The sequence below is a fragment of the Psychroserpens sp. genome (assembly GCF_036960315.1).
Classification (GTDB): Bacteria; Bacteroidota; Bacteroidia; order Flavobacteriales; family Flavobacteriaceae; genus Psychroserpens.
The window spans coordinates 173,014-229,083 of the sequence record NZ_JBALVR010000007.1; the positions used below are offsets into that span (position 1 = coordinate 173,014).

Consider the following 56,070-nt stretch of genomic DNA (forward strand, 5'->3'; position numbering starts at 1 on the left):
TTCGAGGGCTAATATCAAATCCAGTTACAGTAGCTCCTTTAGAAATTAATATTTCCGCATACTTTCCTGGTCCGCAAGCAGCATCAAGAACAGACTTGTCTTTTACTTCACCCATTAATTTAAGTGTATTCGGACGGTCATAATAAGCGTTATGAGGTTTGTAGTCAATTTTAGCATTGTATTCATCAGCTAAATTTTCATATGCTTTTATAATTTTCTCTTTGATCATAATTCACTAGTGTTTTCTGAAGCTTCTGTTGTTTTTTAAATGACCACCAACGTTATTACCCACTGGCTTTTTTCGTTTACTAAATTATAAAATTATATTAAACAAGTAACCCGAAATAATTATGCAGAGTGTTACAACACCAAAAAAGATAGCAATCAGTTTTAAGGTCATTACTTTCTTTAATAGCATTGCTTCTGGTAACGACAAGCCAACAACTCCCATCATAAAGGCGATTGCAGTACCTAAGGGAATACCTTTTGCAACCAATACCTGAACTACAGGAAGTATTCCTGATGCGTTAGAGTACATTGGAATCGCCAAAATGGTCGCAATTGGCACAGCAAATAGGTTGTCTTTATCCATGTATTTTTCAAAAAAATCTTCCGGAATATAGCCATGCATCAATCCACCAATGGCAATTCCAACCAATACATAAGGAATAATTCCTTTGAGGATTGTAAGCACTTCATGCCAAATTATGGGCAACCTTTGTTTTAGGGTTTGCTTTTCGGCAATAAAGGCATCTTGCTCTTTTTGTGCAGTTACCAAAACTTCTTTTGCCCAAGGTGTTAAATAAGATTCCAATTTTAATTTTTGAAGGATTGCACCAGAAACAGTACCTAACAAAATACCACTAACTATATAAATAATGGTTGTTTTAATACCGAACAAACCAACAAAAAGGCCGATTGCAACTTCATTGACTAAAGGTGAAGTAATCAAAAATGAAAAGGTTACACCCAATGGGATCCCACCTCTCACAAATCCGATAAACAAAGGGACTGATGAACAAGAACAAAAGGGTGTTACCACACCAAAAAGACTAGCCATCAGGTATTCTAATCCGTATAATTTATGTCTTGATAAATAATTTTTAACCTTGTCTATGGGAAAGTAGCTATTGACGATTCCCATAAAAAATATAACGATAAAAAGAAGTATTAAAATCTTTGTGGTGTCATAGATAAAGAAATTTAAGGCTTCTGCTAAGTGTTGCCCTTTGTTTAAATTCAAGACATCATAGACAAACCAATCTGCAATATTTTGTACCCAGTTAAACATTGTCAATATTGCTAATAGTGCCAGAAATGGTACAGGACAGTTTTAGGGTATTGTAGATGGTGCCAAACTTTTCAATATTCTTTTTCAGTAAGGCAATATTCAGTTTTTTATCATTGCTGTAAATTGTCAAATTGTAAATGATGCGATCCATCCTTGGTGGATTTTCAAGACGCGTGGCATTGACTTCAAGAAAGGCTTTTGTGTAGGTGAATTTCATCATAACTGAAAAACGTTCAACATTCTTCAGCATACAGGCAGCAAAAGAACTCAAGAATAGTTCGGCAGGATTTGGCAAGGTTTCAGTAGTCTTTGAAGTCGTCCCAAAATCTATATTTGATTGCTTTATATGAACAACGGCATCCTGATTTGAATTAGATGAAGCCTTGATATGATAATTCATAATATATGATGTAATTAGTTTAAAAGTGCTAATACTTCATCTTTGGAAGGCACTCTACCTTTTATTGTAATTACATTATCTATTACCAATGCTGGTGTTGACATTACGTTGAACTTCATAATCTCCATTATATCCTCAACTTTTTCAATTGTCGCATCAATGTTGTTTTCAGAAACTACATCTTGAACAATATTAGTCATTGTTTTACATTTTGGACATCCTGTTCCAAGTATTTTAATTATAGTCATATTATTCATAATTCTTATAACAAATATAAGATTGTGAATTATGTATAAATATGACTTTGGTCACACTTGTATAAATTTATGTCCTTGTGTTGGTTTTGAATTATTTTCTCAACTTGTGGCTAACGTGTTCGTCTATGGCGCGTTGTTGTCTGCAGTTTTATTCCTGATAAGCTCCAGAAGAATAAGTAAGTTCATAACTGTGAGTGTAAATTTCAAATACAATTCCGAAAGGGTCTTGAACATAAACCATTTTATAAGGTTTCTCATTCGGATAATATTCTCTTATAGGCATTCGTTGTTTTCCTCCATATTCAACTATTTTTTTAGTCAAATTTTCAATATCTGGATCTTGAACGCAAAAATGAAATAATCCAGTATTAAACGGATTGAACTCTTGTGCTTCTTTAACTCCGTGAGGGAATGAAAATAATTCGATCCCAATTCCATCAGAGGTTGACAAATGAGCAATTTCGAATTCTTCCCAATCTTCACCAAAAACATCGATACACATTTGTCCAATTGCTGTATCACTTTCCTTCTTGACTTTTGAAGGTGGCATAATTACATACCATCCCATTACATCTCGGTAAAAATCCACAGCTTTATTAATGTCAGGAACTGTAATTCCTATATGTGAAAATGATCTTGGGTATTTGGCTTTATTCATAATGTTAGTTCTAAATTGTATACAGCGTGTTTGTGTATGGTTAGTTGGAACTAAGTTAGTAAAAGAAAATGACCCTGAGGAATCTCGATGCTCGGGATTTCAAGTGCACACAGACCAAGGAATTGGTATAAAGGCTGTTGGCTATAGTTTTTTTTAAATAAATCCTAATTGTTGCATTACAGTTATTCTGTCGAAAACTTGAGTGTGGCCATTAATCAAATTGTCTTTGAAATGATAAATAGTCATTCCTTTTGTGTTAATGACTTTTTTAGTTGGTAGATATTCTCCGATCATTCCAAGATTTGTTCCTGTTAGAATCCAAGTTACTGCAACGTGATTATCATCTGGTATTGCAGATGTAATTTCAAAATTTATATCTGGAAATGAATTGAATGAAAATTTCAATCGCTCTTTAAATTCGGCATGAGTTAGGGTTTTTCCTTCCCAAGGATCAGTAGTGTCAAGGTGAATTGTATATTCTTTATGAACATATTGTTCAACTTTTTCAAAACTCTGTTTATTCCAAATTTCGTCCATAAATTCCCGTAGAAATGTTTCTTTGTTCATTTGCTGTTTTTAGGTTTCCGCTTACACTTTGATGCGAAAGTAATATTTGTTTTTTACTTTATCATTCTTAACAGGTGAATAGGTGTTCCTTACTTTGCCATTAACAAAAATTTCTTCAAAATATGCTTTTGCTCCTGTAGCAATATTCATATCTTCTACATTCTGAATATGAAAATGTAAATGTGGTTCTGAAGTATTACCCGAATTCCCACACAAACCTAGTAAATCTCCTTGTTGTACTTTTTGTCCTTGTTTCACTTTTATAGAATGTTGTTTAAAATGTGCAAAGAATAAGAACTCGTTGTTACTCGTTTTTATGATTACAGTATTACCAGGTACATAATTTGGGTTCAAGACTCCTGGTTTGTTGTCTTTAATTCCGTCTACAACCAATACCACTTCTCCATTTGCTGGCGCTAATAATTCTTTACCAAAAGCATAATAATCTTCATTGTTTGTTCCGTCGTTTTTATGACTTTTACCAGCGGCATCAGTAATTATTAAATCAAATGCATTTTTTTGAGATTTATAAGCAACATGGTAGTTTTGCTCTTTGGTATCTCCACCCCAAAAAACGGTCCATTCTTCATTAAAGGGTAATATAAGTTTTGAGCTATTTCTTTTAAGTTCAGGTAATTTTTCTGTTACATACGGTTTTACCATCAATCCATTAATCTTAGAATTTGCGTCTACAGAGACAAACAGTGCCACTATAGCACGTTCAAATGTTGTTTTGTATAATGCTACATTTGTCTGCGGATATTTTATAAATGTTCTTTTTTTGATAGTGCCAGCTTGTGTATTTAAAGTGTTTAAAAAATCAAGTGTTTTATCATGTGGCATAAAGGCTTTCATCTCTTTAGAGAACATAGTAAAAATACCTTCATAATCATTGCTGTTGTATTTTTTTTGAAATTCGTTAGCAACGGTCTTTGAAATAATAGTTTCTTGTTGAGCTACCGCAGTATTTGCAAGTAGAATTGTTAGTATAAATAATATATATATTCTCATTGTTATTTGATTAATTTGAGTTGTTCAGTTGTTGCTGAATAAGCTCGATGTTTTTTAAAATTGGTTGCACTTCTTTTCTAGCGGCTATTTTGTTGACCCATATTACAAGGAGGTAAATGAATCCTAAGCCAATTATCGTACCTACTTTAGCGTTAACTGTTAGTGGTAGTAGGTTTTCTGCTATTTGGTTAGTCCAATTATAATCAGTAGGATTTCCCAAGCCGATAATAAATATAAAGTTTGTAATAAACGAAGGACCAACATACCAATAGCCTGCAGAGTTTAATAGTTTTAGTTGGTACTGTAATAGTTGTTTTTTATGAGTTAATTGCTCTTTAAGCGGTAATGATAGATTCTCAGATGAATTTTGCTTATTTGATTGTCTAAATTTGTATATCACGTAAGCAAACCACAGAATAGATAAGAAACACGAGAATTTTGTAATTGGAAACGGAATTTCATACGCAAAAAAGCTGAAAATTAGTATGCCAAATACAGATGCAGAAATCTCTCTTATATCTCTTTTTCTTATCTTCCTTTGAACGTTTGTCATCTTTGTGTCAAACTCCATTACCAATCGATCAGTCTCAATGCTTATCTGAGCTGTTTTCGAAGAATTATTCCAGATATTTTTAAGTTCTTGTTCTAGCATACTAATTGATTTTTGGTGCAATACATTCAAATAATTTCTTTCGTATTCTCTTCATTTTTACGGCAACATGGTTTTCTGATAGTCCTGTAATTTCTGCAATCTCTTTGTATGAGATTTCATCTAAATACAATACAACAATGGAAGTGTCACTTTCATTTAAAGTGGCAATGCATTCTTTTAAATATTTAAATTTCTCTTCTTCAAAAGGATCGATAGTTTCTGTTGCTTGCCTAAAGTGAATGGCATCAAACCTTGTTGTTTTCTGGTTGTTTTTGTCTAGTTTCATTTTAGAACGTAAGCACACATTAAGTGCAATTCTATACACCCAAGTATCTATAGAAGACTTTCCTTTAAAATTTGGTAGTGATTTCCATATCTGAAAAACTACTTCCTGAAAAAGGTCTTCTGGTTCTATTGGAGTAGCAGCATAAATTCTACAAATTCTGTAAATTTTATGTTTGTTCTCTTTTAGTAGTTGCTCAAAAGTTTCTTGTGAATTACTCATGTATTTAAAGATATCAAAAAAAGGTGTTGTTAGCTTAGTCTTTTTTTGATGCTGTCTTATTCAATTTGTTTTTTACTGAATTGTATCTTAAAAACTCAATAAAAAATCCACTCAATAAAATATAGTTAATTTTCTCGTACGCGTCACCTAGTATTAAGTACGAAACAATCATTACAGTTGCCCAAACAAGGCTGTTGATGATTATTGTATTGCTTAAAAACTGTTTTGTTTTTTTAGTATATTCCATATTCTTTAAATTTAATGTACACCTGTTTTAATGTGTCTCTATTCTTTTAGTTACAGGCTTTTTAAAAATATGACAGAATAAAGAATGTTTTTATTTAGAAGTGTGAATTTAATTTACTGCCAACTGGTTATATCAGGATAATATAAGGTTTTATCATTTAATTATTCTGGATGACCCAAGTGTCTGATGTTATTCTAATTTGTTGATTTGAAGGTTTCTTTAGTTTCAAAACCCTATAGCCGAATCATCACCGCGATGATCGGCACCACCTTCTAAAGTGCCATCATCTAAGATGAGAATGGCATCCACCTTTGCTGTTATTGGAGGCGCTTCTTTATTAATATAATAGCCTTTTGCAGTGAGTTGTTTTAATAAATCGTCTGAAAAGTAATCTACTTCCATACGAATCTGGTCTGGTAACCATTGGTGGTGAAAACGTGGTGCATCAACCGCTTCTTGCATGGTCATTCCAAATTCATGTACGTTTAAAATCGTTTGAAATACAGACGTTATAATTGTTGAACCTCCCGGTGTTCCAACAACCATATAAAGTTTGCCGTCTTTTTCTACAATGGTAGGTGTCATAGCACTTAGCATGCGCTTTTGTGGTCCAATGGCATTGGCTTTTCCGCCTATGAGTCCGTAAACATTTGGGACTCCAGGTTTACTGCTGAAATCGTCCATTTCGTTATTCAAGAAAAACCCTAAATCGTCAGTATAGAGTTTAGATCCAAAAGCGCCGTTGAGTGTTGTAGTGACAGAGACTGCATTTCCAAATTGGTCAACGATAGAGTAGTGCGTGGTTTCTTCATGTTCTTGGTATGGAATGGTTTCAGATATTTCCATGGTATAATTAGGAAGTGTTCCGTAGGAAATGGCATCAGATGGTGTTGCTTTTTCAAATGAAAAGTGCTGCATGCGGTTATTAAGATAATTATCATCCAGTAAATCATCGATTGGGATATTTACAAAATCAGGATCACCCAAATAATAGCTACGATCTGCATAGGCTTGTTTTTCAGCTTCAACCATCACTTGAATGGCTTCTAAGGAGTTGGGACCATACTGACTCACATCATAAGGTTCAACCATTTTCATAATCTGCGCTAAACACAATCCGCCAGAAGAAGGTGGCGACATAGAGATGATACTCAAATTATCATATTCAAAACGAACAGGTTCCCGCCATTGGGCTTCGTATTGTACCAAATCTTCCGCAGTTATAATGCCACCATGTTGGTTCAGGAATTCTACCAATTGTGTTGCCGTTTGTCCTGTATAGAATTCATCGCGACCGTTTTTCGAAATACGTTTTAGTGTTTTGGCAAGCGCAATATTTTTAAAGTTTGAATGAGCAGCTACCTCTTTATTTATGAGTATTTGTTTGCCATTAACTACAGTGAAAATGCTATCATATTTTATGAAACGTTTATGCTGTTTCTCGGTAACTGTAAATCCGTTTTCAGCAAGTTCAATAACAGGCTTAAGTAGTGTTTCAATAGGTAAACTCCCAAACTTTTCGTGTGCTGCAAAAATACCTGCAACAGTTCCCGGAACACCAACAGCATAAGCGCCAACGGTACTTTTGTTTGGAATCACATTTCCGAGGGAATCCAAATACATATCTCTACTCGCAGCTAAAGGTGCTTTTTCGCGATAGTCCAATGCGCCAGTTTCTCCAGTATTTAGGCGATAGATCATAAATCCGCCACCTCCAAGGTTTCCAGCATAAGGGTAGGTGACGGCAAGTGCCATTTCGGTAGCAAACATCGCATCAAATGCATTACCGCCTTGTTCAAGAATAGCGCTTCCAATTTTTGATGCTTCTTCCCGAGCAGAAACTACCATAGCATTTTGAGTGATGAGGCCATGTTTTGAATTAGGCTCAGTCTTGCAGGATAAAATGCTTAAACCGATTATTAAAAATATAATTTTAACTTTCATTTGCTAGCTGTATTTCGATGTCTTGTAATGTGTTTTTAGCAAAAGCTCTAAGCTCTTCAAAAAAGGAAGTGAATTCGGTTTCAAATTCGGTGTAGAATTCTTTGAGTTCAATTGTAGCTGTATTCATACCCGATTTATTCTGGGTTCTCCGGTTCATGCCATCCAATACTAGTTGAATACCTTCAATTTTTGCATAGCTCAATAACCAATTGCCTGCAATCATATGTGGCATCATCTTTTGGATTCGAGTTGGAAGTATTTCAAAATGTTCTCCGAGTAAATCATAAAAGTTATCAATATAATCTGGAAGTAGAGTTTCAGAATATTGCTTCCAATTTTTGGCTAGAAAGTGATCGTATAAAATATCGACAATCACGCCACTATAATGGCCATAGTTCTTGTGTAAACGCTTAGTGCTCTGTCTTACGGTTGGGTGTGCATCTGTAAATGTGTCGATATGACGATGTAGTAGGATGCCTTTTTGAATTTCGATAGGAAATTTTTTATAACGTTTTCCTCGAATTCCGTCAGCAATAAAATTACCAATCGTTATTTGGTCGTCGTTGTTGGAGAGATAAATATGGGCTAGAAAATTCATAGGTGTAATTTACGAATTGTGAGTTAAGATTTGCAATTTTGAAATAGTATATTTGCTGAAAATATGAACAGCTTATGACACTTATAAAATCAATATCAGGAATACGAGGAACCATTGGAGGCAACGTTGGTGAAAACTTAACTCCTATCGATGCTGTGAAGTTCGCATCCGCTTATGGCACATGGATAAAGCAACAGCGTAACAAAGAAAACTATAGAGTTGTTGTTGGACGAGATGCTCGAATTTCGGGAGAAATGATTCAGAATTTAGTAATGAACACTTTAGTTGGTCTCGGAATTCATGTGATTGATTTGGGTCTTTCTACTACGCCTACGGTTGAAATTGCTGTACCTATGGAACATGCTGATGGCGGTATTATTCTAACGGCTAGCCATAATCCGAAACAATGGAATGCACTTAAATTGTTAGATGCGAAAGGTGAATTTTTAAATGGAGAAGAAGGGGCGAAAATCTTAAAAATTGCTGAAGGTCCAGACATGTCTTTTGCCGATGTTGATAGTTTGGGGGAAATTACAGTCAATGATGCTTACATTGATATGCATATTGATGAAGTCCTAGCTATGAATTTGGTGAATAAAGGGGCTATTGAAAAAGCCAATTTTAAAGTTGTTGTAGATGGTGTGAACTCTACAGGAGGTATTGCCATCCCTCAGTTATTAGAGCGTTTGGGTGTGCAACCTGTAAAATTATATTGTGAGCCTAATGGTCAGTTTCCACACAATCCAGAACCTTTAAAAGAGCATTTAACCGATTTATCAAAAGAAGTCGTTGCAGAAGGTGCAGATTTCGGAATCGTGGTTGATCCAGATGTAGATCGTTTGGCATTCATGGATGAAAAAGGTGAGATGTTTGGTGAAGAATATACCTTGGTTGCTTGTGCAGATTATGTATTAAGCAAGACACCTGGAAATACAGTGAGTAATATGAGTTCTACGCGAGCACTTCGGGATATTACTGAAAAGCATGGCGGCACTTATGAAGCGAGTGCAGTAGGAGAGGTAAATGTTGTTAATTTAATGAAGAAAAACAATGCCATTATTGGTGGGGAAGGAAATGGAGGAATTATATATCCAGAGTCTCACTATGGAAGGGATGCCCTAGTTGGTGTCGCTTTATTCTTGAGTTTATTAGCTGAAGGTAATATGACAGTTAGTGAGTTAAGAGCATCTTATCCTAGCTATTTTATGAGCAAAAAGAAAATTCAGTTAACACCTGAATTGGATGTTGACGGACTATTAAAAGCTATGGAAGAAAAGTATGCTCTTGAAAACCTGACTACAATTGATGGTGTTAAGATTGACTTTGCCAACTCATGGGTTCATTTAAGAAAAAGTAATACGGAGCCAATTATTAGAATTTATACGGAAGCGCCCAGCCAAAAAGAGGCAGACGATTTGGCAAACCGCATCATTTCAGAAATTAAGACAATCGCAAATATTTAGTATCTTTAACTCATAATCTTTTCCCTATGATTTCTAAGGAAGTTTCAATGGCTAAGCCTTCAGAACTTGAATTGTATTTCAATCAGTTTAGACAACATATTATCGGTATTGACCAAGAATTTGAATCCCCTTTCGGAAGGAAAAAAATAATCTATACCGATTGGACTGCTTCCGGACGATTATACAGACCTATCGAGGAAAAGTTATGCAATGAGTTTGGTCCGTTTGTAGCCAATACACATACCGAAACAACAGTTTCTGGTACTGCAATGACTAAAGCATATCACGAAGCAAAACATATTATTAAAAGCCATGTGAATTGCAATGGAGATGATGTGCTTATTGTCTCAGGAAATGGAATGACAGGTGTTGTGAATAAATTCCAAAGAATCTTAGGATTAAAAGTGCCAGAGAATCTCAGAAAATACACTTCTGTTCCTGACGAAATTCGTCCAGTGGTATTTGTAACACATATGGAGCACCATTCTAACCAGACGTCTTGGTTAGAGACTATTGCTAAGGTTGAAATAATTCCGCCAGGAGAGGATGGCTTATTCAGTTTAAAAAATCTAGAAGTGCTCCTTGAAAAATATAAGGATTGCACCATAAAAATAGCTTCAGTTGTTGGAGGCTCTAATGTAACAGGTTTACAGACGCCACATCATGATATTGCTGAATTAATGCATAGAAACGGAGGTGTTTGCTTTGTGGATTTTGCGTGTTCTGCACCTTATGTAGATATTGATATGCATCCTGAAAATGAACTTCAGGGTTTGGATGCCATTTTCTTTTCACCTCATAAGTTTTTAGGTGGACCAGGAACATCTGGTGTGTTGATTTTTAATAAGAAATTATATAAAAATATGATTCCTGATTGCCCAGGAGGTGGAACCGTAAGTTGGACCAATCCTTGGGGTGAACATAAATATATTGACAATATTGAAGACAGGGAAGATGGTGGAACTCCTGGGTTTTTGCAAACGATAAAAGCAGCTTTGTCTATTAAACTCAAAGAGCAAATGGGAGTTGATAATATTCTTAAGCGAGAGCATGAGTTAGTCTCTTATCTGTTTAAAGAATTATCTTCATTCGAAAATATTAAAATTCTTGCCGGACAGCATCAAGACCGCCTAGGTGTGATTTCATTTTATATAGAGGATTTACACTTTAATTTAGGCGTTAAATTATTAAACGATCGCTTTGGCATCCAGACCAGAGGCGGTTGTAGTTGTGCAGGTACTTATGGGCATTTTCTTTTACATGTAGACCAGAATATGAGCAACGAACTTACAAGTCAAATTTCTATAGGAGACTTAGTTCGTAAACCAGGTTGGATTCGTATGTCTATTCATCCAACGACAACAAATGAAGATATTGTTTTTGTTTGTGATAGCATTAAAGCGTTGGCAAAAAATCATCTTAAGTGGTCTAAAGACTATATCTATCAAGGTGAAACCAATGAATTTGTGCATGAATCTATGATATCTAAAACAGATTCTAATGATGATTTGATTGCGTCTTGGTTTAAACTTTAAACCTAATTTTAATGTTTTTTTAACAAAATTACTAGGTCAAACTGTTCATATTGTTTAAATCAAACAATACACAATGGCTTTAGGCTTACTTTTGCCTATACATTACCACAACAATTTATCTTTCTCCCTACTACACCGTTGTAATTGACGATTATATTATTATCTTAAAGCTCATAGAAACACTTGGCTTTGTTAAGGATATCATAAATTTTTCTTAACTTTTTTGAGAATGTATATTTATTGTATGGGCTTTTCTTGTTGAATTATTAAAATCATGTGATAAGTTTGGATTATAAACAATCAGCCATATGACAACAAAACTTTTATCATTACTATTTTTACTATTTACATCGTTGACATTTGCTCAAGATGTTACAGTAGAAGGTACAGTTGTAGATCAAACAACTGGACAGCCCATACCAGGCGTAAACGTTCTGGTAAAAGACACCGCAAAAGGAGCCTCTACAGATTTTGATGGTAACTTTTCAATTTCTAGTGTTCCAATAAATTCTACATTAGTATTCTCCTATATTGGATACAAAAATCTAGAGTATGTGGTAACCAATGACAACCCAATCAATATCTCATTGATTGAGGACGCCGAATCTCTCGATGAAGTTGTAGTTATAGGTTATGGAACCCAAAGAAAGAAAGAAACTACAGGAGCTGTATCTGTAGTAAGTTCAGAAACAATAGAGAACTTGAAACCAACAAGAGTTGAACAAGCTTTACAGGGTCAAGTTGCAGGGGTGAACATTTCATCTAATTCTGGTTCTCCTGGTGCATCATCTACAATTAGTATTAGAGGTGTTTCAACCAATGGAGATAGTAGGCCACTCATATTAGTTGACGGAAATGTCATTGAAGATTTAAGTACAATTAATCCAAGTGACATTGAAAGTATTAACGTTTTGAAAGATGCTACAGCGGGTATTTATGGTGTTCGAGCAGCTAATGGTGTAATTCTTATTACAACAAAAAGCGGAAGAAAGGAAATGCCATTAACAGTTGAATATAGTGCTTATGGTGGTTTTCAAGAAACTACTCGTAAGATTCCCGTACTAAATGGTACTGAATATGCGCTACTAGTTAACGAGGCTTTTGCAGCAGGAGGACAAGGCCCTCAATTTATAGATGTTGCCAGTATTGGTGTTGGAACAGATTGGCAAGATAAGATTTTTGAGACTGCTCCTATGTTTAATCACTCAATTACAATTAAGGGAGGTAAAGAAAAATCAACTTATGCTTTCGGTTCTTCATATTTATCTCAAGATGGTATTGTAGGAGGTAATAGATCTAATTTTAGTCGTTTTACAAAAAGAGGAAATTATACTTTAGACTTTCTTGATAATTTTAAATTTAATGTTGGGTTAATACATACACATACTAACAAAAGAAATTTAAGTGAATCTGCTCTGGGATCTATTCTATTTAATGCTTTAAATATGGATCCTACAAAAAGTGTTCGAGATAATACTGGAGCTTATACAATTGCAGAAGGCTTGGGTAATGAAGTCATTAACCCTTTAGCCCAATTGAATGGAACTTTCGATAGAACGAAAGTGAACAAATTAAGTGGTAATGCAGGTTTGTCATATAACTTTTTAGAACACTTTACAGTTCAGACCAACATACAGGCAAATTATGCTGAGGTAAAAGGAAAAGTGTTTAGACCAATAGCAAATTTTGGTAGTGGTAAAGTGTTTAATATTGATAGAAGTGAGGTCATTGAAACATTTAATATCTTTAGAGATTATACGTTTGACGCTTTATTTAAATACGAACGTGTCTTTAATGACACTCATGATGTAAAAGTTTTATTAGGTGCTTCTGTATTTCAAACTACTGGGATATTTACTGGTAATAGAGGTTTTGATATAGAGGGTAATAGAGTTGAAAACGCAAGTATTGAACTTGCACAAGATGTTGAAAGTATAAATCAGGAAATAGGATTTGATCCTAGATTTGATTCTAGATTATTATCTTATTTTTCTAGAGTACAATATAACTACAAGGGCAAGTATTTGCTTTCTGCCGTAATACGTCGAGATGGATCAACACGATTTGGACCTGATAACAGATTTGGGTATTTCCCATCTGGATCAGTAGGATGGATTATTTCAGATGAAGACTTTTTGAGCAACAATAATACTATTGATTTTCTGAAGATAAGGGCATCTTATGGAATACTTGGTAATGACAGAATTGCTGACTTTGGATTTGTTTCCTTATTAGATGGAGAAGGTACTTATGTTTTTGATGACAATATAATATCAGGAGCTGCACTAGGACCTGTTGCTAACCCAGAAATTCGTTGGGAAAAACAAAAAACCTTTGATATTGGAATTGATATAAAATTCTTGGATAACAAATTCGATATCACAGCAGATTATTTTAAAAAAACTACAGAAGATTTACTAGTAGTGCCTCAAGTTTCTGGTATTTTAGGTGTAGGAGCACCAGGAGCTGGACCACCAGTAGTTAATGGTGGAGAGGTGGAAAACAAAGGATTTGAATTTGCCATTGGTTATACAAATCAAATTACTGATGATTTGAAATTAAGTGTCAGATATAATGTTACTGCCATAGATAATGAAGTATTATCTGTAAATACAGAAGGAGGCTTTATTGCTGGAGGTTCTTTTGGTGTTGGTCAGGATCCACCTTCAAGGATGGAAGCAGGCTACCCAATAGGATATTTTAGAGGCTTTCAAACTGATGGAATTTACCAAACTCAAGCCGAAATCGATGCTGGAACACCAATAAATGGACAAGTACTTCCGGGAGATATTAGATTTGTAGATATTAATGATGATGGTATTATCGATGATGATGATAAGGTCTATCTTGGAGATCCTATACCAGATGCAACAATGGGACTTAATCTATCGATAGATTATAAAAACTTTGATTTTTCTACATATGCATTTGCTTCAATAGGTAATGAAATAGTAAGAAATTATGAGCGTAATCAACCATTAACTAATAGAAGTGTTACTTATTTAGACAGATGGACTGGGCCTGGAACAAGTAATTCAAATCCTAGAGTGACTACAGGTGCTACTTCTAACGGGTTGTTTTCAGATTACTTTGTTGAAGATGGATCGTTTGTACGCTTACAAAATGTGCAAATTGGTTTTACCTTTAATAAGCTTCTTGAAAATTCAAAACTAGATAAGCTACGTGTATATGTGTCTGCTAGTAATGTGTTTACTTTAACAAAATATAGAGGTTATGATCCAACAGCTTCTACAGGAGCACCGATTGGTGGAGGAATAGATCAAGGGTTTTATCCTAGCCCAAGAACATTTTTATTAGGAGTTAACTTAAAATTTTAATACACTATGAAACAGATAAAAATTAATAGCATAGTAATCTTGGCCTTAATAATGTTTTCTTCTTGTGGTGATGATTTTATAGACGTCGACCCTCAAGATCCAAGTTCAGATACATTTTTTAATAGTGAAGAAGATTATCAATCAGCATTAATATCAGCATACGATCCTTTGCACTCCACATACCTTAATGTGATGTTAGGAGAAATTGCATCAGATAATACACTCGCTGGAGGAGAAAGTGCAACAGATGTACCAGGAATTCAAGAAATTGATGATATGATTCATACATCCACAAATTCACAATTAAGAGATATTTGGGGATGGATGTACGGTGGTGTAAATAGAGCTAACTTTATTATGGAATTTCAAGATAATATAGAATTTTCTGGTAAAAATGCTGTACTCGCTCAAGCACGGTTTTTAAGGGCTTATTATTATTTTGAACTAGTAAAGTGGTTTGGAGATATACCATTTGTCGTTGATAGAAGATTTGTTTTAGGAGAAGAATTTACTTTGGACAGAACTCCTAAAGCAACAGTTTATGAGCAAATAGAAGATGATTTAATTTATGCCGCCGGTAATTTGACCTATTCAGCGTCTGAAGCTGGTCGAGTTACTAAAGGTGCTGCTCAAGCTTTGTTGGGTAAAGTATATTTATATCAGGATAAGTTTAGTGAGGCAGCTACAGTTCTAGAAGATGTTATCGCTAATGGACCTTATGATCTTTTAGAAGATTATTCTACAATGTTTGAGAATGATAATGAGAATAATATAGAGTCTGTCTTCGAAGTTCAATATTCTGATGGAGAAGGTGCTGGTTTTGAATGTTTACAATGTAGTGAAGGAAATGTAGCGGTTGGGTTTAATGGCATAAGAAATTATACGGGTCCTTTGTTTGATTCTGGTTTTAGCTTTAATGTTCCAACACAGGAAGTTGTAGATGCTTTTGAAGACGGTGATATGAGATTAGAAACAGCTATATTAGATATTGATGCTTGGGCTTCAGATACAGGAGCAACATTTGCAACTGGATTTGAGCATACAGGCTATTTTAATAGAAAGTATATTTCTCGTCAAGGCGATTTAAATACTGGAGATGCTAATTTAACGAATCCTAATAATTACAGAGCTATTCGTTTTGCTGATGTATTATTAATGGCTGCAGAAGCTCTTAATAGAGGTGGCCTAGGTGATATGCAAGCGCAAGTTTATTTAAATAGAGTTAGGGATAGAGCTAATTTACCTGATACTAATGTAACAGGAACAAATTTAACTAATGCTATTTATAAAGAACGTCGTGTAGAATTAGTTGGGGAAGGGCATCATTTCTTTGATTTGGTTAGAACCGGTAGAGCATCAGTGGAAATAGATGGGTTCCAGTCTGGGAAGCACGAATTATTTCCAATTCCTTTAATAGAAATACAGTTAGCTGGAAATAGATGGGATCAAAACCCTGGGTATTAAAAAAAAAAATTGATATTATGAAAACAATAAAATATGTATTTAGTTTTTTTATAGCCTTTAGTTTATTTACAGGCTGTGAAAATGATGATGACAATCTGGATTTTTTGAATGATGTAAATGCCCCAACTGAAGTTTCGGCAACCTTTAATATATTACAAGATAATTCTGGAAAGGTTTTAATTACACCAAATGCTGTAGGTGCTTCTATCTACAATATTACATTAGGTGATGGTACAGAGGAACCAGTTTTAGTTCCTCAAGGAGAAAGTGTAGAAAACATATATGTAGAAGGTACATATACTGTAACTATTGAGGCTGTAAGTATAAATGGGCTTAAAACAGAAATTACCCAACAACTAGTGGTGTCATTCCGTGCTCCTGAAAATTTGATTATAACTGCTGAGATAGATGGTTCTAATCCATTTCAAGTAAATGTTTCTGCCGTTGCAGATTATGCTGCGTCGTTTGAAGTGTTTTTTGATACTTCTAATACAGAAGAAGAAGCAACGCCTTTAAGTTTAGGTGAAGCGGTCAGTTTTGAATACCCAATCGTTGGAGATTATACAGTTAAAGTTGTGGCTCTAAGTGGAGGTGTTGAAATGACAGAAGCAACAGTTGTAGTTACGATAACTACACCAACCGTATTACCTATAGATTTTGAGATTTTCGATTCTACTGTGTTTTTCGGATTTGGTGGAGCGTCAGGAGATATTATTGACAACCCTGATATGAATGGAAACGAATCGGCTAAAGTGGCAAGAGTAGTTAAAGGAGCACCAGAGGTTTGGGCAGGTAATGTAATAGTAGGATCATCGCCAATAGACTTTAGTGTAAAGAAAGTTATTAAGCTTGATGTGTGGTCACCACGTCCTGGAGGGACTCTACTACTTAAATTAGAAAATCTTGATGATGCAAATATATTTATTGAAATAGAGGCGCCCTTAGTAGGAAATAGTGAATGGGAAGAAGTCGCAATAGATTTGACCGACATTCCAACTTTGGAAACTGAAACCTACCAAAAAATAGTGTGGTTCTTTGATTTTGGAACTGTAGGTGATGGAACTGCTGATTGGACATTCTATGTCGATAATATCAGACAAGATTTTGCAGGTGTTGTTGTTTCACAGCTTATTGAAGATTTTGAAGGGACACCACCACCAGCGTTTATTTCATTTGGAAATATAGCAGATACAGAGGTCGTTACTAACCCAGACATGTCTGGAATTAATACCAGTCCTAATGTAGCACAATTAACAAAAACGAACGGATCAGAAGTTTGGGCAGGTGCATTATTTGATACTGGTTCTCCAATAGATTTAGCTTCTTTTGGACAGATCAATGTTAAAACATGGTCTCCAATTGTAGGCGCTGTCGTTAAGCTGAAGTTAGAAAATGCAGATGCTAGTATTACTCATGAAATAGATCTTCCTACTACTGTAGCAAATGAATGGGAAAATCTATTATATGATTTTAATGATGCTCCAGCTGGGGATTATGTTAAAGTTGTAATATTCTTCGACTTTGGAAATCCTGGAGATGATTCAGTATATTATTACGATGATATCGAATTAGTAGGAACGCTACAAGATTTTTCATTCCAAGATTTTGAAGGAACACCACCAGCATTTATAGCATTTGGTAATATCGCAGACACACAAGTTGTGAGCAATCCAGATCCTAGCGGCTTAAATACAACAGCCAATGTGGCACAGTTCACAAAGACTTCTGGATCTGAAGTATGGGCAGGTACCCTTTTTGCAACTCCAGACCCACTTGATTTAACCTCATATAGTCAAATTAGCGTAAAGACATGGTCTCCTACTAGTGGAATTGTTGTTAAGTTAAAAATTGAAAACGCAGATGCTAGTATTACACATGAAGTTGATATTACTAATTCTGTAGCTAATGGATGGGAAGAACTCGTATATGATTTTTCTGGCGCTCCACCTGCGGATTATGTTACAGTAGTAATATTCTTTGATTTTGGAACTTCAGGGGATGATTCACTCTACTATTTTGACGAGTTTACACTTACTAATTAAAAAAAAAATGACAATGAAAAGTTTAAAAATTTTAATAAGCCTTTCCTTATTGGTTGTATTCTTTTATGGATGCCAAGATGAAGATCAGGAATTTGGTGAAATTATAGCTCCAACAAACGTACAAATAAGCGCAGAAATTATTGGACAAGATGTAGACAATCCATTTGGAGATGGCTCAGGCCTTGTGAATTTTATTGGAACATCAGATAATGCATTAACGTATAGATACAATTTTGGCGACGGATCAGATAATACTTCTGCGCCTTCAGGAGAAGCATCACATGTGTTTGCTCTAACTGGAATTAATACATATACAGTTACAATTCTGGCATCTGGTATAGGTGGTATAACGACGTCTGTGAGTTTGAATATAGATGTATTCAGTTCTTTTGAAGACGAAGAAGCTAAAATTTTATTAAGTGGTGGTGCTGGTTTTAGTAAAACGTGGTACTGGGCAGCAGACAAACCTCAAAATATAGGATTAGGACCAGACGAGGTAATGGATGATGGTTCACACACGTTTAATGCTTATTTCCAATCTTTAGCATGGCACCCAGATAAGTTATGTATGTATGACGCCGAAATGGTATTTACACAAGCAGCTGATGGTGCTCTCACCTATGAACAGACTGTTGGAGACGCTTATATACCTGGAACTTTTGCAGGGAATGTAGGTGTCGCAGGAGATACGTGTCACGGTAGTGATGTAGTGCCTTCTTTAGGAGGTATTAAAAATGCTCAGTTGGTACCATCGTCTTCTATTGCTACAATTGATGGTGGATATCGTGGAACAACTATCAGTTTTACAGATGGAGGATTTATGAGCTGGTATTGTGGTAGTAGTAATTTTGAAATTATTACAATTACAGAAGATAGATTGCATGTCAGGGTAACAGAACCAGGTTTCGCTTGGTATTGTGTTTTTCAAACAGACAACCCTAACGATTAAGTTATATAAATAGTTGTTTGAATTAGTTTCTAAAAAAGGCCGATAGCTTAAGTTATCGGTCTTTTTTTATATAATTTATGAGATACTATTCACTACAGAAAACATATTATATGTTCGTATTATAGATGCCTTAAAGTATCATAAGTAGTCTAGAGAACCACCATTAGGTTACGGTTTTATATAATCTTCTGGGCTTTTGTCTTTGTGTTTCCAACGTTTATGTGTCCATAAGTAATATTCTGGGGCTTCATGAATTTGGTTTTCGACAAGCTTTAAAAATTTATCTGTGATTTCATAATCTTTAAAATCATTTGGGTGGTCTGCTAACGTTTCAAATGTGGCTTCATAATAACCACGTTTGAGCCGTTTTACGCTAAAGAATACTACAGACATGTCTAAACGCTTTGCTAACATTTCAGCGCCAGTATGCACAGGGACCCTAATCTTCATAAACTCTGTCCAGTGAAAGGCTTTCCAAGGTTTTGGTGTTTGATCAGATATAAAGCCGTTAACCGTGGTTATGCCTTCTTTTTTTAATTTCGTAAGAAGAGGAACCGTTTCCTTAGTCGTAATTAAATGACTGTTGTATTTAGCTCGAATACGTTTTACTAGCCGATCAAAATATTTATTTTCGATACGCTTGTAAACTGCATTACCTCTTGACTTAACATAAGTTTGAAGTATAAAAATCCACTCCCAACTTCCGTAGTGCGCCAACATTAAAACCATACTTCTACCTTGGTTTTCTAAATCTTGGATAAGATCGACATTTGTGAATACATACCGTTCTTTCATTTCAGCTTCAGAAATAGATAGCGACTTGATTGCTTCAACCATCATATCACATAAATGATGATAGAATTTTTTGGTGATTTTATTGATTTCTTTGTCGTCTTTTTCTGGAAATACAAGTCTTAAATTATCTTTAACCGTTTTCTTTCGATAGCCAAACACCCGATAGATGAGTAGGTACATAAAATCTGAAAACGCATATAATAATCTAAACGGAAGTATAGAAATAAACCACAAAAAAGGATAAACTAAAATGTATATTATAAATTGCATGAATGTCTTAAATTTGCAAGTGCAAATATAATTATAATAAAAACGTTTCAGGTCTATGGGTAGTTTTAGTTTGTTTACCATTATCATCATTGCAGCTAATGCATTGATATCCTACAAAGGATTTAATGATTATAACTTTTTTGAGCGTTACAAGTTCAATATAGGTAGTATTAGAAGAGGTGAGCAGATAAGAGTATTTAGTTCTGGGTTTTTGCATGCAGATTCACAGCATTTATTATTCAATATGATAACGCTTTACTTTTTTGCAGATCGCGTTATCTATGAATTAGGCGAAATTAATTTCTTAATTGTATATATAGGTGGTTTGGTTATGGGAAGTCTATTGTCTTTTTATTTTCATAAAAACGAATATCAATATAGTGCAGTTGGAGCGAGTGGAGCAGTAATGGGTGTGATTTATTCTGCAATACTAATTGATCCTATGATGCAAATAAACTTCATTATTCCTGGTTTTGTTTTCGGAATAGGATACTTACTCTATTCTATCTATGGCATGAAAAAACGTGTTGGAAATATTGGTCATGATGCCCATTTTGGTGGTGCAGTTGGTGGCTATTTAATTACTTTGATTTTAAAACCTTCATTATTTGAAACCGAATTATTAATGGTTGGGTTATTAGGGATTCCAATTGTCGTTTTATTCATCTTGCATAAAATAGGAAAGGTCTAACGGTTTCTAATCACCATAAAAAAGCCTTCAATCGATAACGAATGAAGGCTTTAATATTTTATCATAAATTGTTAGTTTAGTAACTCAGCGATTTTAGCTTCTAAATCAGCACCTCTAAGATTTTTTGCAATTATGATTCCTTTTTCATCTAAAATAAACGTTGCAGGGATAGACCTTATATTATAGGCTTGAGCAATGGGATCATTAAAATACTTAAGGCTAGAAACGTGTTTCCAAGTTAATTGATCTTGTTCGATAGCTTTTAACCAAGCCGCTTTGGGGTCTGTTTGTCTCGAAGTTCCATCTAGAGAAACACCTATAATTTCTAATCCTTTATCATGGTATTTTTCATAGACTTTCACGACATTAGGATTTTCACGTCGACAAGGTGCACACCATGATGCCCAAAAATCGATAATTGTTACTTTTCCCATAGCATCTTTTAAAGCCAACTGTTTTCCGTCCGCAGTAGGAGCAGTGAAATCCGGAGCAGGTTTTCCGATTTCAGTAGTACTTAGTCGCTCTTTTGACTTTTTGATGCCTTCAAGTTTGATCTTTACTTTTGTAGCAAACTGTGTAGATTTCATACTAGCATCTAAACTATCATATAAGCTAGAGATATTATTGATGTTTGCATCTTTTTTATTAAGCATATTATCAATAATAACTAATGAGTACAGACTGTTTTTGTGTTCTTTAATAAATTTCTCTGGAAGCGTTATACTTTCTCTTCTAAGCTCAGTAGCCTCATAGGCTAATTTACTTTTTTCATCCTTGTCCTCTGTTGCACCAATCTTAGTGCTTAACTCACTAATTTTAGAGCCATGAATTTGTAGTTCAGTATTGTAAGCTACTAATTCGTCATTAGCCTTTGTGCCTTTAATCTTGGATTTTGCTATATCTGCCTGATCAATTTCAAGAGCAATCGCCTTGTTTTCTACAATAAGCGGAAGGTTGCCTTTTACACTATTAATACTTAAAAACCATAGTTTAGGCGTATCAACCTTACCTTCAAATGTGAATCGTTCATTCACCACAATAGCAGTATCTTTATTTACTTTTCTACCGCGTTCATCTGTAGTTTGTAGATAGGCTCTAATACCATTATAAACACCTGGAGCTTCTCCTGTAATCAAATAGGTGTCTCTTAAGACCTCATCTGAATTCCCCTCAGTTTTACACGCTTGAAGTAAAACACCTACTAATATAATTGTAATTATTCTGTTCATGATTTTAAAATTTTAATACTGCAAATATAACAAGTTAGACCAAAGAAAATCAAGCGCAATGCTTAATAAAAACTTAAAGAAATGGTATAAATGGTTTTATAAATACAAAATTGCAATACTTTTGTGAGAAATGACATCTAATGACGCATCAAGATACAATCGTTGCTCTAGCCACAGCATCTGGAAGTGGGGCTATTGCTATTATCCGACTTTCTGGTAGTGACGCTATTTCAATTGTTGATAATCAATTTAAATCTGTAGTAACGGGTAAATTATTAAAAAAACAATCCACACATACGATACATCTTGGACATGTTATTGAAGATCAACGCGTTTTTGACGAAGTTTTGGTATCTGTGTTTAAAAACCCAAATTCGTATACTGGTGAAGATGTGGTAGAAATTTCTTGTCATGGAAGTCTATATATTCAGCAAGAAATTATTCAATTATTTCTCCGGAAAGGTTGTCGAATGGCTACTGCTGGAGAGTTTACATTACGAGCATTTTTAAATGGAAAATTGGATTTATCTCAAGCCGAAGCGGTTGCCGATTTGATCGCTAGTGAAAATGAAGCGTCTCATCAAGTAGCTATGCAACAAATGCGTGGTGGTTTTTCTTCGGAAATTGCAAAACTTAGGGAAGAGCTTCTCAATTTTGCATCTTTAATTGAATTGGAGCTTGATTTTGCTGAAGAAGATGTCGAGTTTGCAGATCGCTCTCAATTTAAAGAATTAGTGAATCGAATCACCTTTGTGTTAAAGCGACTGATCGATTCTTTTGCCGTTGGAAATGTGATCAAAAATGGAATTCCAGTTGCTATTGTTGGAGAACCTAATGTTGGTAAATCAACATTGTTAAATGCTTTATTGAATGAAGATCGTGCTATTGTTTCTGAAATCCCTGGAACAACACGTGATACCATTGAAGACGAAATTTCGATTGGAGGAATAGGCTTTCGATTTATTGATACTGCAGGAATTAGAGAAACTGAAGACCTAGTTGAATCTATAGGGATTAAAAAGACATTTGAGAAAATAGACCAAGCGCAAGTTGTTGTTTATCTATTTGACAGTTCGAATACGATTTCAGATTTAAAAAACATTCAAATTGAAATCGAAAAAATTAAAAACAAATATCCACAAAAACCATTGCTAATTATTGCTAATAAGATTGATCAGTTGGATGATAGTGCGTTGGCAGAACTTCAGAATCGAATTGAAGGGATTCAATTGCTTTCAGCTAAAACAGGATTTGGTGTCGAGCAATTAACGAATTCTCTTCTCAATTTAATCAATACAGGAGCCTTGCGAAATAATGAAACGATTGTCACCAATTCGAGACACTATGATGCCTTATTGAAAGCTTTTGAAGAAATTCAGAAAGTAAAAAACGGATTAGAAACAGGGCTTTCAGGAGATCTATTAGCGATTGATATAAGACAAGCACTCTATCACTTTGGAGAAATTACTGGAGAAATCACGAATGATGATTTGTTAGGGAATATCTTCGCTAACTTCTGCATCGGAAAATAATGAGTATATCTTTTAAAATTTTGGTTGGCTTCTTTTTTGTTTCCCTGAGCTCATTTTCGCAAACAGTAGCTACTCATACTTACGCTGTAAAACAAAACGATTCTTTAAAACTTGATGTGTATACTCCAGGAAATATTCAACCAAACCAAAAGTTACCAGTTTTAATTTGGATGCATGGTGGTGGATTTTCAGGTGGACTTCGAGATGGTAAAGATGAAAAGCAACTTATGAAGTACATCACGACTAAAGGGTATATAGGCGTTTCTATTTCGTATAGGTTGTTGAGAAAAGGTGCCAAAACTGGTTTTGGTTGTAAGTGTTCAAAAGAGGAAAAGCTATTTACTTTTGCAATGGCAGCTCAGGATTTGCTGGATGCAACCATATTTATGATCACTCAAAGCGATTCCTTGCAAATTGACACTAAAAAAATAATAGCTGGAGGAAGTAGTGCAGGAGCAGAAGCTGTTTTGAGTGCAGTTTATATGAAAGACTATTTTATTGAAGATACTTCTGCGTATGATCAAATTCAATATGCTGGAATCATTTCCCTAGCTGGTGCTATGGTTGATGAAACACATATAACAACTGCTAATGCTATTCCTACAGTATTATTTCATGGCACAAAAGATAACTTAGTTCCTTATTCTAAAGCGCCACATCATTTTTGTAACAAAGAGGATACAGGATTTCTAATGCTCACTGGATCTGGTGTGATTTTTACACGTTTAGAAAAACTGAACACTTCTTGTTATTTGTTTAGAGTGGAAGGTGGAGAACATGAAGTAGCTTCAATACCATTTGCTGAAATGGATCATATTATGACATTTATAAACAATACAGTCATAGATTCTAAAGTAATTCAAACCAAGCGTTTAGAGTTTAAAAAGTAAACAAGATTGTTACTAGAGGCAGTGATTGCTTTGTTTTCTAGAATTTATATGCTACTTTGTAGAATGAAATTCTAATTACACCTATACAAAGTTTTACCTATACAAAGGTGACTTGCAAAAAAATATATGAAATTTAAAATATTTCCAATACTCATTTGTTTAGCATTTTGCTATTTCCCTCAAGCGCAAGAGTTGCCACCTGTTCAAATTTATTCTCCAGATCAATATAATGCCGATAACCAAAATTGGGCTGTTTCCCAGTGTAAGGATGATCACATCTTTATAGCAAACAACAAAGGGCTTTTAGAGTTTAATGGCGGAAATTGGAAACTTTATCCATCTCCAAAAGAAACGATTATGAGAACCGTTCATGTTGTTGACACTTTAGTCTATACAGGAAGTTATATGGAGTTTGGGTACTGGAAAAGAGATGCTTTTGGAATTTTAAATTATACGCCTTTATCTAAAGAACTTGATATCCCAATTGTTGATGACGAACAATTTTGGGACATTCTAAGCCTTGATGATTATGTGCTGTTTCAGTCTTTAGATAGAATTGTCATTTATAATGCCGAAGACTCTAGTTATAAAATTGTAAACTCTAATACATCACTGACTAAAATTTTTAAAGTTGAAGAAACTATTTATTTTCAGAGTATTGATGAAGGGATTTATAAAATTGAGAATGGTAAAGCTGAACTCGTTATTGTTGATGAGTTGGTAAAAGAAAATATAGTCGTAAATATGTTTGACCAAAATGGAGAACTTTTAGTCCAAACACAAAATAATGGCTTTTACTTATATTCTGATAATGTTTTAACAAAATGGGAAACTTCTTCTAATGATTTATTATCACAGGTCAGTGTTTATAATAGTATTCGTTTAGAAAATAAGGGTTTTGCTTTAGGCACTATTTCTAATGGAATTATTTATATAGAACCCAATGGCGATCTTAAATATCATATTAACCAATCTTCAGGATTGGGTAATAACACCATTTTATCTCTTTTTGAAGATAAAGACCACAATATTTGGTTAGGATTAGACAATGGAATCAATTGTATTAATATAGAGTCTCCATTCAGTATATACAACGATCAAAAAGGAACTATTGGAACAGTATACGGTTCTTTAATTTATAATAACAATCTTTATTTAGGCACAAATCAAGGCTTGTTTTATAAATCGCAAAATTCTAATGAAGATTTTAAATTTATAAAAGGCACTCAAGGTCAAGTATGGTCTTTAGTCGAATTGTATGACACGCTATTTTGTGCCCATACTTCTGGGACGTTTGTTATCAGTGGTGATGAGGCCAAATTAATAGACAACACTTTTGGTACATGGAAAATTAAGGCCATAGCTAATAATGAAAATTTACTGCTTCAAGGAAGTTATAACGGACTAAATATCTTGGCACGGGTGAATGGTAAATGGATATTTAGAAATAAAATTGAAGGATTCGATATTTCATCAAGATACATTGAAACACTGGGTTTAGATACTGTTTTTATAAGTCATGAATACAAAGGTGTTTTGAAGGTTAAAGTAGATCCTGAGTTCTCAAAAGTTTTAAAAATTGATAAAGATTTATCTGTGGCAAAAGGCCCTAATTCCAGTTTGTTAAAATATGATGACTATATATTTTACACGTATAAAGATGGTGTTTTTAGGTATAATGAAAGTTCTATGGCATTTGTTAAAGATAGTCTTTATAGTGAGGTTTTTAAGGACCAAACTTATATATCTGGAAAGTTAGTAGTAACTGATAAAACTAATAAGCTTTGGTATTTTTCAGATGAAGGACTTAATTATATTTCAACTGGGAAATTAAGTTCGAAGCCTGAAATAGAAACGATATCACTACCAAGTTCAATTAGAAACAGCATGGCTGGATATGAAAACATTGCCCATATTGAAGAGCATAAGTATTTATTTGGGTCATCTTCGGGATATATTATTATAGATTTGGATAAGCTTATTGAAAAGGATTATGAGATATCGATAAATTCTATAAATAGACATGTAAATAATAATGGAATTGTGTCAATTGATAAAACAGTTGCAGGTAGCTTTGAGAATAAAGAAAATAATTTTCAATTCGATTATAGTGTTTCAGAATACGAAAAATATATTGAAGCCGAGTACCAATATCAACTAGAGGGCATTTATAACAATTGGAGTAATTGGTCTACTAATTCTAGTGAGTTGTTTAAAAATCTTTCATTTGGGGATTATACGTTTAATGTTAGAGCGCGAATAGGTGATGATGTAAGTTCAAATGTAGCCTCTTATAAGTTTTCAATAGCTAAGCCATGGTATTTGGCTAATGCAATGGTAGTGTTATATATATTTGGTTTTGTCGCTTTTTCTTTTTTAATGCATAATGTATATAAACGTTACTATAGAAAACAACGAGAATCTCTCTTGGACAAGAATAAACGTGAGATTGAATTAAGGGAACTAGAAAGTGAGCAACAACTCATGCAACTTCAAAATGAAAAACTACAACTAGATGTTGATAATAAAAATCGTGAGTTAGCAATCTCTACAATGAGCCTTATCAAAAAGAATGAGTTTTTAAATGGGGTCAAAGAAGAATTAAAACATGTTAACCAAAACAACGAATTAAAGTCAGTTATTAAGATTATTGATAAAAACCTAAACAATACAGACGATTGGAAATTTTTCCAAGAAGCATTTAATAATGCTGACAAAGATTTTCTGAAAAAGATTAAAGCGATACACTCAAAACTTACACCAAATGATTTAAGATTATGTGCCTATCTTAGATTAAATCTCTCTTCAAAAGAAATAGCTCCATTGTTAAATATTTCATCTAGAAGTGTTGAGGTCAAACGATACAGACTGCGTAAAAAAATGGATTTACCTCATGAGTCTAGTTTGACAAATTATATTTTAGAAATATAACTACTATACGGCTCTGTATTTTACCTATACAATTCCCATACACAGTACTTTTTTTAACAATTACAACCCTGTAATTTTAATAGTTTAACACAGCTTTACTGCGCTTAATTCTAACAATAGCTGAGTATTTCTCAATAATTCATTCTTTTTTTTGCGAATGTATGTTTTTTGTTGAGGTCTGTTTTAGCATTTTATTAACGTATAGGTTTAAATTTACGATATGTATACAATAAGTGTTTGGTGTTGCTTTTTATTAACTGAATATTCTAGTTAATAACTTAAACTAAATATCTGATAGATATCCAATCAATATCTTGAGGAACCATGCCTTAATAACTAATTTAAATACAACTAAATGATGAAGAAAAATATTCTTGGACTCCTTCTTTTATTAGTAACATTCTCAGTTTTCGCTCAGGCCAATAAAGTCGTTGTCGAAAACAATACCGACGGAATGAGACTAAAAGTCGATGGAAAAGATTTTATGATCAACGGTATGAATTGGGATTATTTTCCAATTGGGACTAATTTCACCTATAGCTTATGGAAGCAATCAGATGATGTGATTAAAGCAGCACTTGACGCAGAAATGGGTTTGTTGAAAAACATGGGTGTTAATACGGTTAGAATGTATACTGGTGTACAACCTAAGTGGGTTCAATATATCTACGAAAACTATGGTATTTACACGATGCTTAATCATTCATTTGGTAGATATGGTCTTACCCTTAATGGTGTATGGACGCCTATTACAGATTATAGGAATCCTGCAACGCAAGAGTTGTTAATGTCTGAAGTCACTAAAATGGCTGAAGACTACAAAAATACGCCGGGACTATTAGTATTCTTATTAGGTAACGAAAATAATTATGGCTTGTTTTGGGCAGGTGCAGAAACCGAAGATTTCCCAGATGATGATGAAGAAAAGAAGTTTATTGGAGAAAGTCGTGGAAGGCCAATGTATAAACTCATGAACGATGCAGCGATTAAGATGAAAGAGATTAGTACATCTCGACCTGTAGCTATATGTAATGGTGATGTATTATTCATAGATATTGTTGCAGAAGAATGTAAAGATGTTGACATATATGGTACAAACATGTATCGTGGAGTAACATTTACCGATGCATTTCAAACAGTTAAAGATAAATTGGATATTCCTATTATGCTTACTGAATTTGGATCAGATGCGTTTAATGCTTTAGAAAATCAAGAGGATCAAAGGTCTCAGGCTTTCTATATGGTTAGCAATTGGAAAGATATTTATGAAAATGCGGCAGGTTTAGGAAAAGCAGAAAACTCTATTGGAGGCTTCACCTTTCAATTTAGTGATGGCTGGTGGAAATTTGGACAGACTAAAAATTTAGACATTCATGATAATAATGCATCTTGGGCAAACGGGGGCTACTATCTCGATACCAAGGATGGTTCTAACAATATGAATGAAGAATGGTTTGGTATCTGTGCTAAGGGACCAACTAACGAAAGAGGATTATACACATTATATCCAAGAGCAGCATATTACGCTTTAAAAGAAGCACATAGTTTAAATCCGTATGAAGATGAAATGACCGCTGAATTTGTTGATAATTATTTTAGTAATATCGAGTTAATGGATGCCGTTTTGAGAGCTAGAGGCGATAAAGCAGCTCTTAGTGGTGGATCTTCTAGTAAAATAAGATTGAGCAATTTACGTGCTGAGTTCTCAACATTTAGTACAGGAGGAAACCTAATCACAACACCAGATACAGCTGATCCAAATGAAAACGCATTTCCTAATGAATTAGGGTTTGACCACATGCAGTCTTATTTCATTGGTGTTGAAGGTAATCCTGCACCAAATATGAGGGCTAATGTAAACTTCAATATTATAGGTAACGTTGCGCAAAATCCAATTGATGAAATCTTCTATGAAAATAGAGCAAGAGTAGTGACTTTAGACACGGATCAAGGAGAGGTGACTCTTCAAGATGTAAATCGGGTAAATGTATATAATGCAGAATTTGAATGGAATGCAAAAGACTTCGATTTAAGAGGTTTTTATAGAACAGGACATTACCATTGGGGTTACGAAGGTGACTTTTTTGGTTTATATCCAGAAGCCAATTATGGACCTAACTTAGATATCTATGGTGGTGAAATTTTAGGAGTAGAAATTGATGGAAAAGGAGTTGCTAAAGGATTAAAAGCGGCATTCGGACCACAATTATGGTGGGGAGCAAACCCAACAACATTACTAAAGTATAGCAGAAAAGTTGGAAAATATGACCTTACAGGTATCTATCATAGAGATTTTCAAACGACACTCAAATTTGACGAAAATGGTCAGCGTGTATTAGATGCTAATCAAGTTCGTACTGGTATAATTTCTGCTTGGCCGACTGAAAGAGCAACAATTGCTATTGAAAGAGATTTTGGAAAGTTCGGAATTACCCTTGGTGGTATCTGGGGAGGAAGTCCTTTAAACGGAAGTTCTTTTCAAGATATAGAAAATGGTGTAGTAGTTGAAGACAAAGTGCAAGGCAAAGATAATTGGGGAGGAAAAGCCAAAATTACTTACCAAGAAGGAAAAATTAACGTGTATGCACAAGCGGCTGTTATGGGATTAGTTGCTAATGGTGGTGCAGATCAAACTCAAACATTTACGGGCTGGAGATTAAAAGATAACGGAAGTGGCAACCAGTCTAACATCCTTGCTGGATTAACGTATACAGTTGGAGATTTTCAAATAGCTCCCAACTTCTTATGGCAAAAACCATTAGTTGATCCAATGCCTGGTGATGTTGATGCACCAGGAAGATTAAGAAATGTTATATCTGATCCTTTTGCTGTTAGAGGTAATAGAGAAACAACGGCTGGTGAAATGTTGATTACATTCGATCCAACTCCAGGTACGTGGATGTATGAATGGGATAACGATCGCGCTGAAGATGCTAAATTTGCAATGAATCTTGGTTTTGTATATCGTCACCTTCCTACACAACAAGATGCTCACATTGGTTTCTTAGCCAATCGTCAGTTTTTTGCATTTCCTAATTCTGCACCTGCAGAAGATTTATGGGAAGTTCATACAAGAATGGTGTCTAAATTAACTCCAGACTTAGGTGTAATTGGAAATTTCTACTATGGTAACGGCCAAGCAAATGGTGATAGTGAGAGATTAATTAAACGTTTTGGTGGTGATATCAGAATGATTTATAATAAAATTAAAGTAGAAACTCATGTTAAGATTAACGATTGGGGACCATTTGATTACCATAGAGATTTTAACTTGACGTATCCTGTACAATTGATGTTAGATCTGTCTACATCATTAGGAAAACCAGGTTGGTTTATTTTACCAAGCACTAAAATTGGTATTAGAGGGACTTGGCGTTCTTTAAACCAAAATTCACCTAGATATTCACCATTGGCAGCGCCAGAATTTGGTGTTCCACCAATAAGTTCGGTTGGATTTCCTGATGGTGACGAATGGGAAATTAGAACGTATGTACATATCAATATAGGAAAATAAAAAAAGCTAAAAATGAATAATATAAGATTAATTAAATTTAAGAGAGCATTCGTGTTAGGGTTAGTTTTAACCCTTACTCTAGGATGCGAAAGAGATCTTACAGATGATGCTGTTCCTGCAACATTTGCAAGAATAGGAGATGTTTTTATAGACACACCTGTTGGTTTGGGAAGTGATTTCTACTTTCCTTTTGCAGGTTCAAAACTTGATGCTGCCACATTTGATGGGGAAGGTTACGAGAGTTCAGCTTCAATCCGTATTGACGTACCAAACGCGAATGATCCAAATGGTAATTATGCAGGCGCTATTTTTAGAGTCGATGGTGCCGGTAGAGATTTATCTGGTTTTGATGCATTGACGTTCTGGGCTAAAGCATCTCAAGGTGTTAATCTAGGTGAAGTTGGCTTTGGTGTAGATTTTATTGAAGATAAATTTCAAGTTACAGCAAGTGGCCTTAGTATTGGTACCAATTGGACCAAATATGTAATTCCTATTCCTGATGCTTCAAAGTTACTAGAAGAGCGTGGTATGTTTTGGTATTCTGCTGGGACACAAGAAACAGGAGGTTCTGGGTATGTACTTTGGTTTGACGACATAAAATTTGAAAATTTAGGAACTGTTGCTCAACCGAGACCAGCAATTTTTGATGGTAATGATTTAAACGAGATTACTTTTATAGGTTCTCAAAGAGACATTTCTGGTCTTTCACAAACTTTTAATTTAGCTTCAGGTATAGATCAGACAGTTGCTGCTGCACCTAGTTACTTTGAATTTAGCTCATCTAACACAAGTGTCGCTTCAGTAAATGAATCGGGACAAATAAGTATTGTTGGTAGTGGAACCACTACGATAACAGCAACTTTAGATGGCCTTGACGCATCTGGATCAATAACATTAGAATCTTTAGGTGAATTTACTCAAGCTCCTATACCAGATAGAGCACCTGAAAATGTGATATCTGTATTTAGTGATGCATATACTAATGTTCCTGTGGATTATTATAATGGGTTTTTTGCTCCTTTTCAAACGACACTAGGAGGTGCCCCGCCTATTAATATTGGTGGAGGCGAAGTTATCAATTATACAGATTTAAATTTCGTTGGAATTGGAACATTTTTAGATGTTGCGCCTGTTAATGCTGCTCAAATGACGCATTTTCATGTCGATATCAATGTGCAAGAAGCTTTAAGTCCTGGCGATTTTATCAGAATAGAATTGCTGAATGGTGTACAAACAACGAATGAAACATCTGGTTCTGTAACATTAAACTACTCACAATTAGTATCGAATGGATGGGCTAGTTTTGATATAGCATTAGGAGATTTTAATGGTTTAAGTGTAAGAGATGCCTTAGGACTTATAATCCTAGTTACTGATGCTACAATTTCTAACGTATATGTGGATAATATATATTATTACAAAGAGGTTGTTGATCCGTCTCCAAATGTTGATGACTCTGCAGCAACTCAAGTAGCATTGCCTATAGGTTTTGAATCGACAACATTAGCTTATGATTTTGCTGGATTTGAAGGAGCGGATTCTGCTATAGAAGCTAATCCTGATCCTAGTGGAATTAATCCTACTGCAAATGTTATGAGATCCACTAAAACTGTTGGTGCTCAGTTTTTTGGAGGAACGTTTCTCAACTTGGATGCACCCATAGATTTCTCAACATCACAAAAATTTAGAATGAAAGTTTGGTCACCTAAAGTCGGTATTCCTATTAGAGTACGTTTAGAAAATGTCGATAACTCAGTTGGTATTGAACTTGATGCTACTACAACTACTAGTGGTGAATGGGAAGAATTAGAATGGGATTTCAGTGGTATGAACACATCGGCAAGTTTTGTTAAAATAGTTGTGTTTTTCGAATTTATTCCTGGATTACCTGGGGACGGAAGTATCTACTATTTTGATGATATACAAATTATTGATTAAAGTTAAAGATGATGAATAAGAAAAATAACACAAATGATATTAAGATGAAAAATTTATATATAGCTACCTGTTTATTGCTTTTAGTAACTGTGTTAACATTTACGAGTTGTAATACAGATGAAACACAAATAGTTACAACCTTAACTAATTTAACATTAGCTCAAGAGTTTGACGTAGATGGTGCACCAGATCCTAGTGTTTGGAGTTACGATATAGGTACTGGTGACAATGGTTGGGGAAATAATGAATTACAATATTATACCGACCGTCCAGAGAATATTGTTATTGAGAACGGAATGCTAAAAATGACAGCAATTCAAGAGTCATTTGAAGGTTCAGGTTACACTTCTGCAAGAATATTAACTAAAGATTTATTTCAACAAAAATACGGTCGTTTTGAAGCGAGAATCCAATTGCCTTGGGGACAAGGTTTATGGCCTGCGTTTTGGTTGTTAGGAAGTAATATTGATGAAGTCGGATGGCCGCAATGTGGTGAAATAGACATTATGGAAAATCGAGGACAAGAACCTACACTCATAAATGGTACTGTTCACGGGCCTGGTTATTCTGGCGGCGAATCTATAGGGAAACCATACGAGCTTGATGGTGATCGCTTTGATACTGGGTTTCATGTTTTCGGTATTGAATGGGGTGAAAACTACATTAACTTTTATGTAGATGATGTATTGTATAATCAAATTACACCAGATGACGTCACAGGAGAATGGGTGTATGACCATGATTTTTTCATTATTATGAATGTTGCAGTTGGAGGAGGCTTTGTAGGTTCTCCAGATGCGTCTACAGTTTTTCCACAAACCATGTTGGTAGACTACGTACGTGTATATCAATAAGCGTTCAAAAGAAACTTATTAAGAGGTTTAGACTATGCTCGACCTTGTTCAAAACGACACTAAAATATATTAAGCAATAAGATTAGCTTACCTATTATGATTGATAATAATATCACTGAAACAGAACAAAAAAGCGCATCAATGGAACAGGTTCTAATTGATAGCGAATCCTATTTTAAGATTTCCAATAGCGATGATATGCGTCCGTTTTTTATGAGTATCGTAAGTGATTCTAATCACTGGATGTTTGTGTCTAGTAATGGAGGGTTAACCGCAGGAAGAAAAAATAGTGAGTTTTCATTTTTCCCATATTATACAGATGATAAAATAACTGAGTCTGCAGACATCACAGGTAGTAAATCTATTTTTTGGGTTAATGGTAAGCATCTTTGGGAGCCATTTTCTATTCGCCAAGAAGGCTTATACAATACCACTAGAAATCTGTACAAAAATCTCTACGGAAATAAGGTGATTTTTGAAGAAATTAATCACGATTTAAATCTAACGTTTAGATATCAATGGAACTCTAGTAACGAATTTGGATTTGTAAAAAATTCAGCATTAATAAATAATGCAGATTCTGAAGTTAAGATATCTTTGATTGATGGTTTTCAGAATATTGTGCCTTATGGAGTGCCCTCAGATACCCAAACTAGAGTTAGTAATCTGGTAGATGCTTATAAAAAGAACGAACTTGAAAAAGATGCTGGTATAGGGATTTATGCCTTAAGTGCTATTATTGTTGATAAAGCAGAACCTAGTGAAGCCTTAAAAGCTAATATTGCTTGGTCCATTGGTTTTGATAATCCTAAGTATTTAGTTTCATCACTCCAGTTGCAAAGTTTCCGAAGAAAGAATCAAGTTTCAGAAGAAATTGATGTTAGAGCAGAAAAAGGCGCTTATTTTATCAATGCCGAAATCACTTTGTCTTCAAACGAGAAAAGAGAATGGGCAATCATTGCTAATGTTAATCAAGATCAGACATCTATTGCAGCAATTAGTCATCGTATAAAAACAGACAAGCAACTAGCAGAGGCTGTTCAAAAGGATATAAATAAAGGTACCAAACGTTTGATGGAGCTTAATGCTTCTGCAGATGGTTTGCAACTTACTGCAGATACGCAAAGAGATACAAGACATTTTGCTAATACACTTTTTAACATCATGCGTGGTGGAATCTTCGATGATAATTATAATGTTGAAAAGTGGGATTTCACTAACTACCTATCTAATGCCAATAAAAAGGTTTTTGCAAAAGCTGAAGCAGTTTTAAATGGATTACCGGAAGTATTCTCACTTTCGGAATTAAAAAGGATAGCACATCAAAGTGATGATAAGAACTTTAGAAGATTGTGCTTAGAATACATGCCTTTAAAGTTTAGCCGTAGACATGGTGATCCTAGTCGACCTTGGAATAAATTTTCTATCAACACAAGAAATGAGGTTGATGGCTCCAAAATTTTAGATTATGAAGGAAACTGGCGTGATATTTTTCAAAATTGGGAAGCCTTAGCTCATGCCTACCCTGAGTTTATTGAAAGTATGATTCATAAGTTTTTGAATGCTACTACTTTTGATGGCTATAATCCTTATAGAGTAACCAAAGGTGGCTTTGATTGGGAAACTATCGAACCAGATGATCCTTGGTCTTACATTGGATATTGGGGAGATCACCAAATTATATACTTGCTTAAGTTTTTAGAGTTCATTGAAAATCATAATCCAGGTAAATTAACGAGTTATTTTAATCAAGACATGTTTGTTTATGCAAATGTGCCTTATAAAATTAAGAGCTATAAAGAAACCCTTGGGAATCCAAAAGACACCATCGATTTTGATGAAGAGTTAGATGAAAAAATCCGTGAAAAACGATCAGAATTAGGAGCAGATGGCGGTTTGTTAAGAGACCAAAACTTCTTTATATGTAAGGTTAATTTTGTCGAAAAAATATTGGCTACAGTTTTAGCAAAAGTATCCAATTTTATTCCAGAAGGTGGTATTTGGTTAAATACGCAACGACCAGAATGGAATGACGCCAATAACGCCTTAGTTGGTAACGGTGTTTCAATGGTAACACTCAATTACTTGAGACGATTTCTTGATTTCTTTAAAGATGTTATATCTAAAGCAACTATTGAAAATACTGAGATTTCAGAAGAATTACTACGCTTTTTTAATACAGTTGTAGATACGCTAGATGCTAATAAAAATATCTTATCTGGTACGATATCAGATAGGGATAGAAAAACCGTTCTTGATGGCTTAGGTGAAGCTGGAAGTGTGTTTAGAACAACAATTTATGAGCATTCTTTTTCTGGAAAGAAAGAAAATGTTACAATAGAAAAACTTCAGCATTTCATTGCTATTACACTACAGTATTTAGAACATACGATTGATGCTAATAAACGATCTGATAATTTACATCATGCCTACAATTTGATGACGGTTACTAATGATTCTGAAATTTCTATTTCCTATTTGGATGAAATGTTAGAAGGTCAGGTTGCTGCTTTAAGTTCGGGTTATTTAACTTCTGAAGAAGTTCTTCAGGCATTGGATGCTATGAAACAAAGTAAATTATTCAGACCAGATCAGTATAGTTATCTGCTCTATCCAAATAAAGAGTTGCCTCGCTTTATGGTAAAGAATTGTATTCCAAAAAGTGCAGTTGAAAACTCTGAATTATTAAAGCAATTAATAGAAAACGGCAATAAGCAAATCATAATAAAAGATATTAATGGCGATTATCATTTCAATGGAGATTTTAATAACGCCAATAGTCTAAAAAGTGCATTAACCGATTTTAAAAATACGAAATATAGTCACTTTGCAGAACGTGAAATGCCTCAGCTACTTCAAACTTTTGAAGAGGTGTTTAATCATAAAGCCTTTACAGGGCGATCAGGAACATTCTATGGTTATGAAGGACTAGGTTCAATATATTGGCACATGGTGTCGAAATTACAATTGGCTGCGCAAGAATGTTGTTTAAAAGCGATTAATGATAATGAAAGTGATGAAATTGTTGGAAGACTACTTGAACATTATTATGAAATCAACGAAGGAATTGGAACACACAAACCACCAAAATTATATGGTGCTTTCCCAACCGATCCGTATTCGCATACTCCAGGAGGTAAAGGTGCTCAACAACCTGGAATGACTGGACAAGTAAAAGAGGATATTTTATCACGCATAGGAGAATTAGGTGTCTTTATAGATGCTGGTCAAATCACATTTGATCCATGTCTGTTGAGACAAGATGAATTCCTTGAAAACGAAAAGACTTATAACTATGTGGATGTTAATCAAAACTGGAAGCAAATTGAGTTGGATAAAGGCTCATTAGCATTTACCTATTGTCAAGTTCCTATTGTATATAACATAGGTAATGAAGAAAGTATTGTTGTTGTAAATAGTGATAACTCTGTTTCAAATATTAATCATCTCACGCTGGATAGAGAAATGAGTCAAAGCATATTTACACGTTCTAGCACGATTGAAAAAATAATTGTTAACGTCAATAAATCGACATTAAAATAGAAAACAGGGTAAGCATGAAATTGAAAATAAACATACTAATAATTGCAGTAGTTTCAATGGTCATGTCATCTTGTAATCAAAACCCAAAACCCCATAAAGAAATGCAAATACGCAAGCAATTGACAGCTAAGGATATACTAGGTAGCCCTAATTATTTAGCGATATCTTATGGAGGATATCGTGAAAAAGCTAGAGATAGTCAACCTACCATAGAAGAACTAAAAGATGATATAAAAATATTATCTGCTATGGGAATAAAGATCTTGAGAACCTATAACGTACAGTTACCTCTTCCTCATGCATCAAATATTTTAAAAGCAATTGAGGAACTTAAAAAAGAGGATCCAAACTTCGAAATGTATGTGATGTTAGGAGCTTGGATAGATTGTATTAATGCTTGGACAGAATACCCGGTGGATCATGATATTGAAAGCCCAAATAATGTCGCCGAAATTGATAGAGCAGTTGCATTGGCAAATCAGTATCCTGATATCGTAAAAGTAATAGCTGTTGGAAATGAAGCCATGGTGAAATGGGCTACTAGTTATTATGTGCAACCCAATGTGATTTTAAAATGGGTAACGCATTTACAAGATTTAAAACAAGACGGAAAGTTACCAACTGATTTGTGGATTACAAGCTCTGATGATTTTGCATCTTGGGGTGGAGCAGAAGATAGCTATCATGTTGAAGACTTAGAGAATTTGATTAAAGCAGTCGATTACATATCAATGCATTCTTATCCGTATCATAATTCGCATTATAATCCTGAATTCTGGGGAATCCCTGAAGCTGAAGAAAACCTTCCTGAAATAGACAAAGTCGACGCAGCTATTAAACGTGCTATTGACTTTTCAAAACGTCAATACGATAGCGTTAATAATTACATGAAAAGCTTAGGTGTTAATAAGCCTATTCATATCGGTGAAACGGGTTGGGCAACGGTATCTAAAGGATTTTATGGTCCAAATGGTTCTAGAGCAACAGATGAATATAAGCAAGGTTTGTATTATAATTTGATGCGAGAATGGACAAATAAAGAAGGGATTTCATGCTTCTATTTTGAAGCGTTTAATGAACAATGGAAAGACGCACATCATCCAAATGGTTCTGAAAATCATTTCGGTTTATTCACCATCGATGGAAAAGCAAAATACCCAATTTGGGATTTAGTAGATAAAGGTGTTTTTAAAGGGTTGACTAGAGATGGCCTTCCGATTACAAAAACATATGATGGTGACAAAGAAGCATTAATGAAAGATGTTCTGGTGCCACCATCCTTAAACGAAATAATGGCACATCGATAAATATGTTAATAAATACAGTTCAATATGAAAACAGTAAACTATTTAATTTATTTCCTTTTAGTACTACTTATGGCCAGCTGTAATGAAAAAGCTGTAAAGCAAGAAAAGCTTGAGGTTGAAGTTTATGAAACTTCGGCTAGTGGAAATAAGCTAACTAAGATTACTGAATTCACGTCGGTCGATTCTTCTATGGTTATAAAAATTTCACCAGAGAAAAAATTTCAAACCATTACTGGATTTGGAGGTGCATTTACTGAATCTTCAGCGTATTTATTAAATAAACTTAGTAAAGAAAATAGGGATATCATCTTAAAAGCATATTTCAGTAGAGAAGGTGCAAATTATTCATTGACGAGAACACATATGAACTCTTGTGATTTTTCATTAAGTCAGTATTCTTACGCTCCTGTTGAAAATGATATGAATCTTGATCATTTTACAATTGAAGATGATATTGACGATTTAATACCAATGATTAAAGATGCGATGGCTGTATCAGAAGACGGCTTTGATATTTTTGCTTCGCCTTGGACAGCGCCACCATGGATGAAAGATAATAACGAATGGGTAGGCGGAAAACTACTTCCTAAGTATTACGATACTTGGGCTTTATTCTTTTCTAAATATGTAGATGCTTACGAAGCAGAAGGAATTCCAATTTGGGGGTTTACTGTTGAAAATGAACCACACGGAAATGGTAATAACTGGGAAAGTATGCACTTTTCACCTGAAGAAATGACTGATTTTGTTCAGCATCATTTAGGTCCGAAATTAGAAGCTGATGGAAAAGGTGATAAAATCATTTTAGGTTATGACCAAAATAGAGCAGGTGTAAAAGAATGGGTAGATGTGATGTATGCTACTGAAGAATCTTCAAAATACTATGATGGAACCGCTATTCATTGGTACGAAAGCACTTATGACTTTTTTCCAGAAGCCTTGCAATATGCGCACAATAAAGCACCTAATAAATATTTAATTGAAACTGAAGGTTGCGTAGATTCTCAAGTTCCTGTGTGGCAAGACGACATGTGGTACTGGTCTAAAGAATCTACAGATTGGGGATGGGATTGGGCTGCAGAAGAAGATAAGCATTTGCATCCAAAGTATGCACCTGTTAATCGATATGCACGAGATATTATAGGTTGCCTTAATAATTGGGTAGACGGTTGGGTTGATTGGAACATGGTTCTAGATAGACAAGGAGGTCCAAACTGGTTTAAGAACTGGTGTGTTGCTCCAATAATTGTAGATCCAGATGCTGATGAAGTGTATTTCACACCAATTTACTACACCATGGCGCATTTTAGTAAATATATGCGACCAGGCGCGATTGTCATTGATGTTGATAATCCGGATAAAGACCTTATGATTACTGCAGCTAAGAATCCTGATGATTCAATTGCTGTAATCATTTTTAATGAAGGAAATACCCCTAAAGATTTTACTTTAAACCTCAATGAAAAATATGTAGATATTACAATAAGCGCACAAGCGATACAAACGATTATAGTGCCAAAATCATAAAAACTAACTAACTAAAACAAAACAATATGTCTAACATTAAAACAGCTAAAAGAGATAAAGTCCCTTTTGGACAAAAAACTGCCTTCGGCTCAGGACACTTAGTACTTAATTTATTACCAGGAGCTTTAGCCGTTTTTATGTTCTTTTTGGTAACTGCATTTGGAATGGATCCTTGGTTAGCAGGTTTGTTAGGTGGTTTACCTAGAATATTCGATGCTCTAACTGACCCAATAATGGGTTTTATTTCTGATAATACGAAGTCAAAATGGGGAAGACGACGACCGTATATTTTTGTTGGAGCTATTTTAAGTGGAATATTGTTTGCACTTTTATTCCAGCTGAATGAAGACAATTCGGTCATGTTTAACTTTTGGTATTTTCTCCTTATGTCTTTATTGTTTCTCGTTGGAAATACCATGTATGCGACACCATTGGTAGGTTTAGGATATGAAATGACATCAGATTATAATGAGCGTACACGCTTAATGGCATTTGCAAATATTGTTGGACAAATTGCGTGGATGTTAGTGCCTTGGTTCTGGGTAGTTATTGCAGACCCTACCGTATTTCCCCTAAGTGAAGAAGTATTAAGATCTATTGGAGAAATGGGACTTTCAGGAGACGAATTGATAAAAATAACAAACGAAAAATTACAAGCAACGGGAGTTCGTAAATTATCTCTTATGGTTGGGTTAGTATGTGGTGTGCTTGGGATTTTACCTGCATTATTCTGCAAAGGACTTGATGCTGGGAAAATGGAAAATAGAAAAGAAATTGGCCTTAAAACATTATCATCTAATTTTAAAGATTTAGGGATAGGTATTAAGGAAGTGTTTAAAAACAAACCTTTTATGAAGTTATGTGGCGCTACATTTTTAGTGTTTAATGGATTCCAAATGGTGGCTTCGTTCAGTTTTTTCATAATTGTATTTTACATTTATAATGGTGATTATGGTCTAGCAGGCACTTGGCCAGCTTGGTTTGCTTCACTTACTGCAATAATAACTGCCTTTATGGTTATTCCAATCATTTCTCGTATTGCTAACAAATGGGGAAAGCGAAAAGCCTTTATTATTTCAACTGTGATTTCTATCGTTGGTTATATACTTAAATGGTGGGGATTTGATAATTCTTTAAATGCACAATTCAATCAGTCAAGTATAGGTAAAGGATTAAATAGTTTTGTAGGATCAATATTTGATGCAATCAATCCTTTTTTAGACAGCATTGGTATGTCATGGTTTAGTATGGATATCAGTGAAGGTGGCCCATGGTTAATGTTCTTGCCTATTCCGTTTATGGCTTTTGGTTTAGGAGGGTTATTTACCTTGATGATGTCTATGACGGCTGATGTATGTGATTTAGACGAGTTAGAAAATGGAATGCCGCGTAAAGAAGGCACTTTTGGTGCAATATATTGGTGGTTTGTAAAGTTGGGGCAGGCAATTGCTTTGGTACTTGGAGGAGCAATATTAAGTTTAGTTGGTTTCGACGAAGGTGCTGTGAATCAATCAGCTGAAGCTATGACAAGGTTACGAATAGCAGATATAGTGATACCAGCTGCCACTGCGGCTATTGCTGTTTGGATTATGTGGAAATATAATTTAAATGAGTCTAGATCAAGAGAAATTAAAGTAGAGCTTGTAAAACGTAGAGGAGAATTATAAATAAATTATAAATAATTAATAATGTCATATAGAAACGAAGAATACCATATATATAATGGTGTAAATTTTACTGAACATTCAGGAATTGATTTTAGTAAATACTCTATTGAAGAGTTAAAAACACTTTGGAGAGCAACACTTAAAAAAGGAATGCATGGCATTTGCTTTAGCATGTATGAAGATGGTCAAGAACCTGGTGATACCATAACAGAAGCTCAGGTTGAAAGACGTGTTAAAATATTAAAGCCGTACTCTAAGTGGGTGAGATCGTTTTCTTGTATTGAAGGGAATGAACATATACCACGTATTGCTCACAAACATGGTATGAAAACTTTAGTTGGAGCCTGGTTAAGCGACAATAAAGAAGACAATGAAAAAGAAATCGAAGGTTTAATTCAATTAGCCAAAGAAGGCGTTGTTGATATTGCTGCTGTTGGTAACGAAGTCCTTTATAGAAATGATCTAACACTTGAGGAATTATTAGAGTATATAAGACGAGTGAAAGAGGCGCTTCCTGGTATTCCAGTTGGTTATGTCGATGCATACTATGAATTTTCAGTACATCCAGAACTCGTTGAAATTAGCGATGTTATTTTAAGTAATTGCTATCCATATTGGGAAGGTTGTCATGTTGATGGTGCATTAAATCATATGCAACAAATGTTTGGTCAGGTGATTGACGCTGCCAAAGGGAAAAAAGTAATTATTACAGAAACCGGATGGCCTAGTGAAGGTGGAAGTTTGAAAGGCGCTTTTTCTTCAGAAGAAAATGCTATGAAGTATTTTATAAATACACAAGTTTGGTCAACGAAAGCTGATATCGAAGTGTTTTATTTCTCATCATTTGATGAATCATGGAAAACTGGAGATGAAGGCGATGTTGGAGCTTATTGGGGACTTTGGGATAAACATGAAAAACTAAAATTCTAGTTGTTCATGTCTATTATAGACTATTGAATCACTCTAATTATTGTAATATTTCTCTATATTTATTGAATAAATTTTAATTGCAAATGAAAAAGAATAAAGCAAATATTCAATATCTAGTTTTACTTCTTGTCATAAATGTATTTTTTAGTTGTCAAGAGGAACCACAAAGAGATTTATATCCTGATGAACTCATAGGTGGACTAGAATTACTAGAAATAGATAAAACCGGTATAGATTTCAGTAACACCATTAATGAATCTACTTTTTTTAATCATTTTTACTATAGCCAAATGTATGTTGGATCTGGTGTAGCCATTGGAGATATTAATAATGATGGCTTACCAGATGTATTCTTTGGTGGTAATCAAGTAGCTGACCGGTTATATCTTAACAAAGGAAACTTTCAATTTGAAGACATTACAAAAAAATCTAGGGCTGCAAAGAATTCTGGATGGACTTGGGGTGTAACAATGGCAGATGTTAATGCTGATGGTTATCTCGATATTTATGTGAGCCGTAATGGTAATTCGGCAAACCCAGAAGATCGTAGAAATCAATTATATATTAATAATCAAGATTTAACGTTTACCGAATCTGCACAAAAATACGGTCTTGCCGATTACGGTTTTTCTACACAAGCCGTTTTTTTTGACATGGATAATGATGGTGACCTCGATATGTATCAGGTAAATCAAGTAGCAGATAAGAAATTATTACTCATTAATAAAATTCCTCGGGAACAATTCAAATTCTTTAGAGATCGATTGTACAGAAATGATAATGGTAAATTTAGAGATGTAACAGAACAGGTGGGTATTTCCACAAATGTTTCCTACGGTTTAAGTGTAAATGCAACCGATTTCAATAATGATGGTTGGATGGACTTATATGTTGCAAATGATTATGCTGAACCAGATTTTATGTATTATAATAATGGCGATGGTACGTATCGAAATGTTATTAATGAAGAATTAAAGCATATCACTCAATTGAGCATGGGTTCAGATACTGGTGATATTAATAATGATGGGTTATTAGATTTAATTACAACAGATATGACTCCCGAAGATCATTACCGATCAAAAACAAATATGGCTTCTATGAGTACTGAAGCCTTTAATACAATGGTAGAGGCTGGAGCGCATCGTCAATATATGGCAAATTCTTTGCAGATTAATACAGGCTTAGGTAGTTTTTCGGACATTGCTAACATGGCAGGAATTTCTAATACAGACTGGAGTTGGGCGAGTCTAATTGTAGATTTAGATAATGATGGCTTGAAAGATATTGTGATCTCTAACGGCATAAAAAAAGATGTAGATAATAATGATTATAGAAACAAAGTTCAAAATCTAGGGAAAGGCGCTACTGCTGAAGACCTATTTCAGTTGAGTAAGGATACACCTTCTCAACCCATTTCAAATTATATATTTAGAAATAAAGGAGGTTTAGAATTTGAAAAAGTGACTAAAGATTGGGGTTTTGATACGCCAAGTTTTTCTAATGGAATGGCCTATGGCGATTTAGATAATGATGGGGATTTGGATATCATAATAAATAATATTGATGCTCCAGCTTTCGTATATGAAAACAAAGCCACAGGGAATTTTTTGAAAATTGAGATTCAAGGTTCTGAAAAAAACACATTCGGAATTGGAGCTAAAGCAATTATTTACCACAATGGGAAGATGCAAATGGCTGAAAACACGGTAACAAGAGGTTTTATTTCTTCTGTGGAACATGATTTATTTTTTGGATTAGGTAAGGATACAGAAGTAGAAAAAGTAGAAGTGATTTGGCCTAATGGGAAAGTGAATACTTTTGAAAATGTTCAAGCGAACAAAACATTAGTTGCGAAATTTTCTAATGCTAAGGCTATTGAAAAGACAGAAGAAAAAATTGAAACATTAATTACTCAAATAAAAGCTGAAGACCTGGGAATAGACTTTGTTCACAAAGAAAACGAGTTTGATGACTTTGAAGAAGAAATATTATTGCCACATAAATTATCACAAAATGGACCTTTTTCTGCAGTTGAAGACGTTAATGGAGATGGCTTAGAAGATTTGTTTATTGGTGGAGCGGCCAATCAAAGTGGCATATTATATTTACAAAATAAAAGCGGAAAGTTTATTAAAAGTCCATCACAGCCCTGGAGTGGTGAAATGGCTTCTGAAGATATGGGATGTCTTTTTGTTGATGTTGATGGTGATCAAGATTTTGATTTATATGTCGCAAGTGGTGGGAATGAGTTTGAAACTGGAAACCAGCTTTTAAAAGACAGACTATACATCAATAACGGAGAAGGTCAATTTGTTAGGAATGAAAATGCTTTGCCAAATATCGCTGAAAGCTCACAATGTGTAAGAGCTTCAGATATAGATAATGATGGCGATTTAGATTTATTTGTTGGTACACGGCTTATAGCTAGACAATATACCTATCCAGCAACCAGCTATATATTGATTAATGAAAATGGCAACTTCAAAAAAGCATCTAATGAAATTGCTGCTCCTTTAACCAGTATTGGTATGGTTACCGATGCCGTATTTACCGATATCGATAATGACAACGATGAGGATTTAATGATCGTAGGGGAGTGGATGGAAATAAAAGTACTCACAAATAATGAAGGCGCTTTTGAAGATGAATCTGAAACCTACGGACTTAAGGATACTAGAGGAATCTGGTGGTCAATTACTGCTGGCGACTTGGATAATGATGGCGATGACGATTATGTTATTGGTAATTTAGGAAAGAATAATAAGTTTAAAGCTACTGAAGAACATCCGTTTAAAGTATACGCTAATGATTTTGATGACAATGGAACAAACGATATTGTTCTAGCTAAGTTTTATAAAGATGATTATGTACCGCTTAGAGGAAGGGAATGTACGAGCCAACAAATGCCATATGTAGCCGAAAAATTTAAAGACTATGATAGTTTTGCCTCTTCTAAACTAATAGATATTTTACCAGAGGACAAGGTCGATGGTGCTGTTGTTTATGAAATTAAAAACTTTGAAAGTATTATTCTAATTAATGAAAACGGAAAATTAGTTAGAAAACCGCTTCCAATAGAAGCTCAGATTTCACCAATAAAGTCGACACTTATATTTGATATTAATAATGATGGACACCAAGATATAATTACTGTAGGTAATCATTATGGTGTTGAAGTTGAAACGACACGTTATGATGCAGGGTTTGGAACTGTACTTTTAGGTGATGGAAAAACCAATTTCAATTTCGTTTTACCGAATAAAAGTGGTCTATATGTTCCATACGATAGTAGACAATTAATACAGTTACATGTAAGTAACAAAGACTTGATTCTTGTAACTAACAATAACAAAGACCTGTCAATTTTCACTATTAAACGTTAAGATGCCGTTTGTATAGGTTTTGTTTTTCTTTCAAAAACTCATTTTTTCATGTTTAAATCGCTAAAGAGCAAGTAGTTAGTATTATTTTGTTGTTCTGTCTTCTATGTAATTATTTTCAACACGTATAGTTTTTGTATAGGTACCTTATGCTATGAAACTCAATAAAAAACCTGTTATTGTACTATAATATTAATTTAACTCAAAAAATTATGAAAAAAATTACATTTTTATCCCTCCTTTTGGCTGTGTCTTTAGGATACTCGCAATCCGATGTTTTAGAAAACTTTGATGGTACTGCACCATCTGTTAGTTTTGCTGATGATAATAATAATGCCTCTGCTGCTGTAAGTTCCACTGAAGCAGCGTCTGGTGCAAATTCGCTAGAATTAATTACCACTGCTGCAGGAGCTCCATGGCAAGGTGCCAAGCTTCTTATGCAAAACAATAAAATAGACATGAGAGATGCTACCACAGGAGTTGGTACAAACAAAGTGGTTACATTTAATTTATATTCTACTACTGCAAGACGTTTTCTGGTAAAATTATCAAATGGTGATGCTGATCCTGCTGGAACTGATCCTAATTTGGAATCTAAGACTTCTACAGTTACACATGGAGGAACAGGTTGGGAACCAATGACTGCCGACTTTACGGTACCGGCAGATGTAGGCCAACCAGGTTATAACCCACCAACGGACCAATTTTCAGCTATCGTATTATTTCCTTTATTTGATACTGCCGGCGGTGATGGTTGGGACGTCTGTTGCGATCCAAATACTGCTTTGGTTACAACGACATATATTGATGACATAGTTTCTTTTGCAGGTGACGCAATTGTAGTGGATCTATGTACTAACGGTGTTCAAGATGCTGGTGAGGGAGGTATAGATTGTGGAGGTACTTGTCCTGATGCTTGTCCAATTCTGCCAACTTCGGCAGCGCCAACCCCACCAAACAGAGCAGCAGAAGATGTTATATCATTATTCAGTAATGCATATACAGATACTACAATTGAAACGTGGAATGCTGCTTTTGATGATTCTACTTCTGAAGATGTAGTCAATTTTGGTGACGATATTAAAAAAATAACCTTTACTAACTTTATCGGAGTAGAGTTTACAAACAACAGAATTGATGCATCTACAATGACATATTTCCATATGGACTTTTGGACAAATAATACAGATTTAGTAGGGAAAGTATTTAACTCTAAATTCTCTCAATGGGGTGGTGGAGCTAGTGAAGTTTCTGCTATGGAATTGAATATAAATGATGGAACAACTCCTGCAGTAGTAACTGGAGCTTGGGTTTCTATCGATGTTGAAATAGCTACAAATTTCTCAAATAACTTAACAAGAGATGATTTAGCTCAATTTTTAATTACTTCTAACTTAGGAGTTGTATATGTAGATAACATCTATTTTCATAAAAACACAGTATTAAGTACTGATGAATTTTCAACAGCTAATTTTAAAGTATATCCTAACCCAACAGCAACTAATTGGACAATTTCTGGTAACAGCCCAATTACTAAAGTTACTGTTTATGATATCTTAGGTAAGAAAGTATCAACATTAACTTCAAATCAAAATGAAGTTGAAATTAATACTGATACTATGAGTCCAGGTATGTATTTTGCTAAAATTGAAAGTGATAATGGTTCTAAAACCGTTAAGCTTATCAAACAATAGATAGTAATATCTACAAGAAAAGTTATAAAGCGTGTTTATTTAATATAGACACGCTTTTCTTATAAATTTAATTTAGATAAACTAACTTTACAATATCAACTAAAAAGCATAAATTAAAATTTGGATGTTTAAAAAATTAGCCTTCATCGTATTCTTAACTACATTGGTGCTTTGCTGTTCTCAAAAAAATAATTCAGCAGCAGTTACAAAAGTGAAAATGGGAGATCCTAATGATTTGATAAACGAAACGAGTCCATACTTACTTCAGCATGCCTATAATCCAGTACATTGGAAAGCATGGAATGATGAATCACTAAAACTTGCAAAAGACGAAAATAAACTAATTATTATTTCTGTAGGATATTCTGCTTGTCATTGGTGTCATGTTATGGAGGAAGAAAGTTTTGAAAACGACTCTGTTGCTAAACTAATGAATGAGAATTTTATCAGTATTAAAGTTGATCGTGAAGAACGACCTGATGTTGATCAAATTTATATGAATGCGGTTCAACTTATGACTGGAAGTGGTGGATGGCCTTTAAATTGTATTGCATTACCAGATGGAAGACCTGTTTTTGGAGGCACATATTTTACAAAAGACCAATGGACAAAAATTTTAAAAGAGATCTCCAGTTTGTATGAAAATGATCCTGATAAAGTTATTGCTTACGCCGAACAACTTACAGAAGGCGTAAAAAATTCAGACCTCATTACAGTTAATAAAGAAAATGTTCAATTCAATCCAGATGCACTAGTAACAATAGTGAAACAATGGAAATCATCTTTAGATTTTCAAAATGGTGGACAAAAAAGAGCACCTAAGTTTCCAATGCCTAGTAATTTGAGTTTTTTATTACGATACAGTTTTCAATATGATAATAAGGACCTTCAAGAATTTGTACTTACTACTTTAGATAAAATGGCTAATGGTGGTATTTATGATCAGATAGGAGGAGGCTTCTCAAGATATTCTGTTGATAAGAGATGGCATGTTCCTCATTTTGAAAAAATGCTTTATGATAATGCGCAATTAGTTAGCCTCTACTCAAAAGCTTATCAACTCACCAAGAATGAATCGTATAAAACAGTGGTCATCGAAACTTTAGATTTTGTTGATAGAGAATTAACTCAGGATGATGGTGCATATTATTCTTCTTTAGATGCCGATAGTAAAACTAAAGAAGGCGAACTAGAAGAAGGTGCATTTTATGTTTGGACCAAAGAAGAGCTACAAGCAAAATTAGGTAATGATTTTGAGATGTTCAAATCATATTATAATATCAATGCTACTGGGAAGTGGGAGAACAATCATTACATTTTATACAAAACGAAAACTGATGATGAGTTTTTGCAGACATTCAGTACGACTAAAGAAGAGCTAAACAAAAAGATTTTAGGTTGGAAAACGAAACTGATTAAATTAAGAAACACTAGAGAAAGACCTAGAACAGATGATAAAGTATTAACATCATGGAACGCTCTAATGCTAAAATCATATATAGATGCCTATCGTGTTATTGGAGATAAATCTTATTTAGAAAAAGCGATTAAAAATGCCACATTCATAAAAGAGAACCAAATCGACGGCGATGGCTCACTGTTTCATAATTACAAAAACGGAAAAAGTACCATTGAAGGGTTTTCTGAAGATTATGCACAAACGATTTCCGCATTTATAGAATTATATCAGGCTACTTTAGATGAAAGCTGGTTGAATACAGCTAAAGATCTTATGGACTATAGTATAGCTCATTTTTCAGATGAAAAAACAAATATGTTTTATTTCACTTCAGATTCTGAAACAAGTTTAATTACAAGAAAAATTGAAGTTATAGATAATGTTATTCCGTCTTCCAATTCGGTTTTAGCTGAAAGTTTATTTAAGCTAAGTCATTATTATTCGAATAATAAATACGCAGAAACAGCAAAACAGATGTTAAGCAATATTAACTCACAAATTGAAAGGTCACCATCAGCGTATTCAAATTGGCTAACATTATATTTAAATTACTCTAATCCATATTATGAAGTTGCTATTTCAGGAACTAATGCATTAGAAAAGTTAAATGAAGTCCATACTTACTATTTGCCTAATATTTTAATTGCTGGATCAACCAGTGAAAGCGAATTGGCAATTATGGAGAATAGATTTATTGAAGACGACACCTATATTTATGTATGTGTTAATGGTGCCTGTAAATTACCTGTAGAGAGCACAAAAGAAGCTGTAGAGCAATTATCTAAGTAATAAACTCTTTGATAATTTGTTTGAATAGAATTATATTAATGGTCATCATATTATTGGTAAGACCGAGTTAATTTAAAAAAAATGGTAACATTAAAGCACCTTGCAGAACAATTAAACGTGTCGGTATCAACTGTTTCAAAAGCACTACATGATAGTGAAGAAATTAGCCCAGATACGATTAACCGTGTTAAAGCATTAGCTAAGTTTTTAAATTATAAACCTAATAAACTTGCCGTAAGTTTAAAAAGCAGTAAAACGAATACTATTGGAGTTATTATACCCAATATATTAAACCATTTCTTTGCAAAAGCGCTTTTTGCGATAGAACAAGAAGCGACTAAACAGGGGTATAATATTATTACTTGTGTCTCTAATGAGTTGCAGTCTAAAGAAGTTAATAGTCTTCAATTATTATCTAATGGAAGTGTCGATGGGTTTATCATGTCTATTGCTGAAGAAACACAAATTTCTAAAAATTTAGATCATATTAATGAAATACTAAATCAAAATGTTCCAATAGTATTATTTGATAGAGTTTCAGATAAAATTAATACTGATAAAGTAATTGTTGATGATTTTGATGCAGCTTATCAAGCTACTAAACACCTGCTTACTGAAAGACGACAACACATCGTTCTAATTAGCGATATAGGCGAATTAAGCGTTGGAAAATTAAGAATTAACGGATATCTTGAGGCCTTAAAAGAAGCCAAGGGGTATAAGGCTGAAGCATTAGTAATTGCTATTGGAAAAGATGGCTCTATTGAAGAAAGTATAGATCAACTTTTTAAAACTCATAAATCTATCGATGGAATAATAGCAATTGATAATATTTCTGGAGTGGTTGCGCTTCAAAAGGCTTTAAAACTGAATTACAATGTACCTGAAGATTTATCAATAATTGGCTTCTCAGATGAAAATGTTCTTCAGTTTACAGACCCAAAATTAACTACAATATCTCAACATACCATGGATATAGGTAAAGCTTCTGTTGAATTATTGATTAATCGTTTAAAAAATAAAACGACAACAGATTCAGTAATAAAGACCATAAAAACGAAACTGCAATTGCGTGGTACAACCAAATAAATGTGCATGCTATTTGCTTTTTAAAAGCGCACTTTATCACATAAATAAAATTACTTCGGTAATAACTAGTTTCTAATTATATTTTATAATTAGTTTTGTGTTAATGGATGTCACACAAATTTTAGGGTATTTTGGCGCACTAATAATAGGTGTAGTTCTCGGACTCATTGGAGGAGGAGGCTCTATTCTAACCGTTCCAATTTTTGTATACTTATTACTCATTAACCCAGTTACAGCAACGGCGTATTCGCTTTTTGTTGTTGGTGTATCATCTGCATTTGGTGCATTTCAGAATATAAAAAAAGGCCTAGTAGACTTTAAAATCGCCATCGTTTTCGCTATTCCTGCATTCATTGGTGTATATGTAACACGACGGTTTTTGGTACCTGCAATTCCTTCAGAAATTGGAACTTTCGGGAATTTTGTACTCACAAAAAGCATAGCCATTATGGTGTTTTTTGCTATCATCATGTTGTTGGCATCAGTATCGATGATTAGAAAAAGTAAACTAAATAAAAGCGTTGCTACCGAAGCTGTAAAATTTAACTATCCCTTAATTATCTTAGAAGGTCTTGTTGTGGGTTTAATAACCGGAATTGTTGGTGCTGGAGGTGGATTTCTAATCATACCAGCTTTGGTGTTGCTTGCTAAACTACCAATGAAGAAAGCAGTTGCTACATCTCTTCTAATTATTGCAGTTAAATCGCTTATTGGCTTTATTGGAGATGTCGAAAACTTAGATATCGATTGGATGTTTCTTTTAAGCTTTTCGGCTATTTCTATTATTGGTATTTTTATAGGCACCTACTTTTCCAGTCGTATAGATGGTCACAAACTAAAAAAAGGTTTCGGTTGGTTTGTGTTATTTATGGGGATTTATATCCTTCTTAAAGAGTTATTGTAATATGAAAAATCTCAATGGTACTTACTGGGACAGCCGTTATAATAATAATGACGAACCTTGGGATTTAGGCGAAGTGTCTCCACCAATTAAAGCATATGTTGATCAATTAACTAATAAGTCTTTACGGATTTTAATTCCTGGAGGTGGAAACTCATATGAAGCAGAATACTTATTCAACAGTGGTTTTAAAAATGTTTTCGTTGTTGATGTTTCTAAAACGGCATTGGATAATATAAAGAATAGAGTTCCCGACTTTCCTTCTGAGCAGTTAGTGCATCAAGATTTCTTTAAGTTTAACATGATTTTCGATCTCATTTTAGAACAAACATTCTTTTGTGCTTTGAATCCCGATTTGAGACCACAATATGTTTCTAAAATGAATGATTTACTTTCTGAAAATGGTAAGTTAGTTGGTTTGCTATTTAATGTCCTTTTGTTTTCAGATCACCCACCATTTGGAGGTTCTAAAGAAGAATATATAGAAAAATTTAATTCCTTTTTTGATATTTTATTAATGGAGGAAGCTTATAATTCCCACATAACAAGAGTAGGTAGAGAGTTGTTTTTTAAGTTGAAAAAAAATTCTGATCGAATCATCTGATTAACCAGTGCAGCAATGGTGAAAGTGTTGTATTGGTGAGATATTATTTAAGGGATCCTAACTTATTAGTTATTGGCTTTGGTAGGTGTTTTTGTGCTTTATATTCCATATTTGGGATTAGTACATGTAAAGTGAAAAAGTGAAATTTACGACAAGCAGTGATAAGAATAATACGAACACAAAAGCATAAAATATTATTATTTATGAGTTCTCTTTGACTTTATATTCTTATCTTTAATTCATCCCATACGATTAGTAGCAAAAATTTTATAACAACCAATTAACTTAGGTATTATGTATTGCTACAATCATTTTTTAAAATTTAAGGATTTCCTTTTTCTTATAGCTTTCTTTTGTTTTACTACTATTAGTAATGCTCAATTGCCAGTTGGATATACTGATTCAGAAGTTCAATCAAATTACAATACTATAATGGGTGTTGTATTTAATCAAGATGGAACTCAAATGTTCGTTTGGGAAAAACGAGGACATGTTTATGTTTCTAATTGGAACGGTTCAATTTATGTCAAACAAGCAACTCCTGTTTTAGATATTTCTGATGAAGTAGGAGATTGGAGAGATTTTGGATTTGCAAGTTTTTGCCTTGATCCTAATTTTGATACCAATGGTTTGGTCTATATGTATTATATGGTAGATAGGGAGCATTTATTGAATTTTGGTACTCCAAGTTATAATCCAAATGATGATGATTACTATGAAGCATCCATTAGTCGTGTAACCCGCTATCAACTTAATATTGGGAGTAATCCATTAACAACTAATTATAGTTCAAGAGCCGTTCTTCTGGGAGAATCGGTTTCCTCAGGAGTCCCGTTGACACATGAGTCGCATGCCGGAGGCACAGTTATTTTCGCTACTGACGGTACACTTTTAGTTTCTACAGGTGACAATGCTAGTTATCTTTCAGTTGATATTGGAAATGATGATGATACCTACTTTCAACAAGCAATAGATGATGGTATTTTGAGACCAGAAGAAAATGTAGGAGCATTTCGAAGTCAGATGCCGACATCACTTTGTGGTAAAGTATTACGTCTCGATCCTGGTACTGGAGATGGTATACCATCGAATCCACTTTACGAAGGTGGAAACCCACGTTCGCCAAAATCTAGAATGTGGGCAATGGGATTACGTCATCCGTTTAGAATGTCCATTCAACCAGGAAGCGGAAGTACTAATCCTAATGATGGAGACCCAGGAATTATTCAAGTTGCGGATGTCGGTTGGGGGACATGGGAAGATTTGCATATTTTCGATAAAGGTGGTTTAAATGGAGGTTGGCCTTTGTACGAAGGTTTAACCTTGCATAATGGTTATTATAATAGTGGAGCGACCAATCCAGATGAAGGAAATATACTATTTGTTAATAATTGTCCGCAACCAACATCGTTTAATGATAGTCCTGTTGCTTCAAATAGACGCTTTGTTCATGACAGACCAGAAGTTGCTTGGAGACATGGTGGTGCTAGTAATACTGAAGCACGTGTTCCTTGGTTTAATGGTACAACACCAACAGAACCTCGTGTTGGAAGTTCTCAATCTCCTACTTCTGGCATAGAGTTTAGAGGTAATACTGCAATAGCCGGTGTTTATATTCAAGGTGATGCCCTTGGAAGTAGTATGAAGGGGAAGTATTTATTTACGGATTATATTAGAAACTGGATTAATGTTGCGACACTTACTGATGGCTCATTGAACTGGATTAGTGATATTTCTGAATTAGCGCCAATTAACTTTGGTTTTGGTATCGTGCATATGATGCAAAACCCGTTGGATGGTTTTGTCTATTATGTTAATATTAACGATGGAACACTTCATAGAATTTCATTTGTTGGTCCAACATGGAATGATGAACCTGTTGATATAACTTTACAATGTGATGCTATTGCTAATCCTAATGATGAATTTAATAGTTGGCTGACTAGCTTTGCAGGTACTGTTTTATGTGGAAATGTAACCCTTACAAATAATAATACGGGATTAAATATGTCATGTGGTTCTGCCGTATCTGAAACGGTTATGTTTACACTTTCTGATGAATGTGGAAATGAAATTACTAAAGCTGCAACATTTACTATTGAAGACAATGGTGATCCAACCTTCAATGGAACTTTACCAGCAACTACAGTAGTAGAATGTGATAACGTTCCATCGGCCGAAACATTAACAGCCACCGATACTTGCGGAACGGCAACCGTTTCATTCAACGAAAGTACAGCATCAGGATTGTGCTCTGGAGATTATACGATTACCAGAACTTGGACAGCAACCGACGAATGTAGCAACCAAACTGTTCACGTGCAGACCATAACGGTTGAGGACAATGGTAATCCAACCTTCAATGGAACTTTACCAGCAACTACAGTAGTAGAATGTGATAACGTTCCATCGGCCGAAACATTAACAGCCACCGATACTTGCGGAACGGCAACCGTTTCATTCAACGAAAGTACAGCATCAGGATTGTGCTCTGGAGATTATACGATTACCAGAACTTGGACAGCAACCGACGAATGTAGCAACCAAACTGTTCACGTGCAGACCATAACGGTTGAGGACAATGGTAATCCAACCTTCAATGGAACTTTACCAGCAACTACAGTAGTAGAATGTGATAACGTTCCATCGGCCGAAACATTAACAGCCACCGATACTTGCGGAACGGCAACCGTTTCATTCAACGAAAGTACAGCATCAGGATTGTGCTCTGGAGATTATACGATTACCAGAACTTGGACAGCAACCGACGAATGTAGCAACCAAACTGTTCACGTGCAGACCATAACGGTTGAGGACAATGGTAATCCAACCTTCAATGGAACTTTACCAGCAACTACAGTAGTAGAATGTGATAACGTTCCATCGGCCGAAACATTAACAGCCACCGATACTTGCGGAACGGCAACCGTTTCATTCAACGAAAGTACAGCATCAGGATTGTGCTCTGGAGATTATACGATTACCAGAACTTGGACAGCAACCGACGAATGTAGCAACCAAACTGTTCACGTGCAGACCATAACGGTTGAGGACAATGGTAATCCAACCTTCAATGGAACTTTACCAGCAACTACAGTAGTAGAATGTGATAACGTTCCATCGGCCGAAACATTAACAGCCACCGATACTTGCGGAACGGCAACCGTTTCATTCAACGAAAGTACAGCATCAGGATTGTGCTCTGGAGATTATACGATTACCAGAACTTGGACAGCAACCGACGAATGTAGCAACCAAACTGTTCACGTGCAGACCATAACGGTTGAGGACAATGGTAATCCAACCTTCAATGGAACTTTACCAGCAACTACAGTAGTAGAATGTGATAACGTTCCATCGGCCGAAACATTAACAGCCACCGATACTTGCGGAACGGCAACCGTTTCATTCAACGAAAGTACAGCATCAGGATTGTGCTCTGGAGATTATACGATTACCAGAACTTGGACAGCAACCGACGAATGTAGCAACCAAACTGTTCACGTGCAGACCATAACGGTTGAGGACAATGGTAATCCAACCTTCAATGGAACTTTACCAGCAACTACAGTAGTAGAATGTGATAACGTTCCATCGGCCGAAACATTAACA

39 protein-coding genes (1 of these 39 only partly in view) are annotated in these 56,070 nt (G+C 34.6%); 25 read left to right on the plus strand and 14 right to left on the minus strand.

Features of this window, described 5'->3' with window-relative positions; genetic code table 11:
- The 12 genes from V7719_RS13070 to V7719_RS13125 all read right to left on the minus strand — a co-directional run.
- Window positions 1-229: the 5' end (the start) of a class I SAM-dependent methyltransferase gene (locus tag V7719_RS13070; protein ID WP_335730367.1), read on the minus strand. 497 nt of this gene lie to the left of the window's left edge; 229 of the gene's 726 nt are visible here — the first part of the coding sequence; it begins with the start codon at window positions 227-229; its stop codon lies off the left edge, out of view.
- Window positions 230-313: 84 nt separating this feature from the next.
- The gene (locus V7719_RS13075) at window positions 314-1,291 is read right to left on the minus strand and encodes a permease (RefSeq protein ID WP_335730368.1); all 978 of its coding nucleotides are present in this window, start codon (window positions 1,289-1,291) and stop codon (window positions 314-316) included.
- The gene (locus V7719_RS13080; RefSeq protein WP_335730369.1) at window positions 1,284-1,691 is read right to left on the minus strand and encodes an OsmC family protein; all 408 of its coding nucleotides are present in this window, start codon (window positions 1,689-1,691) and stop codon (window positions 1,284-1,286) included. Before V7719_RS13080 ends, V7719_RS13075 begins: the two co-directional genes overlap by 8 nt.
- A gap of 14 nt (window positions 1,692-1,705) precedes the next feature.
- Entirely contained in the window at window positions 1,706-1,948 is a 243-nt protein-coding gene (locus V7719_RS13085; protein ID WP_335730370.1) for a thioredoxin family protein, read from the minus strand.
- 148 nt (window positions 1,949-2,096) lie between these two features.
- Window positions 2,097-2,606, minus strand: coding sequence for a lactoylglutathione lyase family protein (locus V7719_RS13090; RefSeq protein WP_335730371.1), 510 nt, complete (start codon window positions 2,604-2,606; stop codon window positions 2,097-2,099).
- Window positions 2,607-2,759: 153 nt separating this feature from the next.
- Entirely contained in the window at window positions 2,760-3,173 is a 414-nt protein-coding gene (locus V7719_RS13095; RefSeq protein ID WP_335730372.1) for an ester cyclase, read from the minus strand.
- A gap of 21 nt (window positions 3,174-3,194) precedes the next feature.
- Window positions 3,195-4,184: a peptidoglycan DD-metalloendopeptidase family protein gene (locus V7719_RS13100; RefSeq protein ID WP_335730373.1), complete on the minus strand. Its 990-nt coding sequence runs from the start codon at window positions 4,182-4,184 to the stop codon at window positions 3,195-3,197.
- A gap of 10 nt (window positions 4,185-4,194) precedes the next feature.
- Window positions 4,195-4,836 (minus strand): hypothetical protein, encoded by a 642-nt coding sequence (locus V7719_RS13105; protein WP_335730374.1) that lies wholly within the window; start codon window positions 4,834-4,836, stop codon window positions 4,195-4,197.
- Between the two features lies 1 nt (window position 4,837).
- A complete protein-coding gene (locus V7719_RS13110; RefSeq protein ID WP_335730375.1) occupies window positions 4,838-5,341 on the minus strand; it encodes an RNA polymerase sigma factor in 504 nt (167 codons plus the stop codon).
- A gap of 34 nt (window positions 5,342-5,375) precedes the next feature.
- The gene (locus V7719_RS13115) at window positions 5,376-5,588 is read right to left on the minus strand and encodes a hypothetical protein (protein WP_335730376.1); all 213 of its coding nucleotides are present in this window, start codon (window positions 5,586-5,588) and stop codon (window positions 5,376-5,378) included.
- Window positions 5,589-5,813: 225 nt separating this feature from the next.
- Window positions 5,814-7,532, minus strand: coding sequence for a gamma-glutamyltransferase (gene ggt, locus V7719_RS13120; RefSeq protein WP_335730377.1), 1,719 nt, complete (start codon window positions 7,530-7,532; stop codon window positions 5,814-5,816).
- Window positions 7,522-8,130, minus strand: coding sequence for an acyl carrier protein phosphodiesterase (locus V7719_RS13125; protein WP_335730378.1), 609 nt, complete (start codon window positions 8,128-8,130; stop codon window positions 7,522-7,524). Before V7719_RS13125 ends, ggt begins: the two co-directional genes overlap by 11 nt.
- Window positions 8,131-8,204: 74 nt before the next feature.
- Between V7719_RS13125 and glmM the strand changes: the two genes are divergently transcribed.
- The 6 genes from glmM to V7719_RS13155 all read left to right on the plus strand — a co-directional run bounded on the left by glmM (window position 8,205) and on the right by V7719_RS13155 (window position 18,921).
- Window positions 8,205-9,593: a phosphoglucosamine mutase gene (glmM, locus tag V7719_RS13130; RefSeq protein ID WP_335730379.1), complete on the plus strand. Its 1,389-nt coding sequence runs from the start codon at window positions 8,205-8,207 to the stop codon at window positions 9,591-9,593.
- Window positions 9,594-9,619: 26 nt separating this feature from the next.
- Window positions 9,620-11,128 carry an aminotransferase class V-fold PLP-dependent enzyme gene (locus tag V7719_RS13135; protein ID WP_335730380.1) on the plus strand — a complete coding sequence of 503 codons (1,509 nt, stop codon included), beginning with the start codon at window positions 9,620-9,622 and terminating at the stop codon, window positions 11,126-11,128.
- A 308-nt stretch (window positions 11,129-11,436) separates the two neighbouring features.
- Window positions 11,437-14,466: a SusC/RagA family TonB-linked outer membrane protein gene (locus V7719_RS13140; protein WP_335730381.1), complete on the plus strand. Its 3,030-nt coding sequence runs from the start codon at window positions 11,437-11,439 to the stop codon at window positions 14,464-14,466.
- Between the two features lie 6 nt (window positions 14,467-14,472).
- Complete coding sequence (locus V7719_RS13145) at window positions 14,473-15,930, plus strand: RagB/SusD family nutrient uptake outer membrane protein (protein WP_335730382.1); 1,458 nt, start codon at window positions 14,473-14,475, stop codon at window positions 15,928-15,930.
- A gap of 17 nt (window positions 15,931-15,947) precedes the next feature.
- A complete protein-coding gene (locus V7719_RS13150) occupies window positions 15,948-17,972 on the plus strand; it encodes a hypothetical protein (RefSeq protein ID WP_335730383.1) in 2,025 nt (674 codons plus the stop codon).
- Between the two features lie 13 nt (window positions 17,973-17,985).
- Window positions 17,986-18,921: a PKD domain-containing protein gene (locus tag V7719_RS13155; protein WP_335730384.1), complete on the plus strand. Its 936-nt coding sequence runs from the start codon at window positions 17,986-17,988 to the stop codon at window positions 18,919-18,921.
- 168 nt (window positions 18,922-19,089) lie between these two features.
- Here the strand turns inward: V7719_RS13155 and V7719_RS13160 are convergent, their stop codons facing one another.
- Window positions 19,090-20,076 carry a lysophospholipid acyltransferase family protein gene (locus V7719_RS13160; protein WP_335730385.1) on the minus strand — a complete coding sequence of 329 codons (987 nt, stop codon included), beginning with the start codon at window positions 20,074-20,076 and terminating at the stop codon, window positions 19,090-19,092.
- On the opposite strand from V7719_RS13160, the gene V7719_RS13165 reads away from it, so the two are divergent.
- The gene (locus V7719_RS13165; protein ID WP_335730386.1) at window positions 20,042-20,677 is read left to right on the plus strand and encodes a rhomboid family intramembrane serine protease; all 636 of its coding nucleotides are present in this window, start codon (window positions 20,042-20,044) and stop codon (window positions 20,675-20,677) included. The two genes, V7719_RS13160 and V7719_RS13165, sit on opposite strands and share 35 nt — an antisense overlap.
- Window positions 20,678-20,748: 71 nt before the next feature.
- Here the strand turns inward: V7719_RS13165 and V7719_RS13170 are convergent, their stop codons facing one another.
- Entirely contained in the window at window positions 20,749-21,906 is a 1,158-nt protein-coding gene (locus V7719_RS13170) for a redoxin domain-containing protein (RefSeq protein ID WP_335730387.1), read from the minus strand.
- A 140-nt stretch (window positions 21,907-22,046) separates the two neighbouring features.
- On the opposite strand from V7719_RS13170, the gene mnmE reads away from it, so the two are divergent.
- The 18 genes from mnmE to V7719_RS13260 all read left to right on the plus strand — a co-directional run.
- On the plus strand, window positions 22,047-23,438 hold the full coding sequence (gene mnmE / locus V7719_RS13175) for a tRNA uridine-5-carboxymethylaminomethyl(34) synthesis GTPase MnmE (RefSeq protein ID WP_335730388.1): 1,392 nt from the start codon (window positions 22,047-22,049) through the stop codon (window positions 23,436-23,438).
- Window positions 23,438-24,328: an alpha/beta hydrolase gene (locus V7719_RS13180; RefSeq protein WP_335730389.1), complete on the plus strand. Its 891-nt coding sequence runs from the start codon at window positions 23,438-23,440 to the stop codon at window positions 24,326-24,328. Before mnmE ends, V7719_RS13180 begins: the two co-directional genes overlap by 1 nt.
- 126 nt (window positions 24,329-24,454) lie before the next feature.
- On the plus strand, window positions 24,455-27,259 hold the full coding sequence (locus V7719_RS13185) for a helix-turn-helix and ligand-binding sensor domain-containing protein (RefSeq protein WP_335730390.1): 2,805 nt from the start codon (window positions 24,455-24,457) through the stop codon (window positions 27,257-27,259).
- A 358-nt stretch (window positions 27,260-27,617) separates the two neighbouring features.
- On the plus strand, window positions 27,618-30,773 hold the full coding sequence (locus V7719_RS13190) for a glycoside hydrolase family 2 TIM barrel-domain containing protein (RefSeq protein ID WP_335730407.1): 3,156 nt from the start codon (window positions 27,618-27,620) through the stop codon (window positions 30,771-30,773).
- A gap of 12 nt (window positions 30,774-30,785) precedes the next feature.
- On the plus strand, window positions 30,786-32,711 hold the full coding sequence (locus V7719_RS13195) for an Ig-like domain-containing protein (protein WP_335730391.1): 1,926 nt from the start codon (window positions 30,786-30,788) through the stop codon (window positions 32,709-32,711).
- 44 nt (window positions 32,712-32,755) lie between these two features.
- Window positions 32,756-33,565 carry a glycoside hydrolase family 16 protein gene (locus V7719_RS13200; protein ID WP_335730392.1) on the plus strand — a complete coding sequence of 270 codons (810 nt, stop codon included), beginning with the start codon at window positions 32,756-32,758 and terminating at the stop codon, window positions 33,563-33,565.
- 141 nt (window positions 33,566-33,706) lie between these two features.
- Entirely contained in the window at window positions 33,707-37,108 is a 3,402-nt protein-coding gene (locus V7719_RS13205; protein WP_335730393.1) for a hypothetical protein, read from the plus strand.
- A gap of 14 nt (window positions 37,109-37,122) precedes the next feature.
- Window positions 37,123-38,415, plus strand: coding sequence for a glycosyl hydrolase family 17 protein (locus V7719_RS13210; protein ID WP_335730394.1), 1,293 nt, complete (start codon window positions 37,123-37,125; stop codon window positions 38,413-38,415).
- 24 nt (window positions 38,416-38,439) lie between these two features.
- Window positions 38,440-39,942, plus strand: a complete 1,503-nt coding sequence (locus V7719_RS13215; protein WP_335730395.1) for a glycoside hydrolase family 30 protein — start codon at window positions 38,440-38,442, stop codon at window positions 39,940-39,942.
- 26 nt (window positions 39,943-39,968) lie between these two features.
- The gene (locus V7719_RS13220; protein WP_335730396.1) at window positions 39,969-41,609 is read left to right on the plus strand and encodes an MFS transporter; all 1,641 of its coding nucleotides are present in this window, start codon (window positions 39,969-39,971) and stop codon (window positions 41,607-41,609) included.
- A gap of 21 nt (window positions 41,610-41,630) precedes the next feature.
- On the plus strand, window positions 41,631-42,539 hold the full coding sequence (locus V7719_RS13225; RefSeq protein WP_335730397.1) for a glycoside hydrolase family 17 protein: 909 nt from the start codon (window positions 41,631-41,633) through the stop codon (window positions 42,537-42,539).
- 83 nt (window positions 42,540-42,622) lie between these two features.
- Window positions 42,623-45,925 carry a VCBS repeat-containing protein gene (locus V7719_RS13230; protein ID WP_335730398.1) on the plus strand — a complete coding sequence of 1,101 codons (3,303 nt, stop codon included), beginning with the start codon at window positions 42,623-42,625 and terminating at the stop codon, window positions 45,923-45,925.
- Between the two features lie 209 nt (window positions 45,926-46,134).
- On the plus strand, window positions 46,135-47,616 hold the full coding sequence (locus V7719_RS13235; RefSeq protein WP_335730399.1) for a T9SS type A sorting domain-containing protein: 1,482 nt from the start codon (window positions 46,135-46,137) through the stop codon (window positions 47,614-47,616).
- A 124-nt stretch (window positions 47,617-47,740) separates the two neighbouring features.
- Window positions 47,741-49,864: a thioredoxin domain-containing protein gene (locus V7719_RS13240; RefSeq protein ID WP_335730400.1), complete on the plus strand. Its 2,124-nt coding sequence runs from the start codon at window positions 47,741-47,743 to the stop codon at window positions 49,862-49,864.
- Between the two features lie 81 nt (window positions 49,865-49,945).
- Window positions 49,946-50,953 (plus strand): LacI family DNA-binding transcriptional regulator, encoded by a 1,008-nt coding sequence (locus V7719_RS13245; RefSeq protein ID WP_335730401.1) that lies wholly within the window; start codon window positions 49,946-49,948, stop codon window positions 50,951-50,953.
- Between the two features lie 103 nt (window positions 50,954-51,056).
- Entirely contained in the window at window positions 51,057-51,857 is an 801-nt protein-coding gene (locus tag V7719_RS13250) for a sulfite exporter TauE/SafE family protein (RefSeq protein ID WP_335730402.1), read from the plus strand.
- A gap of 1 nt (window position 51,858) precedes the next feature.
- Window positions 51,859-52,458 (plus strand): methyltransferase domain-containing protein, encoded by a 600-nt coding sequence (locus V7719_RS13255; RefSeq protein WP_335730403.1) that lies wholly within the window; start codon window positions 51,859-51,861, stop codon window positions 52,456-52,458.
- A gap of 294 nt (window positions 52,459-52,752) precedes the next feature.
- Window positions 52,753-56,070: PQQ-dependent sugar dehydrogenase (locus V7719_RS13260; RefSeq protein ID WP_335730404.1), on the plus strand; the 3,318-nt coding region annotated here is incomplete at its 3' end.

Bases quoted from the DNA above. Each gene is read 5' to 3' on its own strand.
- V7719_RS13170 (WP_335730387.1), bottom strand. From the start codon at position 21,906: ATGAACAGAATAATTACAATTATATTAGTAGGTGTTTTACTTCAAGCG.
- V7719_RS13090 (WP_335730371.1), bottom strand. From the start codon at position 2,606: ATGAATAAAGCCAAATACCCAAGATCATTTTCACATATAGGAATTACA.
- V7719_RS13125 (WP_335730378.1), bottom strand. From the start codon at position 8,130: ATGAATTTTCTAGCCCATATTTATCTCTCCAACAACGACGACCAAATA.
- V7719_RS13250 (WP_335730402.1), top strand. From the start codon at position 51,057: ATGGATGTCACACAAATTTTAGGGTATTTTGGCGCACTAATAATAGGT.
- V7719_RS13145 (WP_335730382.1), top strand. From the start codon at position 14,473: ATGAAACAGATAAAAATTAATAGCATAGTAATCTTGGCCTTAATAATG.
- V7719_RS13110 (WP_335730375.1), bottom strand. From the start codon at position 5,341: ATGAGTAATTCACAAGAAACTTTTGAGCAACTACTAAAAGAGAACAAA.
- V7719_RS13080 (WP_335730369.1), bottom strand. From the start codon at position 1,691: ATGAATTATCATATCAAGGCTTCATCTAATTCAAATCAGGATGCCGTT.
- V7719_RS13075 (WP_335730368.1), bottom strand. From the start codon at position 1,291: ATGTTTAACTGGGTACAAAATATTGCAGATTGGTTTGTCTATGATGTC.
- V7719_RS13185 (WP_335730390.1), top strand. From the start codon at position 24,455: ATGAAATTTAAAATATTTCCAATACTCATTTGTTTAGCATTTTGCTAT.
- V7719_RS13220 (WP_335730396.1), top strand. From the start codon at position 39,969: ATGTCTAACATTAAAACAGCTAAAAGAGATAAAGTCCCTTTTGGACAA.
- V7719_RS13235 (WP_335730399.1), top strand. From the start codon at position 46,135: ATGAAAAAAATTACATTTTTATCCCTCCTTTTGGCTGTGTCTTTAGGA.
- V7719_RS13150 (WP_335730383.1), top strand. From the start codon at position 15,948: ATGAAAACAATAAAATATGTATTTAGTTTTTTTATAGCCTTTAGTTTA.
- V7719_RS13225 (WP_335730397.1), top strand. From the start codon at position 41,631: ATGTCATATAGAAACGAAGAATACCATATATATAATGGTGTAAATTTT.
- V7719_RS13085 (WP_335730370.1), bottom strand. From the start codon at position 1,948: ATGAATAATATGACTATAATTAAAATACTTGGAACAGGATGTCCAAAA.
- V7719_RS13240 (WP_335730400.1), top strand. From the start codon at position 47,741: ATGTTTAAAAAATTAGCCTTCATCGTATTCTTAACTACATTGGTGCTT.
- glmM (WP_335730379.1), top strand. From the start codon at position 8,205: ATGACACTTATAAAATCAATATCAGGAATACGAGGAACCATTGGAGGC.
- V7719_RS13155 (WP_335730384.1), top strand. From the start codon at position 17,986: ATGAAAAGTTTAAAAATTTTAATAAGCCTTTCCTTATTGGTTGTATTC.
- V7719_RS13115 (WP_335730376.1), bottom strand. From the start codon at position 5,588: ATGGAATATACTAAAAAAACAAAACAGTTTTTAAGCAATACAATAATC.
- V7719_RS13200 (WP_335730392.1), top strand. From the start codon at position 32,756: ATGAAAAATTTATATATAGCTACCTGTTTATTGCTTTTAGTAACTGTG.
- V7719_RS13255 (WP_335730403.1), top strand. From the start codon at position 51,859: ATGAAAAATCTCAATGGTACTTACTGGGACAGCCGTTATAATAATAAT.
- V7719_RS13165 (WP_335730386.1), top strand. From the start codon at position 20,042: ATGGGTAGTTTTAGTTTGTTTACCATTATCATCATTGCAGCTAATGCA.
- ggt (WP_335730377.1), bottom strand. From the start codon at position 7,532: ATGAAAGTTAAAATTATATTTTTAATAATCGGTTTAAGCATTTTATCC.
- V7719_RS13190 (WP_335730407.1), top strand. From the start codon at position 27,618: ATGAAGAAAAATATTCTTGGACTCCTTCTTTTATTAGTAACATTCTCA.
- V7719_RS13160 (WP_335730385.1), bottom strand. From the start codon at position 20,076: ATGATGATAATGGTAAACAAACTAAAACTACCCATAGACCTGAAACGT.
- V7719_RS13135 (WP_335730380.1), top strand. From the start codon at position 9,620: ATGATTTCTAAGGAAGTTTCAATGGCTAAGCCTTCAGAACTTGAATTG.
- V7719_RS13205 (WP_335730393.1), top strand. From the start codon at position 33,707: ATGGAACAGGTTCTAATTGATAGCGAATCCTATTTTAAGATTTCCAAT.
- V7719_RS13140 (WP_335730381.1), top strand. From the start codon at position 11,437: ATGACAACAAAACTTTTATCATTACTATTTTTACTATTTACATCGTTG.
- V7719_RS13100 (WP_335730373.1), bottom strand. From the start codon at position 4,184: ATGAGAATATATATATTATTTATACTAACAATTCTACTTGCAAATACT.
- V7719_RS13230 (WP_335730398.1), top strand. From the start codon at position 42,623: ATGAAAAAGAATAAAGCAAATATTCAATATCTAGTTTTACTTCTTGTC.
- V7719_RS13195 (WP_335730391.1), top strand. From the start codon at position 30,786: ATGAATAATATAAGATTAATTAAATTTAAGAGAGCATTCGTGTTAGGG.
- V7719_RS13210 (WP_335730394.1), top strand. From the start codon at position 37,123: ATGAAATTGAAAATAAACATACTAATAATTGCAGTAGTTTCAATGGTC.
- V7719_RS13180 (WP_335730389.1), top strand. From the start codon at position 23,438: ATGAGTATATCTTTTAAAATTTTGGTTGGCTTCTTTTTTGTTTCCCTG.
- V7719_RS13095 (WP_335730372.1), bottom strand. From the start codon at position 3,173: ATGAACAAAGAAACATTTCTACGGGAATTTATGGACGAAATTTGGAAT.
- mnmE (WP_335730388.1), top strand. From the start codon at position 22,047: ATGACGCATCAAGATACAATCGTTGCTCTAGCCACAGCATCTGGAAGT.
- V7719_RS13215 (WP_335730395.1), top strand. From the start codon at position 38,440: ATGAAAACAGTAAACTATTTAATTTATTTCCTTTTAGTACTACTTATG.
- V7719_RS13245 (WP_335730401.1), top strand. From the start codon at position 49,946: ATGGTAACATTAAAGCACCTTGCAGAACAATTAAACGTGTCGGTATCA.
- V7719_RS13105 (WP_335730374.1), bottom strand. From the start codon at position 4,836: ATGCTAGAACAAGAACTTAAAAATATCTGGAATAATTCTTCGAAAACA.